Origin of the sequence: Tannerella sp., from assembly GCF_052170195.1 — a bacterium.
Lineage (GTDB): Bacteria > Bacteroidota > Bacteroidia > Bacteroidales > Tannerellaceae > Tannerella.
On sequence record NZ_JBQNAZ010000004.1, the window covers coordinates 57,672 to 115,342 of the forward strand.

At 47.8% G+C, this 57,671-nt stretch carries 47 protein-coding genes, 2 tRNA genes and 1 pseudogene (2 of these 50 cut by a window edge); 23 read left to right on the top strand and 27 right to left on the bottom strand.

Going from position 1 to position 57,671, the window contains the following annotated elements:
- The 3 genes from sufC to ACTTKA_RS02075 form a co-directional block, all read left to right on the top strand.
- Positions 1-106 carry the 3' end of a Fe-S cluster assembly ATPase SufC gene (sufC, locus tag ACTTKA_RS02065; protein WP_442723820.1) on the top strand. It extends 641 nt beyond the left edge of the window, so only the last 106 of its 747 coding nucleotides appear in the window; the start codon falls outside the window, past its left edge; its stop codon occupies positions 104-106.
- A 9-nt stretch (positions 107-115) separates the two neighbouring features.
- Positions 116-1,492, top strand: coding sequence for a Fe-S cluster assembly protein SufD (sufD, locus tag ACTTKA_RS02070; protein WP_442723777.1), 1,377 nt, complete (start codon positions 116-118; stop codon positions 1,490-1,492).
- Positions 1,493-1,591: 99 nt separating this feature from the next.
- Entirely contained in the window at positions 1,592-2,065 is a 474-nt protein-coding gene (locus tag ACTTKA_RS02075) for a hypothetical protein (RefSeq protein ID WP_442723778.1), read from the top strand.
- Between the two features lie 6 nt (positions 2,066-2,071).
- Here the strand turns inward: ACTTKA_RS02075 and ACTTKA_RS02080 are convergent, their stop codons facing one another.
- From ACTTKA_RS02080 to ACTTKA_RS02125, 10 genes are all read right to left on the bottom strand, one after another.
- Positions 2,072-3,091, bottom strand: coding sequence for an AI-2E family transporter (locus ACTTKA_RS02080; protein WP_442713394.1), 1,020 nt, complete (start codon positions 3,089-3,091; stop codon positions 2,072-2,074).
- 56 nt (positions 3,092-3,147) lie between these two features.
- Positions 3,148-3,921, bottom strand: a complete 774-nt coding sequence (locus ACTTKA_RS02085) for a prephenate dehydrogenase (protein ID WP_442713393.1) — start codon at positions 3,919-3,921, stop codon at positions 3,148-3,150.
- A 12-nt stretch (positions 3,922-3,933) separates the two neighbouring features.
- Positions 3,934-5,004: a chorismate mutase gene (locus tag ACTTKA_RS02090; protein ID WP_442713392.1), complete on the bottom strand. Its 1,071-nt coding sequence runs from the start codon at positions 5,002-5,004 to the stop codon at positions 3,934-3,936.
- Between the two features lie 13 nt (positions 5,005-5,017).
- Positions 5,018-6,247, bottom strand: a complete 1,230-nt coding sequence (locus ACTTKA_RS02095; RefSeq protein WP_442723779.1) for a pyridoxal phosphate-dependent aminotransferase — start codon at positions 6,245-6,247, stop codon at positions 5,018-5,020.
- A complete protein-coding gene (locus ACTTKA_RS02100) occupies positions 6,222-7,064 on the bottom strand; it encodes a prephenate dehydratase (protein ID WP_442723780.1) in 843 nt (280 codons plus the stop codon). The genes ACTTKA_RS02095 and ACTTKA_RS02100 overlap by 26 nt, the downstream gene beginning before the upstream one ends.
- A gap of 298 nt (positions 7,065-7,362) precedes the next feature.
- A complete protein-coding gene (locus ACTTKA_RS02105; protein ID WP_442713389.1) occupies positions 7,363-8,094 on the bottom strand; it encodes an SDR family NAD(P)-dependent oxidoreductase in 732 nt (243 codons plus the stop codon).
- A gap of 2 nt (positions 8,095-8,096) precedes the next feature.
- Entirely contained in the window at positions 8,097-8,624 is a 528-nt protein-coding gene (gene tpx / locus ACTTKA_RS02110) for a thiol peroxidase (RefSeq protein WP_442723781.1), read from the bottom strand.
- A gap of 181 nt (positions 8,625-8,805) precedes the next feature.
- Positions 8,806-9,240 (bottom strand): Hsp20/alpha crystallin family protein, encoded by a 435-nt coding sequence (locus tag ACTTKA_RS02115; protein ID WP_442713387.1) that lies wholly within the window; start codon positions 9,238-9,240, stop codon positions 8,806-8,808.
- A gap of 300 nt (positions 9,241-9,540) precedes the next feature.
- Complete coding sequence (locus ACTTKA_RS02120; RefSeq protein ID WP_442723782.1) at positions 9,541-10,104, bottom strand: AAA family ATPase; 564 nt, start codon at positions 10,102-10,104, stop codon at positions 9,541-9,543.
- Between the two features lie 85 nt (positions 10,105-10,189).
- Positions 10,190-10,396, bottom strand: a complete 207-nt coding sequence (locus tag ACTTKA_RS02125) for a hypothetical protein (RefSeq protein ID WP_442713385.1) — start codon at positions 10,394-10,396, stop codon at positions 10,190-10,192.
- A 161-nt stretch (positions 10,397-10,557) separates the two neighbouring features.
- Between ACTTKA_RS02125 and ACTTKA_RS02130 the strand changes: the two genes are divergently transcribed.
- The 3 genes from ACTTKA_RS02130 (at position 10,558) to ACTTKA_RS02140 (ending at position 14,366) form a co-directional block, all read left to right on the top strand.
- Positions 10,558-11,760, top strand: coding sequence for an aminotransferase class V-fold PLP-dependent enzyme (locus tag ACTTKA_RS02130; protein ID WP_442723783.1), 1,203 nt, complete (start codon positions 10,558-10,560; stop codon positions 11,758-11,760).
- A gap of 116 nt (positions 11,761-11,876) precedes the next feature.
- A complete protein-coding gene (locus tag ACTTKA_RS02135; RefSeq protein ID WP_442723784.1) occupies positions 11,877-13,574 on the top strand; it encodes an alpha/beta hydrolase-fold protein in 1,698 nt (565 codons plus the stop codon).
- 189 nt (positions 13,575-13,763) lie between these two features.
- Complete coding sequence (locus ACTTKA_RS02140; protein ID WP_014225035.1) at positions 13,764-14,366, top strand: ribonuclease HII; 603 nt, start codon at positions 13,764-13,766, stop codon at positions 14,364-14,366.
- 2 nt (positions 14,367-14,368) lie between these two features.
- Here ACTTKA_RS02140 and ACTTKA_RS02145 read toward each other — a convergent pair whose 3' ends face one another.
- The 8 genes from ACTTKA_RS02145 to ACTTKA_RS02180 all read right to left on the bottom strand — a co-directional run bounded on the left by ACTTKA_RS02145 (position 14,369) and on the right by ACTTKA_RS02180 (position 22,341).
- Positions 14,369-14,797 carry a SufE family protein gene (locus ACTTKA_RS02145; protein ID WP_442723785.1) on the bottom strand — a complete coding sequence of 143 codons (429 nt, stop codon included), beginning with the start codon at positions 14,795-14,797 and terminating at the stop codon, positions 14,369-14,371.
- A gap of 12 nt (positions 14,798-14,809) precedes the next feature.
- A complete protein-coding gene (locus ACTTKA_RS02150; RefSeq protein WP_442723821.1) occupies positions 14,810-15,802 on the bottom strand; it encodes a M20 family metallopeptidase in 993 nt (330 codons plus the stop codon).
- 21 nt (positions 15,803-15,823) lie between these two features.
- On the bottom strand, positions 15,824-17,605 hold the full coding sequence (locus tag ACTTKA_RS02155) for a membrane dipeptidase (protein ID WP_442723786.1): 1,782 nt from the start codon (positions 17,603-17,605) through the stop codon (positions 15,824-15,826).
- 73 nt (positions 17,606-17,678) lie between these two features.
- Positions 17,679-19,637 carry a DNA topoisomerase (ATP-hydrolyzing) subunit B gene (gyrB, locus tag ACTTKA_RS02160; protein WP_442723787.1) on the bottom strand — a complete coding sequence of 653 codons (1,959 nt, stop codon included), beginning with the start codon at positions 19,635-19,637 and terminating at the stop codon, positions 17,679-17,681.
- Positions 19,638-19,875: 238 nt separating this feature from the next.
- Positions 19,876-21,621 carry an erythromycin esterase family protein gene (locus tag ACTTKA_RS02165; protein WP_442723788.1) on the bottom strand — a complete coding sequence of 582 codons (1,746 nt, stop codon included), beginning with the start codon at positions 21,619-21,621 and terminating at the stop codon, positions 19,876-19,878.
- Positions 21,622-21,837: 216 nt separating this feature from the next.
- Positions 21,838-21,909 (bottom strand) — tRNA-Glu (locus ACTTKA_RS02170).
- Positions 21,910-21,980: 71 nt separating this feature from the next.
- On the bottom strand, positions 21,981-22,235 hold the full coding sequence (gene rpsT / locus ACTTKA_RS02175; protein ID WP_442713377.1) for a 30S ribosomal protein S20: 255 nt from the start codon (positions 22,233-22,235) through the stop codon (positions 21,981-21,983).
- Positions 22,236-22,269: 34 nt separating this feature from the next.
- Positions 22,270-22,341 (bottom strand) — tRNA-Glu (locus tag ACTTKA_RS02180).
- 294 nt (positions 22,342-22,635) lie between these two features.
- Between ACTTKA_RS02180 and ACTTKA_RS02185 the strand changes: the two genes are divergently transcribed.
- The 6 genes from ACTTKA_RS02185 (at position 22,636) to ACTTKA_RS02210 (ending at position 32,061) form a co-directional block, all read left to right on the top strand.
- Positions 22,636-23,616, top strand: coding sequence for a FecR domain-containing protein (locus ACTTKA_RS02185; protein WP_442723789.1), 981 nt, complete (start codon positions 22,636-22,638; stop codon positions 23,614-23,616).
- A 73-nt stretch (positions 23,617-23,689) separates the two neighbouring features.
- The gene (locus ACTTKA_RS02190) at positions 23,690-27,256 is read left to right on the top strand and encodes a SusC/RagA family TonB-linked outer membrane protein (protein WP_442723790.1); all 3,567 of its coding nucleotides are present in this window, start codon (positions 23,690-23,692) and stop codon (positions 27,254-27,256) included.
- A 35-nt stretch (positions 27,257-27,291) separates the two neighbouring features.
- Positions 27,292-28,779 (top strand): RagB/SusD family nutrient uptake outer membrane protein, encoded by a 1,488-nt coding sequence (locus ACTTKA_RS02195; protein WP_442723791.1) that lies wholly within the window; start codon positions 27,292-27,294, stop codon positions 28,777-28,779.
- 32 nt (positions 28,780-28,811) lie between these two features.
- The gene (locus tag ACTTKA_RS02200; protein ID WP_442723792.1) at positions 28,812-29,945 is read left to right on the top strand and encodes a TlpA family protein disulfide reductase; all 1,134 of its coding nucleotides are present in this window, start codon (positions 28,812-28,814) and stop codon (positions 29,943-29,945) included.
- Positions 29,946-30,604: 659 nt separating this feature from the next.
- Complete coding sequence (locus ACTTKA_RS02205) at positions 30,605-31,612, top strand: helix-turn-helix transcriptional regulator (protein ID WP_442723793.1); 1,008 nt, start codon at positions 30,605-30,607, stop codon at positions 31,610-31,612.
- A 122-nt stretch (positions 31,613-31,734) separates the two neighbouring features.
- Positions 31,735-32,061, top strand: a complete 327-nt coding sequence (locus tag ACTTKA_RS02210; RefSeq protein WP_442723794.1) for an HIRAN domain-containing protein — start codon at positions 31,735-31,737, stop codon at positions 32,059-32,061.
- A 212-nt stretch (positions 32,062-32,273) separates the two neighbouring features.
- Here ACTTKA_RS02210 and ACTTKA_RS02215 read toward each other — a convergent pair whose 3' ends face one another.
- The 3 genes from ACTTKA_RS02215 to pheS form a co-directional block, all read right to left on the bottom strand.
- The gene (locus ACTTKA_RS02215; protein WP_442723795.1) at positions 32,274-34,994 is read right to left on the bottom strand and encodes a M16 family metallopeptidase; all 2,721 of its coding nucleotides are present in this window, start codon (positions 34,992-34,994) and stop codon (positions 32,274-32,276) included.
- A gap of 212 nt (positions 34,995-35,206) precedes the next feature.
- Positions 35,207-35,860: an endonuclease III gene (gene nth / locus ACTTKA_RS02220; protein WP_442723796.1), complete on the bottom strand. Its 654-nt coding sequence runs from the start codon at positions 35,858-35,860 to the stop codon at positions 35,207-35,209.
- A gap of 42 nt (positions 35,861-35,902) precedes the next feature.
- Positions 35,903-36,922 carry a phenylalanine--tRNA ligase subunit alpha gene (gene pheS, locus ACTTKA_RS02225; protein ID WP_442723797.1) on the bottom strand — a complete coding sequence of 340 codons (1,020 nt, stop codon included), beginning with the start codon at positions 36,920-36,922 and terminating at the stop codon, positions 35,903-35,905.
- A gap of 79 nt (positions 36,923-37,001) precedes the next feature.
- Between pheS and ACTTKA_RS02230 the strand changes: the two genes are divergently transcribed.
- The 8 genes from ACTTKA_RS02230 (at position 37,002) to ACTTKA_RS02265 (ending at position 49,930) form a co-directional block, all read left to right on the top strand.
- Positions 37,002-38,210, top strand: a complete 1,209-nt coding sequence (locus ACTTKA_RS02230; protein WP_442723798.1) for an L-serine ammonia-lyase — start codon at positions 37,002-37,004, stop codon at positions 38,208-38,210.
- Complete coding sequence (locus tag ACTTKA_RS02235) at positions 38,201-39,472, top strand: hemolysin family protein (RefSeq protein ID WP_442723799.1); 1,272 nt, start codon at positions 38,201-38,203, stop codon at positions 39,470-39,472. Before ACTTKA_RS02230 ends, ACTTKA_RS02235 begins: the two co-directional genes overlap by 10 nt.
- Positions 39,473-39,631: 159 nt before the next feature.
- Positions 39,632-42,196: an ATP-dependent Clp protease ATP-binding subunit gene (locus ACTTKA_RS02240; RefSeq protein WP_442723800.1), complete on the top strand. Its 2,565-nt coding sequence runs from the start codon at positions 39,632-39,634 to the stop codon at positions 42,194-42,196.
- A 119-nt stretch (positions 42,197-42,315) separates the two neighbouring features.
- Positions 42,316-44,376, top strand: coding sequence for a molecular chaperone HtpG (htpG, locus tag ACTTKA_RS02245; protein ID WP_442723801.1), 2,061 nt, complete (start codon positions 42,316-42,318; stop codon positions 44,374-44,376).
- A gap of 161 nt (positions 44,377-44,537) precedes the next feature.
- Entirely contained in the window at positions 44,538-45,515 is a 978-nt protein-coding gene (fmt, locus tag ACTTKA_RS02250) for a methionyl-tRNA formyltransferase (RefSeq protein WP_442723802.1), read from the top strand.
- 51 nt (positions 45,516-45,566) lie between these two features.
- Positions 45,567-46,055, top strand: a complete 489-nt coding sequence (locus tag ACTTKA_RS02255; RefSeq protein WP_442723803.1) for a DUF456 domain-containing protein — start codon at positions 45,567-45,569, stop codon at positions 46,053-46,055.
- A gap of 230 nt (positions 46,056-46,285) precedes the next feature.
- Positions 46,286-48,010, top strand: a complete 1,725-nt coding sequence (recJ, locus tag ACTTKA_RS02260) for a single-stranded-DNA-specific exonuclease RecJ (RefSeq protein WP_442723804.1) — start codon at positions 46,286-46,288, stop codon at positions 48,008-48,010.
- Between the two features lie 6 nt (positions 48,011-48,016).
- The gene (locus ACTTKA_RS02265) at positions 48,017-49,930 is read left to right on the top strand and encodes a RecQ family ATP-dependent DNA helicase (RefSeq protein ID WP_442723805.1); all 1,914 of its coding nucleotides are present in this window, start codon (positions 48,017-48,019) and stop codon (positions 49,928-49,930) included.
- Here the strand turns inward: ACTTKA_RS02265 and ACTTKA_RS02270 are convergent.
- Positions 49,914-51,113, bottom strand: a complete 1,200-nt coding sequence (locus ACTTKA_RS02270; protein WP_442723822.1) for a THUMP-like domain-containing protein — start codon at positions 51,111-51,113, stop codon at positions 49,914-49,916. The two genes, ACTTKA_RS02265 and ACTTKA_RS02270, sit on opposite strands and share 17 nt — an antisense overlap.
- 151 nt (positions 51,114-51,264) lie before the next feature.
- On the opposite strand from ACTTKA_RS02270, the gene trxA (ACTTKA_RS02275) reads away from it, so the two are divergent.
- From trxA (ACTTKA_RS02275) to ACTTKA_RS02285, 3 genes are all read left to right on the top strand, one after another.
- Entirely contained in the window at positions 51,265-51,681 is a 417-nt protein-coding gene (gene trxA / locus ACTTKA_RS02275; protein ID WP_442713729.1) for a thioredoxin, read from the top strand.
- 972 nt (positions 51,682-52,653) lie between these two features.
- The gene (locus tag ACTTKA_RS02280) at positions 52,654-53,652 is read left to right on the top strand and encodes a hypothetical protein (protein ID WP_442723806.1); all 999 of its coding nucleotides are present in this window, start codon (positions 52,654-52,656) and stop codon (positions 53,650-53,652) included.
- The gene (locus tag ACTTKA_RS02285) at positions 53,649-54,635 is read left to right on the top strand and encodes an STELLO glycosyltransferase family protein (RefSeq protein WP_442723807.1); all 987 of its coding nucleotides are present in this window, start codon (positions 53,649-53,651) and stop codon (positions 54,633-54,635) included. Before ACTTKA_RS02280 ends, ACTTKA_RS02285 begins: the two co-directional genes overlap by 4 nt.
- A gap of 116 nt (positions 54,636-54,751) precedes the next feature.
- Here the strand turns inward: ACTTKA_RS02285 and ACTTKA_RS02290 are convergent, their stop codons facing one another.
- The 5 genes and pseudogenes from ACTTKA_RS02290 to ACTTKA_RS02310 all read right to left on the bottom strand — a co-directional run.
- A complete protein-coding gene (locus ACTTKA_RS02290; protein ID WP_442723808.1) occupies positions 54,752-55,960 on the bottom strand; it encodes an ROK family transcriptional regulator in 1,209 nt (402 codons plus the stop codon).
- Positions 55,961-56,186: 226 nt separating this feature from the next.
- Positions 56,187-56,540 carry a MarR family transcriptional regulator gene (locus ACTTKA_RS02295; protein ID WP_442723823.1) on the bottom strand — a complete coding sequence of 118 codons (354 nt, stop codon included), beginning with the start codon at positions 56,538-56,540 and terminating at the stop codon, positions 56,187-56,189.
- A gap of 17 nt (positions 56,541-56,557) precedes the next feature.
- Positions 56,558-57,016, bottom strand: a complete 459-nt coding sequence (gene trxA, locus ACTTKA_RS02300) for a thioredoxin (protein ID WP_442723809.1) — start codon at positions 57,014-57,016, stop codon at positions 56,558-56,560.
- Positions 57,017-57,024: 8 nt separating this feature from the next.
- Entirely contained in the window at positions 57,025-57,225 is a 201-nt protein-coding gene (locus ACTTKA_RS02305; RefSeq protein WP_442723810.1) for a DUF6132 family protein, read from the bottom strand.
- A 16-nt stretch (positions 57,226-57,241) separates the two neighbouring features.
- Positions 57,242-57,671 (bottom strand): annotated as a pseudogene (locus tag ACTTKA_RS02310) (FAD-dependent oxidoreductase); it runs 2,011 nt beyond the window's last position.

The window sequence follows — 57,671 nt, forward strand, 5'->3', positions numbered from 1 at the left end:
TGTCGTACATGTCCTTTACGAGGGACGTATTGTGAAAACTGCCGGTGCCGAACTTGCTCTTGATTTGGAAAAGAAGGGTTACGACTGGTTGAAAACTAACGATTAACAGGCGAAAATGAACAGTTTGCATATACCGGACAAGGATACTATTCATCCGGAAAAACAATACATTGATCTTTTTACGCAGCACGAAGATGTGCTCCGTCACCATGCGCCGGCATGTATGAACGCCTTGCGGACGCAGGCTTTGGCCGATTTTGAGCGGGTGGGATTTCCTTCGACCCGGCACGAAGATTATCGCTATACCGATGTTCCCAAGGCGTTTGCACCTGACTATGGGCTGAATTTGGCCCGTCTGCATGTGCCGACCAACCCTTCAGACGTGTTCCGCTGTGATGTGCCGAACATGAGCACCTCGCTCTACTTCGTGGTCAACGATTCGTTTTATACCGATACGTTACCGAAGGCTTCCTTGCCCGAAGGGGTATATGCGGGAGGCATGCAAGCATTTGCCGAGCTTCATCCCGAGGTGGCATCACGCTACTACGGCAAGGCTGCCGATACTTCGGCCGATGTCGTCAGCGCACTTAATACGATGCTGGCCCAAGATGGGTTCGTGCTTTATGTACCTCGTGGCGTGCATGTCGAACGCCCCGTACAACTGATTAATATCTTTCGCAGTACGGTCGACCTGATGGCGAACCGTCGCGTATTGATCATTATAGAGCCGCATGCATCGGCCAGATTGCTCGTCTGCGATCATAGTATGGATGATGTCAAATTCCTTGCCACGCAGGTGGTTGAAGTTTTTGCTGAAGAAGGGGCGTTTTTTGACTATTACGACTTGGAGGAAAGCTCGGCTTCGACTACGCGTTTCTCGTCGCTCTACGTCGAACAGGCTGCTTCGTCCAATGTCTTGGTTAACGGCATCACGCTGAATAACGGACTGACCCGTAATAACTACCGGATTCGTCTGAACGGTAAAGGGGCGGAAGCAACACTCTGCGGAATGGCCATTGAAGACCTTGATCAGCAGGTGGATACGTATACGCATATCACCCATGCCGTGCCGCATTGCATCAGCAACGAATTGTTTAAGAACGTCCTTGACGAGCGCGCGGTAGGTGTATTCAGCGGGCGAATACTGGTGAATGAAGGTGCTCAGAAAACAGAAGCTTACCAGACGAACCGTAACATGTGCCTCACGTCTGATGCCCGCATGTACAGCAAGCCGCAGCTTGAGATTTATGCCGACGATGTGAAATGCTCACATGGCATGACAACCGGTCAACTCGATGAACAAGCGCTCTTTTACATGCAAAGCCGCGGCCTTCCCTACGAAGAGGCGCGGATGTTGCTCAGCGTCGCTTTTATGTCGGATGTGATCGATCATGTGCGTCTCGACGCCTTAAAAGACCGTCTGCATCTGCTTGTCGAAAAACGCTTCCGCGGCGAACTGGCCCGATGTGCCGGATGCAGATACGGAAACTGAAGCATTGATATTCTTTACTATTTTTACTTCTTCCCCCTTTGTCCGGATAAAGATGTTCGGTATAAGGGGGGGAGAAGGATTACAAAACACAACGAACAGATGAAAATATTTTTTAAAACTACCTTTTTGCTCCTGCTCTCTCTGGTGTTGTTGACCCGTTGCGGAGGAAGCGAGCCGAAGCATTTTTCCTATACTTATGTGTTGGAGAGTACCCGGACGTATCGGCTGTCACTATCGATAGACAGCGAGAAGCATTACGCCGTAGAGAAGCAGAACATCCGTTTTGAACAGTATGAGCCTTACCGTGCGGAAGGGACACTGACCGACGAGGAATATGCGCGATTTAAATCGTTATTGGCTAAAAGTAAGCTTTTTGACATGAACGACTCATACGGATTCGAGAAAGAGCCGGATCAGCCTGTTGCCGACATGATTTACCAAATTGCCTATCAGGCGGACGGACGCGAAAAATTTATTTCGATCCGTCATGCCGAGACGATGACCTTTTCCCGTCATTTTACGGAACTGCTGAAATATACGAATGAGTTTATCAGCAACCAAGTAAAGGAATAGCGGCTATTACATATTGCCTTTGTCCAGATACTCGGTTTTAAACATTTTGATAAGCAGGAAAAAGATAGAGAGCAGCAACGGGCCGAAAATGATCCCCCAAAATCCAAAAACCGACAGGCCGAGAATCACCCCGAAAACCGTGATCAACGGGTGTGTATCGGCCAGTTTTTTCTGAAGGATAAAACGGATGACATTGTCGATGTTCGTAAGGATGATTGCGCAGAAAGCTCCCAGTCCGATAGCGTTCGTCCAGTCGCCGACCAACATTAGATATACCACGATCGGCACCCATACGATACCGGTGCCGACGATAGGAATGATGGTCGAAAAGCATGTCAGAAAACCGAAAAGCAAAGCACTCGGCACACCGAATATCAGATATCCGATATAGGCGATGAAACCTTGTATGATAGCGAGTAGAGGGATGCCGATAGCATTCGACCGCACCATGACATATACTTCGTTGGCAATATTCTTCCTGTTTTCAGGGCTAAATGGCAGCAATTCGTAAAAATACTGCTCGATCGTCCGGAAATTAAGCAGGATAAAATACAAGAGGAAGATCAGTACGACAACCGTCACAACCATACTGCTCATCTGGCTGATAAGGTATTGAATAACGGTGCTGATATAGCCCGTGGCCGTTGTCAGGTTTTCGGACGAGAACAAATCGTATCCGAATCGTTGTCGGAGTTGCATCTCGAGGTTTTCAATCATCTTTTGCAGGGATGAAATATCCATGTCGATGTTTTGTACCTTTCCCAACAAGGCCCAGACCATAAGATAAAGCGGAACCGTAATGACGGCTGCCACTTCGAACAGAATAAGGATCGTGGCCAGGACATGATTCATCTTTTTCTTTTCCGTCAGGTAAATCATTTGCCGGCGTACCATCACAAAGATGGTAAAAGCTCCCAGCAGTCCGTTTACAAACATCCACAGTTCCTTAATAATTACCCATCCCAATAACAGGATCAGGATGCCGAGCGAATATTTCCAATATTTTTCTTTTCCTGTCGAAGCCATTTTCTTTCATATTAAGCCTCGTAAAGATAGAAAGTTTTTCCGGTTTCAGATTTTCTCTATTCGATTTTTTTGCGGAGACGCGCCAAATAGCCTCGCATCGCTTCCGTATCGCGTTCGGCAATGATTTTCTGTAATTCGTCGAGTTCGCGCTGGATACGATCGATTTGTCCGGGTGTTCGCGGGTTAAACAAGATTTCAGTCAGCAGATAATCATCTTCGGAAAGCACGCCTCGAGCAATCTTCATGTGGCGTCTGAAAGTCGTTCCCGGCGCATCCTGATGTACCATCGTTGCGACAAAAACAAACGTCGAAGCGAACGGAATCCCCAACGAGTAAGCGACTACCTTGTCATGTTCCTCAAACGTGTATTCGAAAATATTCAGTTTGAGCTTTTCATATAAGTCTTTGAAGAAGATTTTGCCGAGGTGATCGCCTTCGGAGATGATGATGGCATTCTCCTGCATCAGGTTGCCGAGGTTCGCGAACGTAGGCCCGAACATCGGGTGGGTAGAGACGTACGGAAAACCGCAGTCTTTGTAGAACTCCAGCAGGTTGGTTTTCACCGATGCGATGTCGGAGATGATACAATAGGGCCGGAGATGGGGCAATACGCTTCTGAATGCGTCGAGCGTGTGGGTCAGGGTGACGCAGTTGATGACCATCTCGGGGGCAAACGCCTCGATCTCGTCGACCGATTGCATGCGCAGGGCATTGTATATAAAACGCATCCGTTTAGGGTCTTGTTCGAGTACGGCCACCTCATGGTCGAAACTCAGCAGGTCGGTAAAGAAAGACCCCATCTTTCCCGCACCCAAAATCAATATTTTCATTGTGTGTTCGGTTTATTCGTTCATAACGATCATCTGTTGACGTACCGATTCCTCGTGAATCTCTTTCAGGATGGCCAGTACGAAGTCGGGATTCAGATCCATGGCCATGCCTGCCTTTGTGCGATTCTCCAGAATCTCTCCGTAGCGAGGCGTTTGCAGCACCGGCATATGATGTTCTTTCTTATACACCCCGATTTCTCGCGAGATGCGCATGCGTTTGGCCAGCAGCTCGAGCAGGTTCTCGTCGATCCCGTCGATTTGTCGGCGCAATTCGTGCAGGTTCTCGGTCGTCTGGTTCGACTCGCGGATGACGAGCAGGTTCAGGACATAGTCCAGCACTTCGGGCGTAATCTGTTGTGCCGCGTCGCTCCACGCGTGATCGGGGTCGCAATGCGATTCGATGATCAGCCCGTCGAAATTCAGGTCCATCGCTTGCTGACAGAGTGAAGCAATCAGTTCGCGTTTGCCTCCGATATGGCTGGGATCGCAAATGATCGGCAAGTTCGGCATGCGGCGACGCAGCTCGATGGCGATATGCCATAGCGGGAGATTGCGATACATCTTCTTGTCGAACGAGCTGAACCCGCGATGCACTGCGCCGATGCGGTGGATGCCCGCTCCGTAAAGACGCTCAATAGCGCCGATCCATAGCTCCAGATCGGGATTGACCGGGTTTTTAACCAGCACGGGGATGTCGACTCCTCGCAGTGCATCGGCCACATCCTGCATGGCAAACGGATTGACAGCCGTCCGTGCACCGATCCATAAAACATCGACTCCGGCCTTTAGCGCTTCAAAAACATGGTCTCTCGTAGCCACCTCGGTAGCCACGTACATGCCTGTCTCTTCCTTTACTTTCTTCAACCATTGCAGTCCAATGGTGCCTACTCCTTCAAAGCCCCCCGGTTTGGTGCGGGGCTTCCAGATACCTGCACGAAAGATGCGGATACCGATAGCAGCTAATCCCTTGGCCGTAGTCAAGACCTGCTCTTCGGTCTCGGCACTGCACGGCCCGGAAATCACGAGCGGACGCTTGTCTTCGATTCCCGGTAATAAAATAGATTGTAAGTTTAATTCTTCCATATAGTTTAATTCTTTATTTTTTCTGTTTATCTGTATGTTGATTTCGTATTCCGTTTATTCGTTCCAGCGCCTCAGCCAGTTGTTCCTCTTTACAGCAGAGCGACAGCCGGACATAACGTTCGCCCGCATTGCCGAAAATAAATCCGGGTGTGATAAATACCTTGGCTTCGCGCAGCATGCGGTCAGCCAGCGCTTCGCCGCTTGTTTCCGTATCGGCGATTCGTCCCCAGAGGAACATGCCGACTTGTTGTTCGTCGTATGTACAATTCAGCGCCTGCATAATCTGCCCGGCCAGCTTGCGACGACCGCGATAGATACGATTCATCTCAGCATACCATGCCGGCGGTGCATTCAACGCTTCGACTACGGCCGATTGCATCGGGCGGAACTGGCCTGAATCGACGTTGCTCTTCACTTTCAGGATCCATTGTACAAACTGCGCATTCGACACCAGCATGGCCATACGCCATCCGGGCATGTTGTGCGCTTTACTCATCGAATTGAGCTCGATAGCGATTTCTTTGGCTCCTTCTACGCGCAGGATGCTACGCGGATGATCGTTGAGGATGAAACTGTACGGGTTATCGTGACAGATAACGATTCCGTGTCGACGACCAAAAGCGATCAGCCGTTTGAACAGAGCCTCGTCTCCGTCGGCACCGGTCGGCATATTCGGGTAGTTTGTCCACATCAATTTGATGCGGGTGAGGCCATAGGCTTGCCGCTCGGCCACGATCTGTTCCAGAGCGTTGAAGTCGGGCTGCCAGCCGTTCGACGCCTGTAATTCGTAGGGGATCAGATCGGCTCCGACAAGCCGGCTCACCGAACGGTATGTCGGATAGCCGGGGTCAGGTACGAGCACGCCGTCGCCCGGATTGAGGAAAGCCATAGAGATATGCAAAATTCCTTCTTTCGAGCCGATAAGCGGCAGGATTTCCGTTTCCGGGTCTGCCTCCACATCGAACCATCGCCGATACCATCCGGCATAGCTGTGCCGCAGCTCGGGAATGCCTGTATAGGGCTGGTAACCGTGTACGTCCGGGCGGCATGCTTCGCGACAGAGCGTGGCGATCGCCCCATCCGACGGTGGCAAGTCGGGGCTTCCCACGCCGAGGCTGATCACACGCATACCTGCGGCATTCATCGCGGCGACCTCTTTCAGTTTCTTTGAGAAATAATATTCTTGCACGCTGTCCACACGCGTGGCAGGCATAACATCATATACCTTGTTTTCCTTCTGCATATTCTCCTAAGATTTTCAAATCCTTTGTCAGCGGTATAATCGCATCCAGCGCCTGTTTATAGCGTGGATAATCCGAAAACGTCAGATTGACGTAAAACAAATATTCCCATTCGCGCCCGATAATCGGCAACGACTGTATTTTCGACAGATTCATATCATAGAACGAGAGAATCGTCAGGACTTTCGAGAGGCTGCCGGCCGTATGTGGCAAGGAGAAAACGAGCGAAGCCTTGTTCTTCGTCACTCCTTCAAGGAGTTCGGAAGCCATCGAAGGGGAGGCCACGGCCAGAAAACGCGTATAGTTGCGTTTGTTCGTCTCGATGCCTTCGGCCAGCACCTCCAGTCCGTACATCTCGGCTGCCCGACGCGCACAGATAGCGGCATGACCGTGCATTTTCTCTGTGGCGATCCGTCGTGCACTGCCTGCCGTGTCGTCCATCTCGACGAGCTTGACGTACGGAAGCGTAGCCAGAAAGTCATCGCATTGCATCAGGGCGATCGGATGCGAATTGATTTCGGTAAGGTCGGACATGTTCGTCCCCGGAAGTGCGGCCAGTGAGTGCATAATACGTAATTTATACTCTCCCGTCACCACGCACCCGCTCTGTCGAATCAGATCGTGATTCTGCAACAGACTTCCGGCAATCGTGTTCTCGATCGCCATGATTCCGACCGTCCGTTCATCGGACGCGACTTTTCGCACAAGCTCCTTAAACGTCTCGCACGGTACTAACTCGATCGGCTCGTTTTCGAAATATCGATGTGCCGCTACATCATGATACGAACCGGCTATTCCCTGTATGGCAATTTTTCTCATTCTTTCTGTTTTTTTCTTCATGTTCGCAACATCAAAAAAAAATCCCGCCATTCACATGGCAGGATTCTTTCTAAATGTCGGTACCCTAAGGTACTCTTTTCATTTCTTACACGCATCAAGTCCTGCCTTTATCTCCATCAAGATAAAAGTAATAATACTTGTAGGTGTAAAATCGTTTCATTTTTGTTTACTTGATTATATCACGTGCAAAGATACATCACCTTTTTTAACATGCAAGAAAAAAAACGTTTTTTTTCTCGCATCTCAAGATGATTCCATACGAACATAGTAGAATTCATCAACTGTTGCTGATTTTTAACCGTTCCCAGATACATTGTGGTACGAGTCGCCAGAAGAAGACCAAAAGACGGTAACGCCGGTCGATGACGACGACGCGTTTACGCTTTTCCAACGCATGGACGATATGTCGGGCCACAGCTTCCGGTCGCATGAGCATCGGGTATTTCTTTTGATTGTCGAGTATGGCCGTATCTACAAATCCCGGCCGGATATCGGTGAAAACGAGGTGGTCCTTTTTTAAATGTGCTAACTGTGCCAAAGCGTCGATATAGGTGTTTTGAAAACGTTTGGAGGCCGAATAAGCCGGGGCGCTTCCCAACCCTTTCGTTCCCGCGATGGAACTGATCACGGCGATATGTCCACCGCCGTTGTCGCGGAAATAACGGTAAGCCGCTGTGACCATACGGATAAATCCGGAAACATTCGTTGCCGCCGTCCACAGCTCGATATCTTCTTGCAGGGCTGTATTTTGTCGACCTACACCCGACGAGAGAAAGAACAGCTCCATCCCGCCCATGGTTTCGATCAGTCGATGCAGACGCTCCGGTGCGTCGTCGCATGTGACATCGAGTATTTGTATTGTCACCCGTTCCGGAGCCAAGGCCTGTAGGCGTTTCAGTTCGGCTTCGCGACGGCCTGCCACACCCACCGACCACCCACGACCAAGTAAAAGTTTCGCCACTTCCAGCCCAATGCCGGAAGTGGCGCCTATCACAATAGCCCGTTTCACTTTTACAACGTACTTTTCGCCGCGTTCAGCGCTTTTTCGTAATCAGGTTCCGTAGTCAGTTCTTTCACGTACTCTACATAAATGACCTTTCCTTCCGGATTGATTACAACAACACCGCGTGCCAGCAGCATGTTCTCTTTAATTAGAAAACCATATTTGCGACCGAACTCCGACTGCATATAATCAGACAGCGTATGAATACGATCGATTCCTTCGGCCGCACAGAAACGTCCCAAAGCAAACGGCAGGTCTTTCGACAAAGTCAGTACCACTACGTTCTCCGACAATGAAGTAGCCTCTTTGTTGAAGCGTTTTGTCTGCATGGCGCAGACACCTGTATCAATCGAGGGGAAAACGGAAAGAATCACCGTTTTACCTTTGAAGTCGGACAAAGATACGGGTTTGCTATCACGACCTACGGCTGTAAAATCGGGAGCCGTGTTGCCTACTTGAATCATTTCACCAAGCAATGTCAGCGGAGTGCCGGTGAAAGCAACTACGCCTTTGTTTTCTTTTAATTCGTTCATCATATCCAATTGTATCTTGATAAATAGTAAATAAATTTCATGAATCCGCCCTGTTGGGCTTACATTCATTTTATGCGGCTAAGTTAGTGAACCTTCAGTATAAAACAAAAAAGCCAATGTGCGATTTCGCGCACATTGACTTTTATTAACAAATATCTTTCTTTGTTATCTCACGGGACTGCAATCAACTGATTTCGATCGTTCGCTGTGCCTTGTAAATCTCCTCATGTGAGAGTTTGGGCAGATCGATGTTCAACACTCCGTTTTCTACTTTAGCACAAATTTTATCTTTATCTACATCGTCCGGCAGAATCATCGCCTGCTGGAACTTCGCGTACGAAAATTCGCGACGCAGATAGCGTGCATCCTTGTTCTCTTCATTCTTTTCGCTTTTTCTCTCCATCGAGATCACCAGATGGTTGTCTGCATCGATATTGATGTTAAAATCTTCCTTCGTCATGCCTGGGGCTGCTACTTCGACCGTATAACGGTCTTTCATTTCCTTTACGTTGATGGCAGGTGCCGTTGCGTTCGTACGTCCCATCCATTCATGTTCAAAAAAGTCATTGAAAATGGACGGTAACCAATCATTCTGATTTCTTCTAATCAAAGTTGTCATTATTCAATCCTCCTATAATTTAATGTTCTTTTTTTGAAGTCCGGCTCATCATTCTTGTGATTCCCATCTTTCTTAGGGAGGGGTATCACCGGATTGCTTGAATCGGCTTCATCAGATAAGATACAAAACGCATACCATCGCATATTTTGTGTCAAAATGACATGATTTTTGCTAAAAAACTAACAAACGTGCGTCAAAATGGCGTCTTTTTGTTAGAAGTCTATCATCTCTCTTCTGTGCGCAGGATTATATATTCGAGTTAGTAGGTCTGTCCGGGCTTTATTTAATACTTGCTACGGACTATAGATTCAAAAGTTTCTGTAAATATGCTTCTATTTTTCTATAAAGTTCGGTTACGTTGTCTGCAATCGATTGGCAGGCCGTATCAATAAGGATAACTTCTTCATCCCACGTGTGATATTCTCTTTTTTCTACTTCTTGCCATGTGGGTAAATATAAGTTTGTAATGTCTGTCGTTCTGTTTTCTACCCTCGATCGGTGTTCGGCTTGGTCAGAGCAGGTTACTTCAATGTTGATATACTTGCATCCGCATTGCATAGCGACCTCTTGCCATTCTTTTCGGGTAAGGGAAATGGGGTTGCAGCTGTCGGCAACGACGTGATTGCCGATACGTAGATTCTCGGCCGCAAGCCGATAAGCCAGTCGGTAACCTTCGCCTTCTACCTGATAATGGCATAAGTCCCGTAAACCTTGTTCAAGTGTGTCGATCCGTAAATAGACCGCATTATATTTTTGGGCCAATGCTTTCGCAAGGGTGGTTTTTCCCGTAGCCGGCAAGCCGGAAAACAGAAATAAGATGGCATTCATGCTGATGTGTGATATGGATGTTCTTACTTTCTTCATGCACAAATGAACGAATCGGGCATGGAAAAATAAAAAAAAGAGTTGTCTCATAACGAGGCAACTCTTTTGATCTATGAGAAGATCATTACTTTGCTTCTTTTTTCTTGGAGCAGCATTCATCTTTCTTCTTGTCGCAAGCTTTCTCTTTCTTGCATGCTTCCTTGCCTTCCTTCTTGCAGCACTTCTGCTCTGTCTTTGTGCACTCTTTCTTTTCTTTCGTATCCTGTGCATTGGCAGAAACGCCCAATGCCATAGCAGCAACAATGGCTGCGCTCAAAATCATTTTCTTCATCGTTCTGTTACTTTAAAAAATTAATACCGGATGCAAAGAAAAAAGATTTTGTGTTCTGTCCTACCGCAAGCGCTTAAAAATTAAATATCTTTATTTCATCTACACACATTTTTTCAGGTCGGAAAGATACTGCTTTCAGCAGGGAACGCTATCTTTGCAACATGTTAAAAACATCATCTATCCGAAACGACTTTCCGATTCTGCAGCGCGACGTATATGGTAAGCCGCTGGTCTATCTCGACAATGCAGCCACGACCCAAAAGCCTCGTTGCGTTGTCGAAAAAATTACGGAAGAATATTATTCTGTGAATGCGAATATCCATCGCGGTGTTCATTTTCTCAGTCAGCAGGCTACCGAAGCGCATGAGGCGGCTCGCGAAACCGTACGGGCATTCTTGAATGCCCGCTCCTCGGCCGAAATTCTTTTTACGCGAGGTACAACCGAAGCAATTAATCTTGTTGCATCAAGCTTTTCACGTGCTTTTGTAAAGCCCGGTGATGAAGTGATCGTCTCCGTGATGGAGCATCATGCCAATATTGTTCCATGGCAATTAAACGGGCTGAATATAAAAGTGATACCGTTTAATGAGTGCGGCGAACTCGATCTGGAAGCATTTTCCCGGTTGTTTTCCGATAGGACGAAGCTCGTAGCTGTCACCCAGATGTCGAACGTACTCGGGGTGATTAACCCGGTGGAGGAGGTTGTGCGGATAGCCCATCAACACGAGATACCTGTCCTTATAGACGGTGCGCAGGCCGTTGCCCATCAACCGATCGATGTGCAAGCGCTCGATGCGGATTTTTATGCTTTTTCCGGGCATAAAGTCTATGGGCCTACAGGTATCGGCATACTCTACGGAAAGGCGGAATGGTTAGACCGCCTGCCGCCTTATCAGGGAGGTGGCGAGATGATTCAAAACGTGACTTTTGAGCATACGACGTTCAATGAACTTCCGTATAAGTTCGAGGCCGGCACTCCGGATTATATCGGCAGCACAGCTTTGGCCGAGGCGTTGAGGTATATACAGACCATCGGGCTTACCGAGATCGCGGCGCATGAACACGAACTGCTTCGCTATGCGACGGAGCGGCTCGATGAAATAGAAGGCATGCGTATCTTCGGACGTACCGAACATAAGAACAGTGTTGTTTCTTTTCTGGTCGGCAACATTCATCATTACGATATGGGTATGCTCCTCGACCGTCTTGGTATTGCCGTCCGCACGGGACACCATTGTGCGCAACCGCTTATGCACGCACTTGGTATCGAAGGGACGGTCAGGGCGTCGTTCGCACTTTATAATACAAAAGAAGAAGTGGATGTACTCGTCGAAGGAATCCAACGTATCCGAAAAATGTTTTGAGCCCCAGTAATAGTAAACGTTCTGTTTTATAAGAAGATTCAGGAGATGTATATAGGGGAAATAATATAAAAAACAGAGAGGAAAAAGACGATAAACTTAAATAAATCTTATATGATATGAAACTTCAAGTGGCAAAGTCTGTTGTTGTGATTTTAGGTTTGTTCAGTATCCCGTTGTATGGGCAAGAGAGTTATTCTGTTCTGATACATAAAGCATATAATGTGATGTGGAAAGAAAAGGACATGGATGGTCATAAAAAAGCCCTTAGGATGTATGAAGATGCTTTTGAACTGTTTCCTGATAGCATCGATACATCTGAATTGAACGATGCATCAATTCTGGCTGCATGGTTGAATGACCATGATAAGGCTTTCAAATACCTGAATGCTTTCGTTACCATGAAGACAGCTAAAAATGGATATCCCAGTTGGAAGTATGTAGTAGGGAATGATTCTGAAGTTGATTATAAGAATTTACTTGATGATCCCCGATGGATCATGGTGAAAAATATAGCACTCAAAGATAAGGCCTTGTTTTATGACAAATTGAGAGGGGAAGAGGAAGAATTCTACGAAATGTGTAAGATTGATTTGGAGCGAATAACAGACCCGATGGTTTTATATGATAATATACGGAATTATCATCCGTATAAATTAAAACAGAAGCAAGATTATTCGCTTACATTTCAAATAAATGATTCTGCAAGAACATCTTTTTTTATCCATTTGCCGCAGAATTATAATCCAGAGAAGAAATATCCTCTTTTATTTTTTCTTCATGGTGCCGTACGAGGAAATCGTTTGGCAGATTTTCAACTTGCATCATGGGTATTATTCGATTGGAACAGGTATTACACAAAATACGCGGCCTTGAACGATGTTATTCTGGTTTTTCCTCGAGGTAGTAAGGAGTTTAACTGGATGATACCCGATGATGGTTTTTTTATGGTTCCGTCGATCTTGCATCAGATTAAAAAGACAATTAATGTAGATGACAATAAAGTATTTATCTCGGGACACTCCAATGGGGCAACGGGGGCATTCTCGTACTTAATGAAGCAACCCTCTTCATTTGCCGGATGTTATGGATTCAACACCTATCCGAAAGTCTTTACTGGGGGGACTTTTATAGAGAATATAAAAAATCGCTCGTTTATAAATTTCTCGACAGACAAGGACTATTACTACCCTCCCTATGCGAATGATCAATTCACACAACTGATGAAGAGCATGAATCTTGATTATAAGGAATATCGATATGACGGTTTTCCCCATTGGTTCCCCCAATTTGATGACTCGGAACCTGCGTATCGAATTTTATTCTCAGACTTGGTAAAACGGGAAAGAAATCCTTTTCCAAAGGAGATTTCTTGGGAGTTTGATGATGATTGTTATGGAACGATCGACTGGCTTTCCAATATAAAATTAGATACATTGGTGGAACGGAAGAGCTGGCATAAGGAGTTGAATTTCAAGATTGATAAATGGTTGAAGTATGACAAAAACGATAGCATAATTGTTTATAATGTAGATAGAAAAGCCTTTGACTTTCCTCGTAAATCAGGTAAGATCAAGGCTGAGTACGGTAATAACGTCTTTCGAATAGAAACTTCTTGTATAACTTCTTTCTCGGTAAATATCTCCCCTGAAATGGTGGATATGAAAAAGAAGGTACAGATTTATGTAAATGGAAAATTGCGTTTCAGCAAACAGGTTGGATATGATCGGGATTTTATGTTATGTAGTTTTAAAGCCAACCGGGACAGAAGTCAAGTCTGGGTGAATCAGATAGATGTGTTCATAAACCGTCATTAGTTTATCTGAATGAATTTGTAAGAATAAAAGTGAAGAAAATTGCTGAATTAAAACAAGTTGATAAGATATTGTTGGATTGGTCATATTATTATCTCTTGCCAATAGAACAAGATTGTTTTTGGATGGATATACGGATATTCAATCAAAACCGTTCGAATGCGTACGAAAAGGTTTTAAGAAAAGCGTAAGATGCTTCAACCATATCTCAAAGAAGGACGCCTTGAGGCCGGATGCGACGAGGCTGGCCGAGGGTGTCTGGCCGGGGCTGTCTATGCGGCTGCCGTGATCCTGCCGCCTGATTTCCGCAATGAGCTGTTGAACGACAGCAAGCAACTGACGGAAAAGAAGCGTTATGCCTTGCGACCGATCATTGAGGAAGCGGCGACGGCTTGGGCGATCGGTATCGTAACACCCGAGGAGATCGACCGGATGAATATTCTGCGTGCTTCGATTTTAGCGATGCATCGCGCCATCGACGGGCTGAAAGTAAAGCCGGAATACCTGCTGATCGACGGAAATCGTTTTCATCCGTACCCCGGCATTCCGTATGAAACGGTTGTCAAAGGTGACGGGAAGATGATGAGCATCGCCGCGGCTTCGATCTTGGCTAAAACGTATCGCGACGACTATATGAACGCACTCGCCGGGAAATATCCGGCATATCATTGGGAGAAGAACAAAGGCTATCCCACCGAAGCGCATCGTGAAGCCATCCGTTGCGCAGGAACGACACCTTACCATCGCAAGAGCTTTATGCTCCTGCCGCCTGCACAGCTCCGTCTGGAATTGTAAAATCAGGCCTGATTCGCTTGAGCACTGAATGCCAAAGCGTACATTTTCATTTGTTTCAGCATCGCGACGAGGCCGTTGGAGCGGGTAGGGGAGAGATGTTCCTTCAGTCCGATGCGCTCGATAAAGTACAGATCGGCATCGAGGATTTCCTGCGGCGTGTGATGAGACAGTACCCGTATGAGTAACGAGACAATACCCTTCACAATCACCGCGTCGCTCTCACCCTGAAAGATCACTTGGCCATCGGTGTAATCGGCCTGCAACCATACGCGACTTTGGCATCCTTCAATCAGATTGTTACTCGTTTTGTGTCGGTCGTTGAGCGGCGGCAGCGCATTGCCCATGTCAATCAGCAAGGCATACTTATCCATCCAGTCGTCGAACACGGAGAATTCTTCGATCACTCCGTCCTGTATCTCATTAATTGTCATCTTAGTTAATTCTTAATGGTTATAAATCACACTCAAAATCGTCTCTCCGACGGCTTTTAATGTTTCACGGTCGATATTCTCCATCGTATCATTCTGCGTATGCCAGTAAGCGCCGAAGCCCGACCGGGTATCCGGATCGTAATTGATGATGTCCAGACAGGGGATGCGAAGTCCTTGTATCACATACTGATGATCGTCGACGATGGTACCTCCCTGCGCGTTGATGAAATATTTTCCGTAGCCTAGCTCGCGTGCGGTAGCCCAGACTTTCTCTACATATCTCGCGGCATATTGCACAGAGGTACCTTCCTTATAAAAGGTAGCGCCGCGTGAGCCGACCATGTCGAGCAGAATGCCGAATTCGGCCTTGTAGTTCGGTACATGCGGGTTCTTAGCCCAAAACTGTGATCCGAGACACCATGTGTCGGGTTTGTACTCATCGACGAATTCCGGTGTACCGTAGTCTTCCGCATCAAAAAACACGATATCGATTCCGATAGCAGGCGTCTTTACCTGAGTCTGACGAGCGATTTCGAGCAGAACGCCAATGCCGCTACCCCCATCGTCGGCCCCGTCTATCGGTTTACGGTGATTGGCTTCGTCGGTGTCGTGATCGGCATAAGGACGGGAATCCCAATGGGCGAAAAGGAGTACACGACGTGACTTTTCGGGCTGGAACGCTCCGACGATGTTTTGGGCCTTTAATTTCTCGCCGTTGTATGCTGTTAGTACGGCTTCCTGCACATAAACTTTTGCTCCGTGACGCTCCAGCTCTCCCGCCAGATAATCGGCGCATCGTTGGTGTGCTTCCGTGTTCGGCACGCGCGGACCGAATGCTACTTGTCGTTCGATATAGGCATAGGCACTGTCTGCATTGAACGTTGGCACTTCTATACGCTTATCCGTGTCAACAGGATCCGTAGTTTCCTCTTTCGTCGTATTTTTCTGACCGCAACATGACAGCATCAGACTGCCAAGTAATACTCCTGCATATTTATTGATCATTCTATCCATGATTATGGTCGATTATTTTATCCCGTTTTGTACTTCACTCATAACTCTCATCAGGTTACCTCCCCATATTTTGGCAATGCTTTCGTCGTCCAGTCCTTCGGCAATCAGACGCATTGTGATTTGCATCAGTTCGTTGGCGGCACGACAGCCTATCAGCTCGCCGTCGCCATCAAAGTCGGATCCGATGCCTGCGTAGTCGATCCCGACCAGATCAATCACATGCAGGATATGCCTGATAGCATCGCTCAACGAGGCTTTATCCGGTGATTCGTTGATAAACCCTTTATAGAGGCAGATTTGCATCACGCCTCTTTGTTGTGCTAATGCTTTGATCTGATCATCGTCGAGGTTACGGCGATGATTGCATAAAGCGCGGCATGACGAATGTGAGGCGATGATCGGGCGGGTGCTGTGCTCCAGAACATCGTAAAAAGTACGATCGGCAGCATGCGACACATCGATCATCACCCCGAGGCGATTCATCTCGGCCACAACTTCCTTCCCGAACGGACTGAGACCGCCCCATTCCGCTTGTCCTGCGGCGGAGTCGCAGAGGTCATTGTCGCCGTTATGACAGAGTGTAATATACGATACGCCCATCTGTCGGAAACGGTACAGGTTCGTCAGGTCTTTGCCGAGCGCATAGCCGTTTTCAATCCCTAAAAGAATGGCTTTCTTGTCTTCGTCTTTCAGCCTTCGCAACTCATCCGGACTCTGTGCAATGCCCATCTGATGCGGGTAACGTTTGGCCTGTTCGATAACTTGTGTAAGCCGGTCCGTCGCATAATCCGTCGCCTTCTGTAAGGATGCTGCGTCCCGGTCACCCTGCGGAATATAGGCCACCATAAAAGCAGCATCGAGACGTCCTTCACGCATCAACGGAAGATTGACTTTGCCTCCTTCTTTGCGCCCGAGATCGAATGTTTGAAAAATCATCGGCGTATCCGTGTGCGAATCGATCGTGATCATCTTGCGATGCAACGTTTTGGCTCGGGCATATACCTCTGCCTGACGCACATAATAACGGAAGAGATTCAGCATCGTCTCATTTCCCGATACAGCCATAGGCTCCGGGTGCCACTGCACACTGAAGATCGGGTATTCGGGATGCTCCATCGCCTCATTCACTCCGTCTGGCGCCGTAGCCGTAGCTACAAACTCGGGTGCCGGATCCTTAACGGCCTGATGGTGGATGGAATTGACAGCGATTGAAGAGGATAACCGATGAGATGATGCTTCGCTGAAATGTAATGCTGCTTGCAACTTGGAAAGAAACGGAGCTAACGTGACCGTATGTGTGGCGACGTCACGCGCTTCTTCCTGACTGTGTGGCAACGCCTCTTTCGAGTGCTGGGCGTGAATATCCTGATAAAGCGTACCTCCGAAGGCGACATTGATCAACTGATGTCCCCGGCAAATTCCGAAAACAGGTACTTGACGATCGAAAGCAAGTTTCAGCAACAAAAAATCGTATTCGTCACGGCAAGCGTCCGTATCGCCGAGCTCGGGAATCGGTGCTTCTCCCAGATATTCGGGATTTATGTCACCCCCTCCCGAAAAAATCAGCCCGTCGAGCTCCTCTACGATCGAACTAAGCGTATGAATATCGGTGATGACCGGGATCAAAACGGGAGCGCCGCCAGCCATTACGACAGACTGGAAGTAAGGCTCTGCAATGCATGAGGTACCTTCTTTCCGGTTAGCTGAGATTCCGATCTTAGGCAGGCGGTGAGAAGGAACGGTCGATGCGGAAGATTCGACATTTTTATATAATGTATCAAGCAAAACGGACATAAACGATGCTTCGGGAGTCGATAAAAGAGGGCAATCCAAGAAAGAATTGCCCCCGTATGTTTTTTATATGTGATTATGCGTCAATGTTGGCATACGTTGCATTCTCCTCGATAAAGTCACGCCGTGGAGCCACATCTTCTCCCATCAGCATGGCAAATGTCGAGTCCGCTTCTACCGCATTTTCTATCGTGATCTGCTTTAGCGTACGATTCTCCGGATTCATCGTCGTGTCCCATAGCTGATGATCATTCATTTCTCCCAGACCTTTGTAGCGCTGTGTATGTATCTGACTCTCATTTCCTCCACCATACGTATCGATAAACTTCTGGCGCTGTTGCTCCGTCCAGCAATATTCTTCGACCTTGCCTTTCTTGCAGAGATAGAGTGGGGGAGTAGCCAGATAGACGTACCCTTTCTCGATCAGTCCGCGCATACGACGGAAGAAGAAGGTCAGAATCAGCGTGGCAATATGGCTCCCATCGACATCGGCATCGGTCATGATGATGACCTTGTGATAACGCAGCTTGCTCAAGTTCAGTTCTTTCGGGTCATCTTCCGTTCCGATGGTAACACCCATGGCCTTGAAGATATTTTGGATCTCTTCACTTTCAAAGATCCGGTGCTCCATCGCTTTCTCCACATTCAGGATCTTTCCGCGTAATGGCAAGATGGCCTGAAAATTACGATCTCTTCCTTGCTTTGCCGTACCGCCGGCCGAGTCTCCCTCGACAAGGAACAGTTCGCATTCTGCCGCATCTTTCGATGAACAGTCTGCCAGTTTGCCGGGCAGTCCTCCGCCCGAAAACGGCGACTTGCGCTGTACCATCTCCCGCGCCTTACGGGCCGCCTGGCGTGCCGTAGCCGCAAGGATTACCTTGTCGACGATGGCTTTAGCCTCTTTCGGATGTTCCTCCAGATAGTAACCCAGCGCTTCACCTACCGCCATATCGACGGCGCCCATCACTTCGTTGTTTCCGAGCTTCGTCTTAGTCTGCCCTTCAAACTGAGGCTCGGCGACCTTGATCGAAATGACGGCTGTCAAGCCCTCGCGGAAGTCGTCTCCCTGAATCTCCACTTTCGCCTTTTCAAGGAGTTTGGAATCTTCCGCATATTTTTTTAACGTACGCGTCAAACCACGACGGAAACCCGAGAGATGCGTTCCTCCCTCAATTGTGTTGATGTCGTTCACATACGAAAAGACACTTTCATTATACGAGGTGTTGTATGTCATCGCCACTTCGACCGGAATTCCTTGCTTCTCTGTCACGATATGGATCACGTCATGAATCATCGATTCTTTCGATTTGTCGATGTAGCGAACAAACTCTTTCAATCCTTCATTCGAATGGAAGACTTCCGATTTGAACGTTCCGTCTTCTTTCTTCTCGCGCTTGTCGGTTAGTGTCAGATAAATGCCGGCATTCAGGAACGCCAGCTCACGTAAACGATTGGCTAAGATATCGTATTTGTATTCCGTAATGGTGAAAACCGTATCATCCGGCTTAAACGAGATGATGGTACCGGTACGGTCGATCGTGCCGGTCTCGCGGATGTCTCCCAAAGGTTTGCCTTGTGAAAATTCCTGTATGTAGATTTTTCCGTTGCGATGTATCTCTGCTTTCAAATGAGAAGAAAGAGCATTCACACACGAAACGCCGACACCGTGCAAACCTCCCGATACCTTATAAGTTCCCTTGTCGAATTTGCCGCCGGCATGAAGTACTGTTAATACGACTTCAAGCGCCGACTTGCCCTCTTTCTCGTGATAATCGACCGGTATGCCTCGCCCGTCGTCCGTTACGCAGATGGAATTATCTTCGTTGATTACGACCTCGATGTTTTTACAGAAACCCGCAAGCGCTTCATCAATCGAGTTGTCTACCACTTCATACACCAAATGATGCAATCCTTTTTCGCCCGTATCGCCGATATACATGGCGGGACGTTTGCGCACCGCTTCCAAACCTTCGAGCACCTGAATATTCTTCGACGAATATTCCTTACTCGCTGCTTTTATTTCTTCGTCACTCATTGTGCTTATATCTTTCTAATAAATCTAATGTAAAAGGCTAACAAATGTAGTTGTTTTTTTTAAGACAAGGGGTGTCGTGTGTGGTAAAAAGTATTAAAAAGGGCAGAGAGGCAATGAAATGCCTTAAACGAAACCGAGGCTTACAGTGTGTCGTATCCAACGGCTTCACGTGATACGGATACATGTCGTTAGAAAAATCCTTTCATTACGTCAAATCCGATGCTTTTCCTTTTTTTCGTTACGACTGTGTCCTTCGAGAGAAGTTGGCTTTTTGCATACGTTTCCGTATCTCTTCCATTTTGTTTTCTCTCCGTTTTATGTTTAACAGGTATAAATGAGATAATTCTTGAAATGTGGTCTCTTTATTCCCCATGGGTTTACGGCTTGTGTTTTTGATAAAAAAGACGCCATTGTATCTTTGGTATAAATTGAAAGGATAAAATTCTTGGGGCATATGATGGCTACCTTTAAATCGTGACAGGATCAATCGGTTAAATTCGGAGGTCAGGGGTAGGTAAAAAATATTCTCGTCGAAAGTGCTTAAGAAAGATTCCATACTGTTAAAAGGGACTTCGTGCAAGAAGGACTTTTGCTGGTTATAATGTTGATCATACGCGATGTTAGCTCCTTCACCTGTTAAAATCAGAAGAGGTGAATAAGCGTCGGAATACTGTTCCTGCATATAATATCCGAAGGGGGTACACGGTACGGCTGGAAATGTCGAAAGGCGATTGATATGTATCGCATGTCCGTAGATGATCGTTTTTACATTTTCGGTGCCGGCATATTCGTCGATAAGAAACTTGGCATTTGCAAACATGACTGAATCTCTTCGGATAAATCGCTGTATGGGGTTATCTCCAATTTCTCTCGAAAGAGTCAAAATGTGAGAAATGACCTCGACTTCTTCCGGTGTAAGCACTTTTTGAATCTCGCTTTTATGCGCTTGAAGGAAAGAGCTGGCTTCCTGCCAGTCCGCTTCCATTAGTAAAAGGCAAAACTCATCCAGCTCCGGAATTTTAGCTTGCTCGTTAAGCCGCGTTACAAAGTCAAAGATATCTACGGCCGAATTTTGAGTCGGTGAATAAATGGGGTTGTAATCGAGACCATACAGTCTCACCTTCGATTCGTCTGTTTGTTTCGAGTTAAAAAGGCGCAATTTATCTAAGAAATCAAATAAATGAAGCGTGGATTTATCCGCCAGAAACAAAGAGTCCAACGTATAACGGCTGTCCTGTATGTATCTGTTGCATGTCAATGAGATTTCCAAAGGCATTTCTAAAAGGACCAATCTGGCATTTTGTTGTTCAATCATTTGAAGGATAAATTCGTATCCTATTTTTTTGATTTCTCCATTTCCATGCATGGATTCTCCCAGACCGATAATCTTTTTCTTATTCATTGCATTGATCTGATCCAATGGGATTCTCGCATCCATCGCTATGGGGATGTATGTGCGTGTGTCTTGTGCCGTAAAAGGAGATAGGGTACGGACAGGGAAGCTGTCGATTGGCTTGCCATCCAGCCATAGATTCAGTTTTGAGAAGGCGATATAGGCTGTTGAGTCAACGACTCCTTCGGCATTTATTCGGATATTCAGCAACTTCGCATTTTTTACCGTTATATCTTTCGATATGCTATGTAAAGTAGTATCGGGCACAAATCTCAGCGTATCGGAAAAAAGGACTTTTTCTTCCTCGTCGATAGCTTCTAAAATGATGGAAGCAAGCTTGATGTTTTTTCCTTTCGACTCAAATTCAATCGTCGCTTGGTTTGCATCGCAGGCAGGAAGCAAGATTCTTTGTTGGTATTCCGTTTGCAGGCGATTGAAGAAAGGGTTTCCTTGTCGATACATCATGGCAAATAGAGGGCGGTCTGGTCCTTTCACTCCAACCGGAATCGTGTAATTGAGATATGCCGCATTTTGCAGCCAATGATAAATAATCGAGGAGTCTTCCTGCATCCTGAATTCCAAGTCATACATTTTCGTGTATGGTTTATGCTCTGTTTGTGCTGTGCAGGACATACCATAAAGAAGCCCAAAGAGTAGAATGAGAAGGAGTGTTTTCATTTTATTTTTTATATCATTTCCTAATTGAAACCAATATTCAATAGGTCTAAATGGTTTGTAAAGAGGGGGGGGGCTGCAGGCGTAATAGCTACTCTAATCCTACAGGTTTCTTATCTTTTTTGTTATTTGTAGCCCGTAGGGGAATCGAACCCCTCTTTTGAGAATGAGAATCTCACGTCCTAGCCGATAGACGAACAGGCCATTAGTCAAAGAAAGCCGGACATTGACTGTCCGGCTCTTTTATTTCGTTTGAGCGAAGAATATAAATGTGATTACGCCAAAGCGTTTACATGCTTCGCCAACTTTGACTTCAAGTTGCCGGCTTTGTTTTTGTGGATCACATTGTTCTTTGCCAACTTGTCAAGCATCGAACAAACCTTCGGATACAATTCTTCCGCTTCTTTTTTGTTTTCAGTAGCGCGCAACTTCTTTACGGCGTTACGCATTGTCTTAGCTCCATAGCGATTACGTAAGCAGCGTGTTGCTGTTTGACGAATTCTTTTTATGGATGATTTATGATTTGCCATCGCTTTTTTTATTCTGTTTTTATCTTGTTTTTTGTAGCCCGTAGGGGAATCGAACCCCTCTTTCAAGAATGAAAATCTTGCGTCCTAGCCGATAGACGAACAGGCCATATAATCTTATGAGAGAGCTATATTTGTCCATCTTTATGGTAGCTCAATTGCCTTTTTTGCGAGTGCAAAGATAAAGACTATTTTTAATCCTGCAAAATTTCCGTCTTTTTTTTTGCAATTTAACAAATAGACCGAAGACGAATAATTTAATGTAACAAGGTTATACAAAGATGGAAGGTTTACTTGGAGACGGAGGGGAAGAGGGACTGATGTTCGCCCAACCTAATTTTTTTGTCTTTATTTTAAACGCGAGCCCTCATTGATGTGTATGTATATACATAAAAAGAAACTGATGGAAGACAAGACGGACGAATTATTGCTGCGGTACTTTGCCGGAGAGTTGAATAAAATGGAAGAAAAAGAACTGCTTGACTGGTTAAATCAGGACGATGAGCATAAAAAAACATTCCAAAGAATGGCTGACGTGTGGGCGGTAGCTCATATACCGCTTTTTGCCGGACGGTTAAAAGTGTCCGGGCCGATGTTGCCCCGGGCACGTAGGAATACTGTGGCGCTACGGAAACGTTGGGCGGGCGTTGCCGTGGCTTGTATAATATCGGTTGCTATCGCACTTTCAGCCTTCTGGGTGGGGAAGCGATACGGCAATGCGTCCCCCGATACGTATTATTGTACCATGGTGCCTGCGGGCTCACGTTCGGAGGTAACACTGCCTGACGGTTCTATCGTATGGGTCAATGCCGGCTCTTCCTTGACGTATCATGAGAATCGTCGGGAACAGATTCGTAGTGTGATGCTTGAGGGCGAGGCATACTTCGAGGTAAGACCTGATCCCGAGAGACCTTTTATTGTCGAATCAGGGGACTTGCACGTACGGGTGCTGGGCACTAAGTTTAATGTTAAGGCGTATGGCGATGAGGAGACAGTCGATGTCGTACTGCTTTCGGGTAAAGTAGATGTCCGGCTGAACGATCGCGGGGAAGAGACGTATGCGCTCTCACCCGACGAGAAGCTGACCTTTCACCGTGAGACGCATCATATCGAAAAACACCGCGTAGAAGGACGTGATTACTGTGCTTGGAAAGAAGGACGGATATGTTTCGACGAACAACCGTTCACGAAGTTGGTCAAAACACTGGAACGATTGTATAATGTCCGTATACAGATCGATAGCGAACAGCTGAAAACGGAATGTTTTTCCGGTAGCTTCCTCCAGACTTCATCGCTCGATGAGATTCTGCGTGAGATAGATATGGAACGCCGATACCATTGGTCGTATGATCGTACGGGAGCGCTTGTCATTCGTGACAGGTAGCTGTTTTCGGAAACGATTGAAGGAGGTGCCAAATAAACAAACATTAATATTCACATTTTTAAAACTAGTATCTATGAATCAAAGCAAACAAAGAAAACGGTGCAGACAGATGGCTGCCGGTATGTTGCTGGCGCTTATGCTATGCGTGTCCGGTGTATTGTCTGCTTCTCCGTTGCAGGTGCAACGGATGTCTGTCAAACTGGAAAACGGAACTTTGCGCGAGCTTTTCCATCTGATCGAAGAAAAGTTCGACTATTCGTTCTTGGTCCGTAACAACGACATCGACTTGAATGAGCGTCTTACGCTCGATGTAACCGATCAGCCGGTAGAAAACATCCTGACCGATGCCCTGAAAAAGCAGGATGCAACTTTTACCGTGAACAATCAGCGGATTTTAGTGTACAAGGCAAATGGAAAACAACCCCGGAGTTATCCGGTAGCATCTTCTTCTCCGGCGCAGCAACAACAGGGGAAGGTTGTGATAAAAGGAAAGATTATTGATGAATCCGGTGAACCGTTACCCGGGGTATCGGTCTATACGAAAGATATGACTTCCGGCACGATCAGCGATCCGGACGGTAAATTCAGCCTGCCGGTTAACCACGCGAACGACAGTGTTTACTTTTCCTATGTAGGTTATCGTACCGAGCGTATTTTAGCTCAATCGTACCGAAACAAGAACGTATTGATTAAACTTGTATCCAACGCTGTTCAAATGAGTGAATTAGTTGTTGTCGCTTATGGTTCCACCAACCGTAAAACATTTACCGGATCGGTATCAGCCCTTACGGCGGATGATATTCAGCGGAACAAATCGAATAATATATTAAGCAGCTTGCAAGGTACGATTCCCGGGCTTCGACTCGAAAATAAGTCGCAACGAGACGGACGAAGTCAGCCGCATATAGTTATTCGAGGCGCTTCCTCGATTAATTCGAGTATCTCTCCTCTTTATATTATTGACGGAGCGCCCAGCGATGCCATCGAACAACTGAATCCTGACGATATTGAATCGGTCTCGGTGTTGAAAGACGCGGCGGCTATTTCGCTTTATGGGGCTCGGGCAACGAATGGTGTCATCCTGATTTCGACGAAACAGGGGCGTCGAAATACGCATCAAAAAGCATCCGTGAGGTATACGGGACAGATCGGCTTTTCCAATCGTACGGGGAAAGATTACAAGATGGTGTCTCCGAAAGATTACTATGAACTGTCGTGGGAGGCGTTGCGTAATGGCGCAGAAGATAATCCGGGATTACTGACGGCCGGAGGGAAGAAATACGCGTCGGCAGCTGAATATGCGACCTCGGAATTGCTGAACGCCTTTGGATACAATGCTTATGATAAGGCACAACCGGTAGGTTTGGACGGTAAATTAGATCCGTCGGCTAAGCTGCTATGGTGGGAAGATTATAGCGAGAGTCTGATCAAAACCGGTTTGAAGCACGAACATACGTTTAATATCAATAACGCGACGGATAAGCTCAAATATTATATTTCGGCAGGATACTTGAATCAGAAAGGGCTGAACCCCGGAAACGGAGGGTTCGACCGTTTTACGGCTCGCACGAATCTCTCGTACGAGATTAACCGTTATGTCACGGTGGGGGTTAATCTCGGTATGAGCAACTCGACTACCAAGACGAACAGTATCAACAACGGATATGCTGACTTCTCCACGTATGCCCGCCTCACACCGGGGCTGTACCCGCTGTATAAACGTAATGAACAGGGAGAGCTTGTCTATGACGAAAATGGACAGCGGGTATTGGATTTCGGAAACGGCCCGGCCAACATCTTAAACAGCAGACATCCGAATGTTACTTCACAGGAAGGAGGGTGTAATCCGTTAGGTACATTGGATTTAGATAAGAGCGGATATAAAAGTCGGTATTATTTCACGAACTTCTTTGTCGATGTCAATCTGTACGAAGGGCTGAAATTCAAAACTTCTTATTCCGGAAATACGTCGTATTCCGACAGTAAATTCTATCGGAACAGAACGATCGGAGAAAGCAAAGGAAAAGGGCTTTTGATTGTCAATACCTCACAAACGACGCATTGGACGGTGAACGGTATATTGAGCTATGACAAAGCATGGGGAAGCGATCACCGCCTTCGTTTGCTGTTAGGTTCCGAAATCAACGAAAGAGCCAACTCCAGTGTCAATGCTTCTGCCACAGGCTTTGCCTTTGAAGGAATGGATGAACTGGTGAACGGATCGACCATCGTGAAACCTGCTTTGGGAGCAGGCACCTCGTCGTCCGACCGTCTGGTGGGCTTCTTCTCTCGCGCGGAATACGACCTGTATAACCGTTACTTCTTCTCGGCCAGTCTCCGACGCGACGGCTCTTCCCGTTTTCATCCCGACACGCGCTGGGGGAATTTCTGGAGCGCCGGCGCATCGTGGATCATCAGTCAGGAAAAGTTTTTACAGAACAGTAAATGGCTGTCGCTTCTTAAATTGAGAGCCAGTTACGGAACATCGGGGAATATCGGGACGAATGACTACCGTTCCTATTATGCTACCGGATACATGTTCTTGGGAACTCCCGGAGTCTATATCTCCGAGTTGGCCAATAAAAACCTGAAATGGGAGATCAACAAGCAGTTCAATGTCGGGATAGATGCGGCCTTTGCCCATGACCGTATCCGTTTGACGCTCGACTGGTATAACCGGCAGACCGATGATCTCTTTTATAATGTCCCGCTGTCACCTTCGATCGGATTTAAGCAGGTGCTCCGTAATATCGGAAGTTTAAGAAACAGAGGGTTTGAACTGTCGGTAACGACTCGAAATATCCAAACGAAAGATTTTGAATGGACGACAAACTTTAATATCTCCAACAATAAAAATGAGATTCTGGCGTTGAATCAAGACGAGTTTATTACCGGAAACCGTATCTATAAGGTAGGACAAAGCACCACCGAATTTTTTATCCGTGAATATGCCGGCGTGAATCCCGAAAACGGAAAGCCGCAATGGTATATTGACGAAGTGAGTACGCAGACAGGAGAAAGAACGGGGAACCGGGTGACGACGGAAAATTGGAGTGAAACAGTGATTAAAACGATTAAACTCAATGACGGATCGACCAAAACAGTACGCAATCTGGGACGTTATTCCGTTGGGAATTATACGCCTACCATCTCCGGAGGACTTTACAATACGTTCCGGATCGGAAATTTTGACTTGGGGATTTTAGTTAACTACTCGCTGGGCGCCAAAATTTTGATGGCCGACTATGCCCCGCTTACCAATTCCGGAAGTAGTACCGTCAAATTGTTCCATCACGACATGCTGAACCGTTGGCAGAAAAAGGGTGACGTGACGGATATTCCCCGATTGACAACCACGAGTGTCAATAATTACACCGGCTCTTTCTCATATACTTCCACGTTCTATATGCGTAGTGGAGACTATTTGAAGCTGAAAACCCTGCATCTGGGGTATATGTTGCCTTCAAAAATGAATAAAGCGCTGCATATTACCGGCGCCCGATTCTATTTACAGGCCGATAACGTATGTTACTTCAGTGCCGAACAGGGGTTTGATCCGGAGCAGGTATCAGGGGGTACTGTCACAAACAGTTTCCCTGCCTTATCTACCTATTCGGTCGGGGTTAAACTCGATTTTTAATCTATTTGGTGTATAAACGATTAATTGATAATAAGATGAAAACTATAATAAGACGATTGAATTATCGAAATGTACCATTTGTTATGGTGCTTGTCGCCTGTTTCCTGTTGGTGCGGTGTAATGATTTTTTAGATGTGATACCGAGGGATAAGGTATCATCCGATATTGTATTCACTTCTTACGAGTCGGCGACGACCGTGCTCGGCGGCGTGTACGATCATATGACCTATTCGGCCGAAGGATTTATGATTAAAGCCCAGAGCTTAGGTATCCATAACTTTATCTTGGCTGCCGATATGATGGGACAGGATATTATTCCGAAAAACTTTTCCGGTCAGTTTCAAGGCGATGACTATAGCTTCAGCACTCGTACGATGGAGAAAGATCGCCCTTCCTTCTTCTGGTTTTATTGTTATACCCATATCAATGTGCTGAACGACTTGCTCAGTCATATCTCCAAAATGCAGGGAACAACGTCCGAGAAAAAACAGGTGGAAGGGGAAGCCAGAACTTTGCGCGCCTATCATTATCTGTTGCTGGTACAATGGTTTCAGCAAACGTACCTGCTTAATCCCGAGGCTCCCGGTGTGCCGTTATACCTTGAGCCGACGATTGATCCCAAAAATCGGGAAAGCATGAAAACGGTGTATGAGGCGATTACGGCAGACCTGCAATGGGCTGTTGATAACCTGCCCTCCGGCCGGCGCAAGGATTCGAAATACGTTGTCTGCAAAGATATGGTGAAAGGCTTGCTTTCACGTGTCTACATGGAGACGGGTGAGTACGAAAAAGCAGCCGTGTTGGCTAAAGAACTGGCCGATGCATATCCTTTAATGTCGAATGATGAATATAAGCAGGGTTTTAATAAGGTATCTGTTTCCGAATGTATATGGGGCCTGCCTGCTTCCGCAAAAAATACGAATGCCAACTATTCGCTGCCTACGGTCTGGAGTCATCCGCGTAAAAACAAACGCTGGTCAATGGAGTTTGTCTTCCTGAACAGCGATCTTGTCGAACTGTTTGCAGAGGGAGACGTGCGGAAAGAACTGATTCAACTCAATCCGAAGACGGAGGAAACCGAAAAATATCCCGAGCGGAAATACATATCTTTTAAGATTATGGATCCGGATGAAGCCGATAAACTGCCGGACATATTATTGATGCGGAGCAGTGAGATGCTGCTGATTGCTGCCGAATGCGCGGCCAGACTGAAGAAGGATGCCGAAGCGCAACAGCTTCTTTTCAAGCTGCAGCAGACACGCTATCCCGCTGCCGTGAAAACAACGGCTACCGGCCAGGCGCTGATCGATGAAATCTGGACGGAACGACGCAAGGAACTCTACGGTGAAGGCTTTGCGCTTCTTGATCTCAAGCGTTTCCGCAAGCCGCTCGTAAGGAAGGGACTCCATACTATCAAAAGTAATGATGCCGAAGGAATACTGTATCCTGCCGACAGCAAAATGTTTACCCTGCAAATACCCGAAGGAGAAATTCAGACAAATAATATCGAACAAAATCCTTGAGATAAATATTTATAAATTAAAACATGAAGAAAATGAAGAAAAAATTGATTGCATCAATCTTCGTATTAATGGCAATGCCATTTGTGCATGCACAAGAAAGTGAAATTACGGTAAAAGGGAGCGTTAAGTTCCCGGATGACAAATCCAAAATTCGGATTTTTTATGCTGACAAGTTCGATGAGGTCGTCATCGACTCATTTGAAGTAAAGGCAGACCATACTTTCGAGAAAAAGGTAACACTCCCTTTCCCCGGTATCTACTATGTCGATTGTCAGAAATGGGAGTATCTGGAATTTTGGGGTGAAGATGAGGACATCGAAGTGCATTTCAGAGGACAGGATACGGCCAAAATAAAGATCAAAAATCCGCTGTATGAACATATCGTAAACCCCGGAAGAAACAATGAATTGATGAATTTGAAGAACTATTTTGACTATATGGCCTATCAGGGGATGATCAGTGCGGGCAAAGAGGTCTACCAAGCCGGGAAAAGTACTTGCGATGAATGGAAAGAATACGTAAAAAAAGCGTATGACAGGAATGCCGAAACAAGCGAGGAATACATCAAATACCTTGTACGTTATTACGGAGACCGGAACAGCGCCATTTCTCTTTTATACAGGTTGAAGGATGGGGAATTAAAAAACAGCATTCTGACTTATTTTCAAAAAAACAAGCCGGATTACATTCCCTATGTGAAGTATGTAAAGGAGGAGGAAGAAAGACGCAGTCAGGCAGCCAAACTGGAAGCCGGAAAGATTGCTCCGGGCTTCAGTTTCCCCACACCGGATGGTAAAAAAACACTCGGCCCTGAAAATTTCAAAGGAAAATATCTTCTGATCGATTTCTGGGCATCTTGGTGCGGCCCTTGCCGAAAGGCTATCCCGCACCTGAAAGAGGCTTATGCGAAATACAAAGCACAAGGGTTCGAAATCTTATCCGTATCGATCGACAGGAAAGAAACGGACTGGAAAAAAGCATTGGATGAAGAAAAAATGCCCTGGTCACAAACGTGTGCTCCCAATTCCGGAAAAGACATTATGAGCACCTACCAGTTCAGTGGTATACCCCATTTAGTGCTGCTTGATAAAGACGGAAAAATTATCGAGAGAAATCTGTTGTCGACTAAACTGGACGAGACCTTGCAAAAAATAATCAATAAATAGGCTGTTAGCCTGATCGTTCAGTGTTTTTTTGAGGTTGTGTCAAATACGAAAAGTTTTGGCGCAACCTCTTTTTTTAACGTTTAAAAATGAGTGGTATCTGGAATGTGTTCAGGATGAAGGCGACGCAACCTGTTTGAACGAGTTCTCATTCCGCAAGCACAAAGCGGTTTTTACCGGTTACACGACACACGGTTATTTTTTTGTACCTGATAGCTGTTGCGGAATAATTCGAGAGGAGGAAATAATTATCTGTTGGATTAGACACCATTGTTTCTTTGTAAAGTGCTCAAAAAATAGTTAGCCAATCCGCCTTTGCTTTTCGTAATCCCTTTCTTGTTTTTTTCTTAGACCGGTTGAGAAGTTTTTTGCGTGAATAAAATGTGGCGATTTTCTGTTTTCTGAAATGTTGTGACGTATTTGTTTGAAGCAAAGTGCTCTGGAGTCGCTTTAACTTATGGTATACGAAAGTTTGTGCGTTCCTTATTTTATTCAGAGATTACATTCGTTATAGGTAAGTGAATTTTCGTAAAGAATCCATATATTTGCATACAAAATGGGGGTAGTCATACGATGCGGCTTTGGATTGAAATATTGGCAAAAATGGTCGGGTTGTGGGACGTTGATATGAAAGATACGCTTAATCATAACAAATAGAGGGAATGTCAACGAATAAACATGCACAGATCCGGTACCAAGCATTAGATCGATGCTTTCGTAATCCGGGTCGAAGATATTATATCGAAGACTTGATCGAAGCGTGTAATAGGGCGCTTTTCGATCAAGCGGGTGTTGTTGATGGTGTGAAAGAGCGTCAGGTGCGTCAGGACATCCGTGATATGGAAAGTATTTGGGGAGTCCCTCTTTGCAAACCTCGTGATGGCAAAAAAACGTATTATCATTATGAAGACTCTCATTACTCGATCAACAATCAGTTGCTGAATGAAACGGAAATCAGTCAGTTGAAAGAAACTATCTCTATGTTAAACCGTTTCAAGGGAATGCCTCAATTTCGTTGGATGGAAGAAATTCTGGCGCGATTTGAGAGTGTGTTTCAGTTGAGAGAGGCGACCGTCGGTATTGTTGGCTTCGAAGAAAACCCTTATTTAAAAGGGCTAAGTCTGTTCACGGATATTTTCAATGCGATTGTCAACAAACAGGCTCTTCGGATCTGTTATCAACGGTTTGGAAAAGAGCCGAAAGCGTATGTGCTTCATCCGTATTTTTTAAAGCAGTATAATCATCGTTGGTTTCTATTTGGGCATTGTGATCACTTGGAACAAAAGAAAACAGTAACGACTTTCGCTTTAGATCGAATTGAAAACATTGAGCCGGTTCAGATTCCTTATGTGGAAAATAAGGAGATCTCGTTTGATGAATATTTCGAAGACGTGGTTGGCATTACGGTTTATGAGAAGGAGATAGAAAAAGTTGTATTAGAGATAGATAATATTCTTTTTCCGTACGTCGAAACAAAGCCGTTGCACGGTTCTCAGAAAATAAAAAGACGTGATCAGGCGACAACAACAATTGAGCTCAGTCTGATTATCAATTACGAATTGGAGAATCTTCTTTTAGGTTATCTCGACAAGATACGAATCATTGCTCCCGGATATTTAAGGGAAAGAATGGTATCAAGAGTAAGAGAGGCTATTGCAAGAAATTTATAATCAGATTGAACATGCATGATGTCTCATGTATCGAGTACGACGGAGACATCTTTTCTTGTGTGATGCAGATAGGCTGCATAGTTGGTATTTACCTTTGTATCGAACATAAAAAAGAGATCGTTATGGTAAATCAACATTATGCAACATTTTATATTGCCGGATTCTCGTATTGGGATGGTTTGGAGGTTTTTGATGAGTTGAGAGTCGGCATGGAGTTGAGGTTAGAAGCCGAGCCTTTGAACGGGTATGATCCGAACGCTGTGAAAATACTCTTTCATGATACCTTGTTAGGGTATGTCCCGAGAGAGGAAAACGAAGAGCTTTCGAAGTTCTTTCAGCTGGGGCATACGGAGTTATTCTCTGCGAAAATCAGTCGGATTAATCCTGAGGCCCATCCGGAAAAGCAAATCTGTGTAACGCTGAAAATCAACAAAAAGGAAAGGGGATAATTCCCGCATAGGTTAAATAGAAAAGGCGGTGTGTCATAACGGGCGAACTGCTTCGTTGCTTGCGGAATGCGAGTTCGGTTACATACATTAGCATGCTCCATTGCTTTTATCCTTAGTGTTTTGCATTTCATCCATGCTTACATACCTAAAGAGGGTGTGCCCAAACATTGCATTATGACACACCCTCTTTTCGTTTCCTTGTTGCGGAAGTATTATTCCTGGCTGCTCATCGACACTTCGATGCGGTTGTTCTGTTTCAGCAGTTCGTCGGTGAACTGTTGCAGCGATGCGATCGACAGGTCGTTTACGTATTTGACGTAATCTTTCGCGCGGTCGATGCCATGAATCAGATATTCCTGTAAGTTCCGGAGTGCATATCCGTTTTCTTTCAGGTTATCGGCATGCTGTTTCAGCATATACTCTTTTACCTTCTGCAACATTTGAGCATCGGGACCTTCCGTTTGCAACCGCTTCGTTACGTCGTTGATGGCGTCGACGAGTTCCGTGCGTCGGGAAGGATCGGTATCGAATCTGAATTGGAGAGAGAAGCCTTCGGTAGGGATCTTCTGGGCGTCGCTCTGTACGCGCACGCCGTATGTTCCACCCTTTTCTTCGCGAATCTTATCCGTGAACTCCATCTGGAAGAGTTGCGACAGAGCACTCAGGCGTATGATATTTTCGGGACTGTATGCCATGTCGCCCGAATATACGATGGCTGTTGTGGCTTTGGGGGTTTCGAGCTTACGCATAAAATGGTTATTGTATATGCCTTTGCGTTCGGGGGTACGGTTTTTGTCGTACATGGCGGTGGCGGTAGTGCCCGGCAGTGAGGCGACATATTGTTCTACCAGCGGTTTGAGCTGAGCCGGAGAGACATTCCCCACGAAAGTGAACGTATAGTCGGCCGCATTGGCAAACCGGGCGCGATACAGTTCGAGCAGATTGTCGTAGTTGCAGCTCTCGATTTCTTCGACGGTCGGGATAGACACGCGCGGGTCGTTCATATAGATCGTACTTGTCAGCGAGTCACCGAAAACAAAATCAGGGTTACTCGTTAACATCGGCAGGATTCCTTTCAGGCGTCCAACAATCGATTTATATGCCGTTTCATCTTTGCGGATGGCTGTAAATCTCAGATAGAGCAGCTGCATCATTGTTTCCAAGTCTTTGACATTGCTTGTGCCATTGACATTCTGGTTGTATTGATCGACATTCGTGCTTACGCCGGCATGTTTGCCAGACAAGGCTTTTTTGAGATCGGTAGCGCTGAAATTGCCCAGCCCGCCTTCCGGGACGATATCATTTATCAGCTTGATTTCGGCCATATGTTCGTTCCCGATGACAGACGTTCCTCCAAAGGCAAAGCCTGACATCAGAATCTCGTCTTGCTTGAAGTCGGTTTCTCTGACAGCTACTTTTGCTCCGTTCGAGAGCGTCCATACCGTTACGCCCCGTTCGGTGTCCGTCGTTTCGTTCGTGATGCTGCCTTTCGGGGGAAGTTGTGCCAACAGCGGTTCCTGCACGGTGTTGTCGGTATAGGCCTCCAACTTTTCGCGGTCTACTTCCTGAATGATCTCGCGTATCCGGTCGATGGAAGGGAAAGTCGCTTTTTCGCTTTCGTTACCCATCAGAACGACTACCCTGTTTTTATCGGTGATGATCTGTTGCATGATCTGGTTGATGGCAGCTACCGGAATATTCGGAACAATCATCTGACTCATGGTGTTATACTCATCTTCGATGGAAGGAATCGGCTCATTTTTGAGGAAATGCTGTACATATTGCTGCACATAATAGCCGTTCTGTTGTTTTTCTCGTTCGTTGTACAATTTTTCCATTCCGCTCAGATAATTGGCCTTGGCACGTTCGTATTCACCTTCGGTAAAGCCGAAATCATGGGCGCGCTTCGTTTCGCGCAGCAGCGTTGCAATGGTTACTTCCGCTTCTTTCGGACGGCTGACGCCCACGAGTTGCAGCGCATCTTTCGTATGTACACCGAAGAAAGAACTGTTCATTACCATGGCAAAAGCGAACGGTGGGTTTTCCTGTTGAAGCATTTCCTGAAGACGGTCACTCAACATCCGGCTGATCATCTGTGTGGCAAAACGGAAGACCAGATAATCCATCGTTGTTTTTCGGTCGGCAGGTATAATATTTCTTTTAAAAGCGATCATCACGTTGCTGTTCGACAGTTCTTTGTCTGTTGCTATGGCAACGATCGGTTCGTCGTTGTCCGGTATCTGCTCATAAACGCGTTCTGCCGGATTTTCCGGTTTGGGAATACTGCCGAAGAGCGTTTTTACTTTTTGTTCGACCTCCTCCGCATCGATGTCTCCCACGACAATGATCCCTTGTAAGTCGGGGCGATACCATTTATGGTAATAGTCGCGCAGCACCTGCGGTTCAAAGTGGTCGACCACGCTCATCAGCCCGATCGGCATACGGTGAGCATACTTGCTGTCTTTGAAGATCGCCGGCGCGATGGAGTCGATCATACGCTGTGAGGCGTCACGGCGTGTACGCCATTCTTCGTGAATCACCTTGCGTTCTTTATCGATCTCCTTTTCGCGCAGCAGCAGGGCGTTCGACCAGTCGTGCAGGATCAGCAGGCATGAGTCTACGGCTCCTGCCGTGGTTGTCGGGACGTCGTTGATGTTATAAACCGTTTCGTCCATGCTCGTATAGGCGTTCAGGTTAGCCCCGAATTTCACGCCGATGGTTTCGAGATACGAGATCATGTTTTTACCGTCATCGCCTGCGGGGAAGTTCTTGGAGCCGTTAAAGGCCATGTGTTCGAGGAAATGTGCCAGACCACGCTGACTTTCTTCCTCCAGAATGGAGCCTACGCGTTGTACGATGTAGAAATTCGCCCGGTTTTCGGGGCGTTTGTTGGCGCGGATGTAATACGTCAGTCCGTTCTCTAGCTGGCCCATACGTACATTTTTGTCCACGGGGATCGGGGGCATTTGCTGAGCCCTGAGTGTAGTTGCGCTTGCAAAGAAAGCAAGCAGGAGCATCATGTGTTTGAAATGTGCTTTCATCTGTTCTGAATTTTATCTGTTAAAAAACTTCGGCAAAGGTATACACAGTTGGTTGATGTTTATGTTAACGGAATGTTATTTTAACGTTAATATCAGGATAAGGGTTACCCCTCGGCAGCCGTTTTTGTTTGCGCGTATGTTTTGCACCAGAGGGTCAGTCCGCAGCGTTCGCATTGGGGACGGCGGGCGATGCAGGTGTAGCGTCCGTGAAGGATGAGCCAATGATGCGCTTTGGCAATCAGATGTTCGGGGATATGTTTGATCAGTTCCTTTTCGGTGGCTAATGGTGTTTTACTCCGGCAGGTCAGGCCGATGCGGTTAGCCACACGGAATACGTGAGTATCGACGGCCATGCGCGGCTGATCGAAGAGCACCGAGGCGATGACGTTCGCCGTTTTACGTCCGACGCCCGGTAGTTTTTGTAACTCGTCCGTATCGGAAGGCACCTTGCCACCGAAATCGGAGACCAGCATCCGTGCCATGCCGGCAAGATGCTTCGATTTGTTGTTCGGATAGGAGACGCTCTTGATGTATTCGAAGATTTCTTCGGGTGAAGCCGCGGCCATGGCTTCGGGTGCAGGGTAGGCCTCGAACAGGGCGGGGGTGATCATGTTTACCCGCTTGTCGGTACACTGCGCCGAAAGGATCACAGCGACCAGCAACTGAAACGGGTCAGTATATTTCAACTCCGTCTCGGCAACGGGCATGTGCTGCTCAAACCATCCGATGACGCCCCGGTATCGTTCTTCTTTTCTCATCGTTACGGGAGACAGGCGATCATGTATCCATGCGAGACGCCTCTAATGGGCTGCTTCGAACTGACGCAGAAACCGGAGGTCGTTTTCAAAAAACAGGCGGATGTCATTGATCCGGTATTTGAGCATGGTGATCCGTTCAATACCCATTCCCAAGGCATATCCGGAGTAGGTGCGGCTGTCGATACCGCACAGATCGAGCACGTTCGGGTCTACCATCCCGCATCCGAGAATCTCCACCCATCCGGTGTGTTTGCAGATGTTACAGCCGTGGCCGCCGCAGATGTGACAAGTAATATCCATCTCGGCGCTCGGTTCCGTGAACGGGAAATACGACGGTCTCAGGCGGATTTGCGTATCGGTTCCAAACATCTCCTTTGCAAAGAAAAGCAGGACTTGTTTCAGGTCGGCGAATGAGACGTCGCGGTCTACATACAGTCCTTCGATCTGATGGAAGAAGCAGTGGGCGCGCGCCGAGATCGCCTCGTTCCGGTAAACGCGTCCGGGGCAGATGATACGCACGGGCGGCTGTGTTTTTTCCATGACCCTTGTCTGTACCGACGAGGTATGCGTGCGCAGCAATACATCGGGCGCATGTCCGATAAAGAAAGTGTCCTGCATGTCGCGTGCCGGATGATCTTCGGCAAAGTTGAGCGACGAGAAGACATGCCAGTCGTCTTCCACCTCGGGCCCTTCGGCAATGTTAAATCCCAGCCGTGCAAAGATATCGCAGATTTCTTTCCGTACGATCGAGAGCGGATGGCGTGTGCCCAGCGAAACCGGGTAGGCCGTGCGTGTCATATCGTAGCCGTCGGAGCGCTCGGTAGCCTGTTCAAACTGTTCTTTCAGTTGATTGATTTTCTGCTGGGTAGCTTCTTTCAGATCGTTCAAGTATTTCCCGACTTCGCGTTTTCGGTCGGCCGCCACATTTCGGAAATCGTTCATTAGGGCGTTAATTTCTCCTTTCTTACTCAAGTATCGGATACGTAACGCTTCCAACTCTTCGGCATTATCGGCTTTCAGGTGTTCTACTTCCTGCAACAGCACCTTAATTTTTTCAATCATCTTTATCGTGCGTACTGATCATTTTTCAGCCAGCAAAGGTAAAAAATAAATTTATATCTTTGCGCGGCGAAAAAGAAATATGAAATCGTTAAGAGAACTCTATAAAATAGGGAACGGGCCTTCGAGCAGCCATACCATGGGGCCTCAGAAGGCTGCCCGCCTGTTTCTGGAACGCGCTTCCGGAGCATCGTCTTTCAGGGTAACACTTTATGGCAGTCTGGCAGCGACCGGTCGTGGGCACATGACCGATCGGGCGATCCTCGATGTGTTGGAGCCGGTTGCACCCACCGAAATAATCTGGAAACCCGACGTCTTTCTGCCTTTTCATCCGAACGGGATGCTGTTTGAAGCCCTTTCGGAGGGAGAGGTGAAGGAGCAGTGGACGATTTATAGTGTCGGGGGAGGAGCGTTGGCGAATGAGGAGACGAAGCGTGTGACGAGTGATATCTATCCGTTGACTGCGATTACAGAGATTCTTGAATTGTGCGAGACTGACGGCTGTTCCTTCTGGGAATATGTCGAACGGTGCGAAGGTCCGGAAATCTGGGATTACCTGAGGGAAGTCTGGCATGTGATGTGCGAAGCGATAGACCGCGGTCTCAATAACGAGGGGGTCTTGCCCGGCGGTATCGGGGTACGTCGCAAGGCTGCCACTTATTACGTCAAGGCCAAAGGGTATACCGGGAGTCTCAATTCGCGCGGGAACATTTATGCGTATGCGCTGGCTACTTCCGAAGAGAACGCTTCGGGCGGACGCATCGTAACGGCCCCCACCTGCGGATCGAGCGGAGTGCTGCCGGCAGTATTGTTTCATCTTTACAAGGCGCACGACTTTCGCGAGGTGCGGATTCTGAGGGCGTTGGCCACAGCCGGGTTATTCGGCAATATTGCCAAGGAGAAAGCCTCGATTTCGGGCGCTGAAGTCGGTTGTCAGGGAGAGGTCGGTGTAGCCTGTGCCATGGCAGCGGCAGCAGCCTGTCAGCTTTTCGGCGGTACGCCGGGGCAGATCGAATACGCGGCCGAGATGGCGCTGGAACATCATCTGGGACTGACGTGCGACCCCGTATGCGGGCTGGTGCAGGTACCCTGTATCGAACGTAACGCGGTGGCGGCAGCCCGGGCGCTCGACGCGAACGTCTATGCTATCTATTCCGACGGAAATCATCGTGTCAGCTACGATCGTGTAGTCGAGGTGATGAAAGAAACGGGACACGATATTCCCAGCCTGTATAAGGAAACGGCCGAAGGCGGGCTGGCGAAAAACAGCCATTTGTCGCCATGGAAATAGTCGTCATACTGGGACTTATTTTGCTGAACGGTCTGCTCTCGCTGGCCGAAATCGCACTTGTTTCGGCGCGTAAGGCGCGTCTTGAATCGGAGGCGCGGAAAGGAAAAAAGTCCGCTCAGACGGCACTCGATCTGGCGCATAACCCGGATAAATTTCTGTCGACCGTTCAGATCGGCATTACGCTTGTCGGTATCTTGACGGGGTTATTTTCGGGCGAGGCCTTTGCTGCCGATCTGGCCGAGGTGCTGAAAGGCGTGCCGGCACTCTCACCGTATGCACTGGCCGTCTCAAAACTGACGATTGTCGTAATTGTGACTTACCTCACGCTGGTGTTGGGCGAGTTGCTGCCCAAACGTATCGGTATGAACTTTGCCGAGCAGGCGGCTAAGTTTGTGGCTCAGCCGATGAATGTGTTGTCGAAGATCGCGTCGCCTGTTGTCTGGCTGCTTTCCAAAAGTACACGCGGGCTGATGATTCTTCTCGGTCTGAACCGCCCCGAAGAAAACCGGGTGACCGAAGATGAGATAAAAGCCATCGTTCGCGAAGGGTTCGACAGCGGCGAGGTGCAGGATGTGGAGCAGGACATCGTAGAGCGGGTCTTTACGTTGGGTGACCGTGACGTGGGGTCGATTATGACTCATCGCAGCGAACTTGTCTGGCTCAATACCGAAGAGTCTCTTGACACGATCCGTCGGACCGTGAAAGACCATCTCTTCAATGTTTATCCCGTAGCGGCCGGAAAATTCGATGATATTGTCGGGGTCGTATTCCTCAAAGATCTGTTCGGGAAGATTGACCGGCCGGACTTTTCGCTCTCGGAGGTGTTGCGTCCTGCTCAGTTTGTGCCTGAAAACCAGAGTGTCTATAATACGCTCGAACAATTTAAAGATGCGCGGGTTAAATATGGGCTGGTTACCGATGAGTTTGGCGGTATTCAGGGGATTGTCACTCTGAAGGATATTGTCGAAGCGCTGATCGGCGAATTGCCCGACATCGGCGAAGAACCCGAGATCAGAGAACGTGCCGGAGGCAACGGGTGGCTGGTGGACGGGCAGTATTCGTTTTATAACTTTCTCGAATATTTCGACATGGCCGACCTCTACGCCGACTATGACTACAATACCCTCAGCGGGTTGATTCTTGAGCTGCTCGAACATGTCCCCAAAACGGGAGAGACGTTCAGTTGGCAGTGTTTCGACTTTGAGATTGTCGATATGGATCGCGCCCGCATCGATAAGGTGCTTGTGCGCAAACATACGTAGCGGAAAGCGCTTATTCCCCCCCCCTCGACGCCGGCGACGAAAAGGAAAAGTCCGGTCAGCCGTCTCTGCCCTGTTCGGGGCTGAGATGAGTTTTGGCACACAATTTGTAAGACATATCGGGAGATATTACTAACTTTGCACAGACGAAGCATGAGAAGTATGAAGAATAATTATTCAAAAAAAGTAATCGACGTGATTGAATACAGTCGCGAAGAGGCTGCTCGTTTACAGAACAGCTACATTGGTCCGGAGCATCTGATGCTGGGCCTTCTGCGCGAAGGCAATGGGAACGCCGTAAGCATTCTTCAGGAGATGAATGCGGACTTGACACAGATCAAAAAAGAGATCGAACACGAAATACGAAATACGTATGAAACGGGCGAAATGCCGCTCAACGATATCAGCATCAGCAAAAGTACGGAACGTGTACTGCGCATGAGCATGCTCGAAGCCCGGATATTTAAGAGCGAACGCACGCGAACCGAACACCTGCTGCTGGCGCTCCTGAAAGAGAAGTTTAACACGGCGGCGCAGATTCTGGGACGGACGGGGATCGATTATCGCGTCGTTTACGGTCGCGTGAGCGGTGAATCCGATATCGATATTGCGGAGATCGAAGAAGTTCGTGACGGGTTTACCGACGATGATGAGGAAGAAGACGATGCCTTTTCGTCGTCGTATTCTTCGTCTTCTTCGGGCCAGTCGGCACAGGGAGGTATGGCGCGCGGCGCAACCGGCACGTCGCAGAAAGCGTCGAACGATACGCCGGTACTCGACAATTTCGGCTCGGATATGACGCGGGCGGCTGCCGAAGGGAAGTTGGATCCGATCGTTGGACGCGAGAAGGAGATCGAACGGCTGGCACAGATTCTGAGCCGCCGCAAGAAGAACAATCCTGTGCTGATCGGCGAGCCGGGCGTCGGGAAATCGGCGATTGTCGAAGGGCTGGCACAGCGCATTGTTCAGCGCAAGGTGTCGCGCATCCTGTTCGATAAGCGTGTGATCAGCCTCGATATGGCCTCCATCGTGGCCGGCACGAAGTATCGCGGGCAGTTTGAAGAGCGCATCAAGGCCGTACTGAACGAGCTGACAAAAAATCCGAATATCATTCTGTTCATCGACGAGATACACACGCTGGTCGGGGCCGGTTCGGCCTCGGGCTCGATGGATGCCGCCAATATGCTCAAGCCGGCGCTGGCGCGGGGTGAGCTGCAATGTATCGGCGCAACGACGCTCGATGAATACCGGAAGAATATCGAGAAAGACGGTGCATTGGAGCGCCGTTTCCAGAAGGTGCTCGTCGACCCGACCACCCCCGAAGAGACCTTGCAGATTCTCAAAAATATCAAGGAACGGTACGAAGAGCATCATCACATGATCTATACGGATGCGGCGCTCGAAGCATGTGTCAAACTGACAGAACGCTACATCAGCGATCGCAATTTCCCTGACAAGGCCATTGATGCGCTGGATGAGGCCGGATCGCGCGTGCATATCTCGACTATTGTCGTACCTCGCCATATCGAGGAGCTGGAAGCGAAGATCGAAGCGACCCGGAATGACAAGCTGGCAGCCGTGAAGTCGCAAAATTTCGAGTTGGCGGCAAGCCATCGCGATACCGAACGGCAATACATCGTCGAGCTGGAAGCGGCGAAAAAGAAATGGGAAGAAGAGATGGAGGAGCATCGTGAAACGGTCGACGCCGAGCAGGTAGCCGAGGTGGTGGCGATGATGTCCGGCGTACCCGTGCAACGCATCGCACAGACGGAAAACATGCGGCTTCGCGACATGGGGGCGCTGCTAAAGGAGAAGATCATCGGACAGGATGAGGCGGTGGAAAAAATCGTCAAAGCCATTCAGCGTAATCGCGTCGGGCTGAAAGACCCGAACAAGCCCATCGGCACGTTTATGTTCTTAGGCCCTACGGGAGTGGGTAAAACGCATCTGGCCAAAAAACTGGCTGAGTTCCTGTTCGACACGCCCGATGCGCTGATCCGGATCGATATGAGCGAGTACCTCGAGAAGTTCGCCGTCTCGCGCCTGATCGGAGCACCTCCGGGGTACGTCGGCTATGAAGAAGGCGGGCAGCTCACCGAAAAGGTGCGGCGCAAACCTTATTCCGTAGTGCTGCTCGACGAAATCGAGAAAGCGCACCCCGACGTGTTCAACCTCTTGCTTCAGGTGCTCGACGAGGGACGGCTGACCGACAGCCTCGGACGCCGCATCGACTTCAAAAATACGATTCTGATCATGACATCCAATATCGGGACGCGCCAGTTAAAAGACTTCGGACGGGGCATCGGGTTCCATCCGCAGGGACAGGGGCTGATGGACAAAGATTATTCGCGCGGCGTGATTCGTAAAGCGCTGGAAAAGTCGTTCGCACCCGAATTTCTGAACCGTATCGACGATATTGTCATGTTCGATCCGCTGGACAAAACCTCGATTCATCGGATTATCGACATCGAACTGAAAGAGGTCTATCGACGGATCGACGGGCTCGGCTACCGTTTGGAAATTACGGACGAAGCGAAGGAATACATCACCTCGAAAGGGTATGATGTTCAGTTCGGTGCACGGCCGCTGAAACGCTCGATCCAGAAATATATCGAAGACGAGATGGCCGGCATCCTCCTGCAGGAAGATGTGACGCCGGGGGATACGATCGTAATCGGGTATGATCAGGTAACCGACAAAATGACACACGAAATCAAAAAGGCGTGAGGCGCGATTGAAATTGTGTATAAGTAGACAGACAAAATGTCAGACCTGAAGGGTCTGGCATTTTTTTTGTCTAGAAGAGAGACATAGAGAAAACAATAAAAAAACGAAAAATAAACAATATGGCAAATCACGAAACCAAGGGAAATATCGGTGTTACAAGCGAAAACATCTTTCCCGTCATCAAGAAATTTTTGTACAGCGACCATGAGATTTTTCTCCGTGAGCTGGTGTCCAACGCAATCGACGCGACACAAAAACTGAAGACCTTATCGTCGGTTGGCGATTTCAAAGGCGAACTGGGCGACTTGTCCGTGCGCATCCGTATCGAAGACGGCAAGCTGATCGTCTCGGACCGCGGAATCGGCATGACGGCCGAAGAGATAGATCGGTACATCAACCAGATCGCGTTTTCCGGCGCCGAAGAGTTCGTGCAGAAATATCAGAACAACGCCTCTGCTATCATCGGACATTTCGGACTGGGATTCTATTCGTCGTTCATGGTGGCCAAGAAGGTCGAGATCGTTACCAAGTCTTATAAGGAAGGCGCTGTGGCGATGAAATGGAGCTGCGAAGGATCGCCCGAATACCAGATGACGGAAACGACGAAAGATGATCGCGGTACAGATATAATTTTATACATCGACGACGAAAACAAAGAATTCCTCGAAAAGAGCAGAATCACCTCGTTGCTCAACAAATATTGCCGTTATCTGCCCGTCCCCATCGTCTTCGGGAAGAAGCAGGAGTGGAAAGACGGTCAATACGTCGATACGGACGAGGATCAGGTCGTTAACAACACTCAGCCGGCATGGATACGCAAGCCGTCGGAGCTGAAAGACGAAGATTACCGGACGTTCTACCGCGAGCTTTATCCGATGAGCGACGAACCGCTCTTCTGGATTCATCTGAACGTGGATTATCCGTTCAACCTGACGGGAATCCTCTATTTCCCGCGCATCAAGAGCAACATCGACCTGCATCGAAACAAAATTCAGCTATATTGCAATCAGGTGTTTGTCACCGACTCGGTCGAAGGCATCGTGCCTGAGTTCCTGACCCTGCTTCACGGCGTGCTCGACTCGCCCGACATCCCGCTCAACGTCTCGCGCTCGTACCTGCAAAGCGACCAGAACGTGAAGAAGATATCGACGCATATCACCAAGAAAGTGGCCGACCGCCTCGAAGAAATCTTCAAGAACGACCGTCCGCAGTACGAAGAGAAATGGGACAGCCTCAAGCTCTTTATCCAGTACGGCATGCTCAGCGACGAAAAATTCTACGAACGCGCCGCCAAGTTCGCATTGCACAAAGACGTAGACGGCCAATATTATACGTACGACGAATACCGGCAGTTGATCAACGAAAACCAGACCGATAAGGAAGGCTTCCTGACGTATCTCTACACTACGAATCCGAATGAACAGTACAGCTATATTCAGGCAGCTAAAGATAAGGGTTACAGCGTGCTGGTTATGGACGGACAGTTGGATGTGCATGCCATCAGTCAGTTGGAACAGAAGCTCGAGAAGACGAGATTTGTGCGCGTCGACAGTGATACGATCGACCGCCTGATCCGTAAAACCGACGGCAACACGGTTCACCTCGACGACCGCCAGAAGGAGGCGTTGCAGGAAATCTTCACAAGCCAGTTGCCCGGGATCGACAAGGTTGAATTTACCGTTTCGTTCGAGGCCTTAGGTCAGAGCGCTAACCCCGTGATGCTTACGCAAAGCGAATACATGCGACGGATGCGCGAAATGTCGGCCATGCAGCCCGGCATGTCGTTCTACGGAGAGATGCCTGACAGTTACAACCTCGTACTCAACACCGATCATGTCCTGATTCAGTCCGTACTGGCCGACGAAGAGAAGGCCTGTGCCGAAAAGTTACAGCCTGTTCAGAACGATATCAAGGGATGGGAAGCCCGACAAATCGACTTGCGTGAAGCGCAAAACAAAAAGAAAGAAGACGAAATCACGGCCTCCGAAAAAGAAGACTTGGAGAATACGAACCGGAAACTTACCGAACTGCGCGCACAGCAGAATACTATTCTGACCGAATATGCCGCCGGTAATCCGGTTGTCGGCCAACTGATCGACCTTGCCCTGCTCGGCAACGGATTGCTCAAAGGCGAAGCGCTGAGCCGCTTTATCCGCCGGAGTGTCGATCTGATTCGGTAATCCGGAAGAAGTGAACTGTTCGACAGATCAAGAAGAAGAGGGGGGCGAAACCGGACAGGGAAGCCTCCCTTCTTTTTGATGGAGCAGGCTACCGGACGAAACGGTATGTTGCGATTAAAAATTATCGTGTACATTTGCGTCGTCGGATAAGAAGAAAACGTATGGAAAAAAACGATCTGAAAATAGTGTTTATGGGTACGCCCGAGTTTGCTGTAGCCAGCCTGCGTGCCCTTGTCGAGGGCGGCTACCGCGTGGTGGGAGTCGTCACCATGCCCGATAAACCGGTGGGACGCCATGGCAGTGTGCTTCAGGCTTCGGCCGTCAAGCAATATGCCCTTTTGCAGGGGCTTCCCGTCTTGCAGCCCGAAAACCTCAAAGACGAGCGGTTCATCCGTGAGCTGCGCGCTCTGCAGGCCGACTTGCAGATCGTCGTCGCCTTCCGGATGCTGCCCGAGGTCGTTTGGGCGATGCCGCCCCGGGGCACGTTCAACCTGCATGCCTCGCTCTTGCCGCAATATCGCGGAGCGGCACCCATCAACTGGGCGATTATCAACGGCGAGAAGGAAACGGGTGTGACGACTTTCTTCCTTAAGCACGAGATCGATACCGGACACATCATCCGTCGCCGCCGACTGCCCGTGGCCGAAACCGACGATGCCGGACACCTGCACGATGCACTTATGGACGCCGGAGCACAGTTGGTGATTGAAACGGTCGATCTGCTGATCGAAGCCAGCGGCATGATCGAGACCAGACCGCAGGAGATGCTTCGTGCCGACGAAGAAGAGCTGCGCCCTGCCCCGAAGATTTTTAAAGATACGTGTCGCATAGACTGGCAGCAGCCTGTGGCTAAGGTGTATGACTTCGTTCGCGGGCTCTCGCCCTATCCCGCAGCATGGACCGAACTCGTCTTGCCCGACGGCCGGCGCACCGTTCTGAAACTATTTGCAACGGAAAAGAGGATGGAAAACCATTCGCTCGCAGCCGGCACGATCCGTACCGACGGTAAAAAACACCTCGATATTGCCGCCGAAGACGGGTTTATCCGCGTCAAAGAAGTACAGTTAGCCGGCAAAAAACGGATGGTGGTGAGCGATTTTCTGAACGGAATCGTACTCTCGAACGCGAGGGTGGAATAGGCTGTTGACAAATCTGTCGTTGTTTCGTCCAACTTTTCAATACAAAAGATTATGATGGTATTAGAGATTGTGTTAATCATCCTCGGAGCCGTTTGCTTGTTGGGAGGACTGATTGGCAGTCTACTTCCCGTGTTGCCCGGACCACAACTCTCGTACGGAGGATTGCTTCTGCTGCACTTTACCGAACGCGTAGAATTTACCACCACACAGCTGATTGTCTGGTTTATGCTGGTATTGCTCACCATAGCTTTCGACTATTTACTGCCGATCTGGGGCGTGAAAAAATGGAATGGAAGCCGATGGGGCAATTGGGGATGTGTTGTAGGTACGTTAGCGGGTGTTTTCTTCTTTCCTCCGTGGGGCATTTTGATCGGCCCTTTCGTCGGGGCGATAGCGGGTGAACTGTTGTTGGGACGACGCCATATCAGAGAGGCTGTAAAATCCGGATTCGGCGCATTCGTCGGCTTTCTGCTCGGTACGATATGTAAGATCGGTGTCTGCGGATGGTTTATCTATTGCTTTATTGCAGCGTTTTTCTGATTTCTTTTGCACGTTCGTTTTCTTTTTCGATCGACTGCAAAAAAGAGAAACAAATCTTTTTTTTTCAAAAAACAAATGTGCGCCGTTTTATTTTTTCGGCGATGACCATGTTATGTCATTTATTCGTTGTATTTTTACAGCCAATAGTAATTGTCTGAACCTGTCGCACTATGTAGCGACCATCGTTCATTCTGTTACTGCGTGCTTGAAAAAAATAAAAACAATATATAATGACAAACAGATGGAGTATTCGACCCCATACAGAAGAAGATTTACGCAAACGCGACGAGTTAGCTGCCGAGCTGGGACTTAGTCCCACCCTCTGCCTGTTGCTCGTGCAACGCGGCATCACCTCTGCCCGTGAAGTGCGGAAATTCTTTAAACCGAACCTGAATGATTTGCATGACCCGTTTCTGATGCCCGACATGTTCAAGGCCGTGAAACGGCTCAACAAAGCGTTAGGAAACAAAGAGAAGATTCTGATTTATGGGGATTATGATGTAGACGGTACAACGGCTGTATCGCTCGTCTACAAGTTTTTGAGACCCTACTCGTCGACAATCGATTTTTATATTCCCGATCGGTACGACGAGGGCTACGGCGTTTCGTACAAAAGCATCGACTATGCTGTCGAAAACGGCATTTCGCTGATTATCACGCTTGACTGTGGTATCAAAGCCATCGATAAGGTGGCCTACGCCAATGAGCGGGGCATCGATTTTATCATCTGCGACCATCACATGCCCGACGACGAACTGCCGGCCGCCGTGGCTGTGCTCGATGCCAAACGTACCGACTCGCAGTATCCCTACGAACATCTCTCGGGATGTGGCGTGGGATTTAAATTCATGCAGGCGTTTGCTCAGAGCAACGATATCCCTTTCACACATCTCGAAAATTTACTCGAACTGACGGCCGTCAGTATCGCGTCCGATATCGTACCGATCACGGGCGAAAACCGCATCCTCGCTTACTATGGGTTGCGCCAGCTCAACAACAACCCGAGCTTCGGGCTGAGAGGCATCATCAATGTCTGCGGACTGGCCGGCAAGGAGATAACGATCAGCGACATCGTTTTTAAGATCGGACCACGCATCAATGCCTCGGGACGGATGATGAACGGACGCGAGGCCGTCGAATTGCTGCTCTCGAAAGATATGAACGAGGCGAACGAACGAAGCGAAAGCATCGACCAGTATAACGATGACCGGCGCGAACTCGATAAGAAGATTACCGATGAAGCCAATGCGATCATCGAAGAGATTCAGGACATCGAAACTCAGAAAGGCATCGTCGTGTATAACCCCGACTGGCACAAGGGGGTAATCGGAATCGTCGCCTCGCGTCTGACGGAGAAGTATTATCGTCCGTCGGTTGTGTTGACGAAGTCGTCGGAACTGATTACCGGCTCGGCACGCTCCATCGTCGGATTCGATATCTATAAAGCCATCGAGGGATGCCGCGATCTGCTGGAGAGCTTCGGGGGGCATACTTATGCCGCGGGACTTTCACTGCGCGAAGAGAATCTGGAGGCGTTTACGAACCGTTTCATGAAGCTGGCGGCCGAAGATATCGTGCCCGAACAGATGACTCCGCAAATCGACATCGATGCCGTCATCGACCTGAAACATATCACGCCCCGTTTCGTGAACGAGCTGAAGAAGATGAACCCCTTAGGTCCGGATAACGAAAAGCCTGTCTTCTGCTCCCTGCGTGTGCAGGACTACGGAACGAGCCGCTGTGTCGGGAAGGAACTCGAGCACCTGAAACTGGAAATCATCGACGGGAAAGGAGGAGGGCCGCTTCACGCCATCGCATTCGGGATGAGTACGCATGCCAACTATGTCAAGGCAATGAACCCGTTCGACTTGTGCTATACCATCGAGGAGAATACGTACAACGGGAATACGACCATCCAGTTAATGGTAAAAGATATTCGACCCTCGGAGTCGTGATTGCTCATGGATCGCCACCATGAGATATTAAAGCAGTATTGGGGGTATACCTCGTTTCGCCCCTTACAGGAAGAGATCATTCATTCGGTCTGTGCCGGTAAGGATACGCTCGGGCTGATGCCTACCGGAGGCGGTAAATCGCTGACTTTTCAAGTACCCGCACTCGGCATGGAGGGGCTCTGTTTAGTCGTCACCCCGCTGATTGCGCTGATGAAGGATCAGGTGGATAACCTCCGTCAGCGGGGAATCAAAGCGACCGCCGTCTATACCGGCATGACGCGCGAAGAGATCGGTACACATCTCGATAACTGTATCTTTGGAGATTACAAGTTTCTGTACGTTTCGCCCGAGCGGTTAGCCTCCGAGAGGTTCAGAAGCAAACTGCGTGCCATGAATGTCTGCCTGCTGGCCGTAGACGAGAGCCATTGTATCTCGCAATGGGGATATGATTTCCGGCCTTCTTACCTGAACATTGCTTCCGTGCGGGAGCTGTTCCCCGAGGTTCCTGTGCTGGCGCTCACAGCTACGGCTACCCCCGAAGTGATAGAGGATATCCAGGAGAAACTTTGTTTTCGCGAAAAGAATGTGTTCCGCAAGAGCTTCGTACGCAAAAACCTGTCGTACGTTGTCCGTTCATGTGAAGACAAGTTGCAGACGCTGCTCTATATGCTTGATAAAGTGCCGGGTTCGGCCATCGTTTATGTGCGTAACAGGAAACGCACGCAGGAGTTGGCCGCGTTTCTTCAGCAGGAGGGTATATCGGCGCAGTTCTTTCATGCCGGACTGAAACGCGAGGTGAAGACCGAGCGTCAGAACGCGTGGAAGAATAATCAGTGCCGCGTGATGGTTGCGACGAACGCTTTCGGGATGGGAATCGATAAGCCTGATGTCCGTCTGGTCGTGCATATCGATATGCCGGGATCGCTCGAAGAATATTTTCAGGAGGCCGGACGTGCCGGACGCGACGAACAGCGTGCCTATGCCGTGGTGCTCTGCGCTTCGTCCGATATAACGAAACTGAACAAACGCATCACCGACGAGTATCCCGACAAAGAAGTGATTGCGCGTGTCTACGAGTCCTTGGGATATTATTTCCAGATTGCTTCGGGGTTCGGGCTTTTTACTACACATGATTTTTCGATTGCCGAATTTTGTACTGTCTATAAATTCTCTCTTACGCAAGTGCATCATGCCCTGAAAATCCTCGAGCTGGCCGGTTATATTGAATATGTCGAAGAGCCCGATAACGCCTCGCGTATGATCTTTCTCATTACCCGCGAAGAACTTTATCAGGCGTTGCGTCAAGATGAACTTACGGACAACGTGGTGCGTGCCGTCCTGCGTTCTTATACCGGACTCTTTGCGGATTATGTTTTTATCGACGAAACATTCATCGCTACCCGTGCCCATACGACTGCGGAGCATGTATATCATTGCCTTGTCGCGCTCTCGAAAGCCGGTATCATCCGTTATGTCCCTCGAAAAAAGGCGCCGCAGATTACGTTTACACGCACTCGTGAAGAGATTGCGCATCTGCATATTCCTTCCTTTGCTTACGAGGAGCGTAAAAAACGCGACCGGGAGCGTATCGATCGGGTGATCGGTTATCTGAACGAGAAGCATCATTGCCGCACCCGTTTACTGCTTCACTATTTCGGGGAGAAAGATGCCGAAGATTGCAAGGGATGCGATATCTGCCTGAGAAAAACGCAATCTGGGCTGACACAGTGGGAGTTCAATATGCTTCGTCAAGCCTTGGTCGAGATGTTGGGCGAAAAGCCCGGAAGCGTTTTCGAACTGGCCCGCCTCTTGCCGCTGGAACAGGAAAAAAACGTACAAGCTTTACGCTTCCTGCTCGATCATGACGATCAATTTCACTTGAAGGACGAATACATTTCGTTTGTTAAGGGAACTGACTGAGCTTCGTACAACGGATAAGCACTTTTTGATTGTCGGCGAGCGTCGTGGCGAAAAGATAGATTTCTCCGCCATCCGTAATCTTTGTTCGCTTGCGCAATGTTCCGACCGACAGCGGGAAATTACGCACCGTCAGATTGGCTTGCGGAATATTCTGCGCGATGGTCCGGCATATTTTCCCACTGAAAGGAATCACTTCTTCGATCCGGAAGCTGCGCCCCGGAAAATCGAATACCTCCTCGTCCGATGTATAAAGATGGCTGTTTACATGTAATTTACGGACGCCCGTACGCAGAGCCGTTTGTTTGTAGGCGCCGGCTTTCAGGATCGAAGCGTTCGGTTCGTACAGATAAGCTCCTGCCGACTTTGCCGGTAAGGCGGGAGTAGCCTGTTCCTCGGCCGGAGTAAAACAAAAAGCCTGTTCCGAAGGATCCGTCATGATATTTATACAATGTATACGGGGTGTCTTTGCCGCGTTTCCCCGTCGCAGTACGAACAGCAGTTCCTTGCATTCGTTCTTGACCGACACGACGTGCACATCGGTCGTTTGGGGCAGCAGTGCCAGCGTATGACTCAAGTCGAGCATCGGTGAAAGTTTAGCAATCACTTTCGGAGCCTTGCGTAGCATCGCCGGCAGAAGCTGTACGATATCGGGCTCGCAGTCGGACAGGGCGAACATCCTTCGGTTGCCCGTGCCGCGCCGTGCCGGATCGATATAAAAGACGTCCGTTGCCGTAAGCTCCGACAAGGCGTGTGCGGCTTCTTCGTTACGCCCTTCGATATTCTTTGCAGAAAGGACGGAAAAGTTTCGCATCGCCGCGTCGAAACAAGCCTTGTCACGCTCTACATAGCATACCTGTTTCACCTGCTTGGCGAAGAAATAACTGTCTACGCCCAGGCCTCCCGTCAAATCGCAAAGATGCTGTTCCCCCTCGAGCAACCGGAGTTTATATTGTGCCGTCCGTGCCGACGAACATTGCTCCGCTGCCAGTTTAGAAGGATAAATCAACTCGTCGCAGGCATGCCAGCTCGGCAATTTATCTTTCAGGACGCGTCGCGCCTCAATCTGTGTGACGGCAAAAGGCACATCGATCGAAGGATATCGGGCTGCCGAGAGCAATAATCGTTGAACGTCGTCAGCCGCATGTTCGCGAATAAATTCTCGCATCGTTTCTGTCAGTTCCACAAGTGCAAAAATAAACAAAAAACACCTTTTATTCGTCATAGTGCATTGAGATTTGTCGGATTGTCGTTTATCTTTGCACCGAAATAAACAGAAGATAAACAATAAAATTACACGTATGAATAAAGTGAAATATTGGATGATCCTTCCGCTGATGCTTTGGGCATTTCATGTTACGGCACGTTCGGGCGATGTTGCGGCAGCGGGCGAAGTGATTGTATTGAATAAAGCCGATTTTCTGGCGAAGGTGTTTAACTACGAACAGAACACATCGGAATGGAAGTATGAAGGAGACAAACCGTGTATCATCGACTTTTATGCCGACTGGTGCGGACCGTGCAGACGTGTTGCGCCGATATTGAAGGAACTGGCAGCCGAGTATAAAGATGACATCGTGATTTACAAAGTCGATGTCGTCAAGGAGCAGGAGCTGGCATCGGCCTTCGGGATCAACAGTCTCCCTACGCTGTTGTTCGTCCCGATGCAGGGTAAACCGCAGGCCAGTATGGGATTGCAGCCGAAAGAAACGCTCGCGAAGTATATCGATGAGTTTCTTTTGAAGAAGAATTGAATTAGCCCTGAAGAGCGAGCGTTTGATCGTTGAATCGTTTAGCTGTTAAGAGGAATAATTACGAATAACGCTCTCTCTTTTTGTCATTCCGAACGCTGAGACACATTCCCTTTCTCCCCTTCAAAGGGGGAATGCAGGGCTGATCGCTGACAACTGACCGCTGTAAAAGCCTTGAAAGGGCGCGTTAATTCAGCCCAATGCGAAGCGTTGGGAAACAGGCAATCTTATCAGCGGGAGGCTGAAAGCCTGAATGAAACCTTCTGAACCTTACGGTTTATTCTTTAACGCAAAGAACGTAAATAACCCTCTTTGTCATTCCGAACGTGGAGAGGAATCCCACACGGAAAAGGGAAGATTCATTGCTCCGCTCTGAATGACAGGGAAAACGAAGAAAGTAGCAAGATAGTAGGGGCAAACACACGGGCTCACCCGCCATAACAACCTATCCACATTCCCGTAGGGGCGCAATTAATAGCTTTTCTATTCGCCATATGCCAGGAAAATAACCATTAACCATTGACAACTACTCTGTGGTTTATTGGACAGCAATGGGAAAAAATAAAGGAAGTAAGAGAAAACGTTGTTTATTTTATGAGAAAAATCAGGAAAAATATTTTCAAAGAGTCTGTAGCAATTCTAAAAGTTGTATTTTTGAGGAGTGAATAGTTCTTCATCTGTTTAATGAATATAATAGGAGTGTGGTTTAGAGCTTATCTTATTGGGAAACAAGTCTAAAAAAATGGCATTGTTTCGGAGATTGCATTGAAACCGACTATTCTGTGAATAAGAGGCGGGAAAGATAACATATTGGAAAAAGCGATAGAAATAATAAATGGAAAATAAAGAGAAAGCGTTCTTAGGGAGGATTGAAAATCTGTGTGATCTTTAGATTGGAGAGATGGAGGATATTCAGACTCTTTTGCTCTTTTAAGGCGTTTTTTTGTTACGGTTGTGTTAAATGATTCATACGTAATGGGATTAAACGGTATATTTACGGACAGACATTATCAGAACTGGCCAAGTTGGCATATTGTATATGAGTGGGAAGATGAATTGTCTCATGCATTACATCTACCGTTGAAAAACAGTCCGGAGGGAAGTAAATATGCTTTGTGTAGAGCGTTTAAACGCATCGATCATAAAATTTTCAATGGTCGGATAGGATGTATGATTACAGATTTAGTCCATAAAGACAAGGATCGTTATCTCTATTTTGAGATGTGTGCCAAGCAATATAAAAGTTTCTCCAACAGCCGGAGAACGATTCCGGTGATTATCGATTTTTGGGATAAAGAGGGCGTAGAGCATTTTAAAAAATTATATGCAGACTGTCCGTATATTCTGGTTACAAGTCTGGAAGTGTTCGATTTCTTAAAAGCGAATCAGATAAGAAACAACTTAGTACATTTTCCTATGACTTTACCTTCTATGTACAGATTGAGCCCGAATCAGTCACTCGATAAAAAGGTCGATATCATATTGGCAGGGAGGAAGAATCCTGTTCTTTGGGATTTTCTCAAACAATTTGAGATAACGCATCCGGAGGTTGAATATCTTCATCAGATACAGAAAGATGGAGAGTTGTATTATGAGAGTAATAAAAGGGGCATTGTCGGGAAGTTTCACACACGTTCGGAATACATGAACTTGCTGAAAACGGCGAAAGTCGCATTTTATGCAACTCCCGGTATGGATGGAGGAGAGAGAAGAACAGGTGGTTTTAATCCTGTCACACCGAGATTCTTTGAATTACTGTCTGGCAGTTGTCACATTATGGCACGGTATCCGAAAACAGCAGAGACGGACTATTATCGGTTAGCAGAGATTTGTCCCTCGATTACGACTTACGATGCTTTTGAAAGTCAATTGAATCACGCGTTAAAATCTCCTTCGCCCACAGACAAAAATGCTGCATATCTAAAAGATTTTTACACATCGACCAATATTGAAATTTTGAAAAAGATAATATGAAGAAAGCAATTGTTATCACAAGTATTTTTGAGCCGACCGAAGCGGTTAGAAAATTTTCGCAGTTAGATGAATATGCGTTGTATGTCATTGGTGATCAAAAAAGCCCTGTGGACTGGTACTGTGAGAACTCGACATATTGTTCTGTGAAAGAGCAGGAAAAGTTGCCATACGAGCTGGTTAAAGTGTTACCATTTAATCATTATTCGAGAAAAATGATTGGCTATTTGTTGGCGATAGAAAAGGGTGCAGACTTGATCATTGATACGGACGATGATAATATCCCAAAAAGCAATTGGGGCTTTCCTGAGTTCGACGGACATTTTGACTGTGTCACTCAAGAAAATCATTTTGTGAATGTATACGGGTTATTTGCGAAGCAGAAAATATGGCCTCGGGGGTTGCCTCTGCAGTTTATCAATACGGAGTGTGATTTTACGAGGCTGATAGAAAAAAGGCCTTGTAAAATAGGAGTGTGGCAAGGCTTGGCAGATGAAGATCCGGATGTTGATGCAATCTATCGGCTGACAAGCGATCAGGTCTGTCATTTCGACGAGCGATCGCCTGTGGTATTGTCGTTTAAGACTGCTTGCCCCTTCAATACTCAAAATACGATGATTACGAAGGAGCTTTTCCCTTTGTTATACTTGCCGACATACGTCACATTTCGTTTTACGGATATTTTAAGAGGCTTGATTGCTCAGCCTATTATGTGGCTATACGGCTATCAACTTGGCTTTACGAGTGCTACGGTCGTGCAGAAGAGAAACCCTCATGATTATTTCAAAGACTTTATTTCAGAAATACCCATGTATGAGCATGCTGCCAATGTAATACCAATTGTAGAAGGTGTACTATCTTCTCAAAATAGCATTTCTGATAATCTATATGCAGCTTATTGCGCATTAATGAAGGAGTCTGTAGTAACAGAAAGTGAGTTAATCACACTTGAAGCATGGCTGAACGATATGAAGCGCTTCGTTTGAGAACTCGAGACGCTGAAATGTTCGCATTTTTATCGATAGTGATTTGTGAATGTGAACACTTTGTGATGGCCTTAGGCCTCCCCCGTTAAAATATATCGTGACTTATTATCCGTCTTTCAAATCAGCCCGAGCATTTTGCTGCGTGACAGGAGGCAGGCGCCGATTACGCCGGCACGCTCTTGAAGACGCGAGAGTTTGATCTCCGTATCCTGACTGACAAGATTCAGGGAGTACTTCTTGATGGCGCTTCGGATGGGCAGGCGGATATAGTCGCCCGTTGCGGCGAGCGCACCGCCGAGCACAACAAGCTCCGGATTGAAAATATTGATCAGTCCGGCGATGCTTTTTCCAAGGTTCAAGGCTACCTGCTCGAGGATGTCGATACATAGGACATCTTCTTTCTGAATGGCCTCGATAAGGTCGGCCAGCGAGACGGGTTCACCGCTTTCGAGACGTGGTGCCAAAATGGAACTGCTTCCCTGTTTGTGTCGTTCTACAAGATGCCGGTAGAGCGCTGCTCCCGAGGCCTCGGTTTCCAAGCATCCTTTTTTGCCGCAATGGCAGAGGATCTCGTTATCGAAGAGGCAGAAGTGTCCGAATTCGCCGGAGAATCCCGATTTTCCGTAATAGAGGCAGCCGTCGACGATGATGCCGAGCCCCAATCCCCACGTCAGATTCAGGAAGAGGACGTTCTTTTCTCCCTGCACGACTCCCTGCATGTACTCACCGTAAGTCATCGCCCGCGAGTCGTTCTCAATGTATGTTTTGATACCGAGTATTTCTTCGAACAGTTCGGCGAGCGGCTTTTCTTCGAAATAGAATATGCTGTAACTGTAGCCCGACATGGGGTTGACCCGTCCCGATATGTTCACGCCGATAGCCAAAATTTTGGAACGGGGGATGGGCAGCACATGGATGAACCGGCCGATGATCTCGCACAGAATGTCTAATGCTTCGCGTGTGTTTTCGAGTTTATAGGGGACGTTTTCGTTCATCCTGAGGCGTCCGCCCTTGAAATCGACGGCTGCCAGATGTACGCGATCACGCATCACATCGACTCCGATAAAGTAGCCCGAATCGGGATTCAGCCCGTAGATATTCGGCTTGCGTCCGCCGCTCGTGTCCTGCTTGCCGAAATCCAGAATATAGCCGTCTTCCTGCAACTCGCCGATAAGCTTGGTGACCGTCGGTATGCTCAGATCGACCTCTTTGCACAGTTCGGCGATTGTCGTATCACCATTAGCGATGTAATACTGAATGATTTTTTTCTTCAGCATCTCGGTCCGGTTGTTACTCTCGGCTGTAATCAAAAACTTCGTTCCCATATATTTCGATTGTCGCGCAAAAATAAACACTTTATCCCCGACATACAATTTTTTCCGGATTATTCGGTCGTTTTTTCGGCTGGATGTCATTTGTTGTCGGGCTCTTCGGCTTCTCCCGTATGAGGCGCGTGTTATTTCTCCTTATTAAAAAGGCCTTTACACCAATCTCCATCGTTGGAATACCGGTGCAAAGGCCATTAAATACAAGTGTGGTATCTGTCCTCTTTTACGAAGCGATGATTTCGTTCAGGAACTCCGGAATCTCCACCTCTTCGCAACAGATTGATGCGATTTTTCTGCGTCCTTTTTCCGTCAGGGCAAAGTACATCTGTCGTTTATCTGTCGTGCCGAGGATGCGGGTAATCAATCCTTTCTCTTCGACCGAGGCGATGACTTTCGATGTGTTCGATGGGGTCAGTCCCAACAACTCGCCAAGTTCACCCGACGATAAACGCTCCGACTTGTGAAGGGAGCAGAGGAGCATCCCTTCGTTGAGGCAGATTCCGTAGCGTTTCACGAACCGCTGCTCGAAGGCGATGATGCTTCGCTGCACATCCCTGATTTTACATAATTTATCCATGTTTTCCGACATCGCGCTTACTTTTTCAGCAGGATCTCGTCGATAGCTTTCTTTAGTTCGGCTTTCCCCATGGCGCCCATGCTCATCTGAGGCTGTTCGTTCATCGGTACGAACAGTAACGACGGGATGGAACGGATGCCGAAAGCTGCGGCCAGCTCTTGCTCTTTCTCCGTGTTGATCTTGTAAATTACGATGCTGTCGCCATATTCGGCCGCCAGTTCTTCGAGGATCGGAGCAATCATTTTGCACGGACCGCACCAGGAAGCATAAAAGTCGATCAAGGCCGGCTTATCGCCTAAGTATTTCCATTCGGACGGGTTCGTCTCATAGTTCGCTACTTTCGTTAAAAATTCCGCTTTTGTTAATTCTACTGTTTTCATTTTTTCTTCGTTTTCAGAATGATTATGTTTTGCTTCTTTGTTGCCGCAGGCGATTATCGCCACCGAGGCAAATAAAATTAAAAATAATTTATTCATTGGAGTGATTATTTAGATGGTTTGTTAAACATGCTGAGTAACAGGCCGCCCGTGATGGCTCCCCAAATGACACTGCCAATGGGGGATGCCGTGATGGGGCAAGTGCCACTTGCACAGCCGACGAATTTCCAATACAGGAATCCTCCCACACCTCCCAACAGGGTGCCGATCAGGATAAGCCCATGTTTTTTTAATAGTTTTGTTTCCATTGCTGTTATTGTATATTTATATGAATAAGTTGATATTGGCATCCTCCGCACGTTCCATGTAAGTGGCTACTCCGCCCACGGTGACTTCGTCGAGCAGTTCTTCACGTTTCACGCCCATCACATCCATCGACATCTGGCAAGCGATAAACTCTACTCCGTGATTGATGGCTTGCTGACGCAACGTTTCGAGCGAGTCTATGCCTTTTCGCTTCATGATATGGCGCATCATCTTGTCGCCGATCCCGAACATACTCATCTTGGAGAGATGGAGCTTCAGGGAACTGGACGGCAGCATCATTCCGAACATGCGTCCGAAGATGTCTTTTTTGACCTTCGGCTTCGATATTTTTTTGATGACATTCAGCCCCCAGAACGTAAAGAATATCGTTGTTTTATGTCCTGTCGCAGCAGCTCCTCCGGCCAGTACGAACGTAGCCAGCGCCTTG

Excerpts from the sequence above, each read along its gene's own strand:
- sufD (WP_442723777.1), top strand. The coding sequence starts at position 116 with ATGAACAGTTTGCATATACCGGACAAGGATACTATTCATCCGGAAAAA.
- ACTTKA_RS02075 (WP_442723778.1), top strand. The coding sequence starts at position 1,592 with ATGAAAATATTTTTTAAAACTACCTTTTTGCTCCTGCTCTCTCTGGTG.
- ACTTKA_RS02080 (WP_442713394.1), bottom strand. The coding sequence starts at position 3,091 with ATGGCTTCGACAGGAAAAGAAAAATATTGGAAATATTCGCTCGGCATC.
- ACTTKA_RS02085 (WP_442713393.1), bottom strand. The coding sequence starts at position 3,921 with ATGAAAATATTGATTTTGGGTGCGGGAAAGATGGGGTCTTTCTTTACC.
- ACTTKA_RS02090 (WP_442713392.1), bottom strand. The coding sequence starts at position 5,004 with ATGGAAGAATTAAACTTACAATCTATTTTATTACCGGGAATCGAAGAC.
- ACTTKA_RS02095 (WP_442723779.1), bottom strand. The coding sequence starts at position 6,247 with ATGCAGAAGGAAAACAAGGTATATGATGTTATGCCTGCCACGCGTGTG.
- ACTTKA_RS02100 (WP_442723780.1), bottom strand. The coding sequence starts at position 7,064 with ATGAGAAAAATTGCCATACAGGGAATAGCCGGTTCGTATCATGATGTA.
- tpx (WP_442723781.1), bottom strand. The coding sequence starts at position 8,624 with ATGATGAACGAATTAAAAGAAAACAAAGGCGTAGTTGCTTTCACCGGC.
- ACTTKA_RS02115 (WP_442713387.1), bottom strand. The coding sequence starts at position 9,240 with ATGACAACTTTGATTAGAAGAAATCAGAATGATTGGTTACCGTCCATT.
- ACTTKA_RS02120 (WP_442723782.1), bottom strand. The coding sequence starts at position 10,104 with ATGAAGAAAGTAAGAACATCCATATCACACATCAGCATGAATGCCATC.
- ACTTKA_RS02125 (WP_442713385.1), bottom strand. The coding sequence starts at position 10,396 with ATGAAGAAAATGATTTTGAGCGCAGCCATTGTTGCTGCTATGGCATTG.
- ACTTKA_RS02130 (WP_442723783.1), top strand. The coding sequence starts at position 10,558 with ATGTTAAAAACATCATCTATCCGAAACGACTTTCCGATTCTGCAGCGC.
- ACTTKA_RS02135 (WP_442723784.1), top strand. The coding sequence starts at position 11,877 with ATGAAACTTCAAGTGGCAAAGTCTGTTGTTGTGATTTTAGGTTTGTTC.
- ACTTKA_RS02140 (WP_014225035.1), top strand. The coding sequence starts at position 13,764 with ATGCTTCAACCATATCTCAAAGAAGGACGCCTTGAGGCCGGATGCGAC.
- ACTTKA_RS02145 (WP_442723785.1), bottom strand. The coding sequence starts at position 14,797 with ATGACAATTAATGAGATACAGGACGGAGTGATCGAAGAATTCTCCGTG.
- ACTTKA_RS02150 (WP_442723821.1), bottom strand. The coding sequence starts at position 15,802 with ATGATCAATAAATATGCAGGAGTATTACTTGGCAGTCTGATGCTGTCA.
- ACTTKA_RS02155 (WP_442723786.1), bottom strand. The coding sequence starts at position 17,605 with ATGTCCGTTTTGCTTGATACATTATATAAAAATGTCGAATCTTCCGCA.
- gyrB (WP_442723787.1), bottom strand. The coding sequence starts at position 19,637 with ATGAGTGACGAAGAAATAAAAGCAGCGAGTAAGGAATATTCGTCGAAG.
- ACTTKA_RS02165 (WP_442723788.1), bottom strand. The coding sequence starts at position 21,621 with ATGTATGACTTGGAATTCAGGATGCAGGAAGACTCCTCGATTATTTAT.
- rpsT (WP_442713377.1), bottom strand. The coding sequence starts at position 22,235 with ATGGCAAATCATAAATCATCCATAAAAAGAATTCGTCAAACAGCAACA.
- ACTTKA_RS02185 (WP_442723789.1), top strand. The coding sequence starts at position 22,636 with ATGGAAGACAAGACGGACGAATTATTGCTGCGGTACTTTGCCGGAGAG.
- ACTTKA_RS02190 (WP_442723790.1), top strand. The coding sequence starts at position 23,690 with ATGAATCAAAGCAAACAAAGAAAACGGTGCAGACAGATGGCTGCCGGT.
- ACTTKA_RS02195 (WP_442723791.1), top strand. The coding sequence starts at position 27,292 with ATGAAAACTATAATAAGACGATTGAATTATCGAAATGTACCATTTGTT.
- ACTTKA_RS02200 (WP_442723792.1), top strand. The coding sequence starts at position 28,812 with ATGAAGAAAAAATTGATTGCATCAATCTTCGTATTAATGGCAATGCCA.
- ACTTKA_RS02205 (WP_442723793.1), top strand. The coding sequence starts at position 30,605 with ATGTCAACGAATAAACATGCACAGATCCGGTACCAAGCATTAGATCGA.
- ACTTKA_RS02210 (WP_442723794.1), top strand. The coding sequence starts at position 31,735 with ATGGTAAATCAACATTATGCAACATTTTATATTGCCGGATTCTCGTAT.
- ACTTKA_RS02215 (WP_442723795.1), bottom strand. The coding sequence starts at position 34,994 with ATGGGCCAGCTAGAGAACGGACTGACGTATTACATCCGCGCCAACAAA.
- nth (WP_442723796.1), bottom strand. The coding sequence starts at position 35,860 with ATGAGAAAAGAAGAACGATACCGGGGCGTCATCGGATGGTTTGAGCAG.
- pheS (WP_442723797.1), bottom strand. The coding sequence starts at position 36,922 with ATGATTGAAAAAATTAAGGTGCTGTTGCAGGAAGTAGAACACCTGAAA.
- ACTTKA_RS02230 (WP_442723798.1), top strand. The coding sequence starts at position 37,002 with ATGAAATCGTTAAGAGAACTCTATAAAATAGGGAACGGGCCTTCGAGC.
- ACTTKA_RS02235 (WP_442723799.1), top strand. The coding sequence starts at position 38,201 with ATGGAAATAGTCGTCATACTGGGACTTATTTTGCTGAACGGTCTGCTC.
- ACTTKA_RS02240 (WP_442723800.1), top strand. The coding sequence starts at position 39,632 with ATGAAGAATAATTATTCAAAAAAAGTAATCGACGTGATTGAATACAGT.
- htpG (WP_442723801.1), top strand. The coding sequence starts at position 42,316 with ATGGCAAATCACGAAACCAAGGGAAATATCGGTGTTACAAGCGAAAAC.
- fmt (WP_442723802.1), top strand. The coding sequence starts at position 44,538 with ATGGAAAAAAACGATCTGAAAATAGTGTTTATGGGTACGCCCGAGTTT.
- ACTTKA_RS02255 (WP_442723803.1), top strand. The coding sequence starts at position 45,567 with ATGATGGTATTAGAGATTGTGTTAATCATCCTCGGAGCCGTTTGCTTG.
- recJ (WP_442723804.1), top strand. The coding sequence starts at position 46,286 with ATGACAAACAGATGGAGTATTCGACCCCATACAGAAGAAGATTTACGC.
- ACTTKA_RS02265 (WP_442723805.1), top strand. The coding sequence starts at position 48,017 with ATGGATCGCCACCATGAGATATTAAAGCAGTATTGGGGGTATACCTCG.
- trxA (WP_442713729.1), top strand. The coding sequence starts at position 51,265 with ATGCTTTGGGCATTTCATGTTACGGCACGTTCGGGCGATGTTGCGGCA.
- ACTTKA_RS02280 (WP_442723806.1), top strand. The coding sequence starts at position 52,654 with ATGGGATTAAACGGTATATTTACGGACAGACATTATCAGAACTGGCCA.
- ACTTKA_RS02285 (WP_442723807.1), top strand. The coding sequence starts at position 53,649 with ATGAAGAAAGCAATTGTTATCACAAGTATTTTTGAGCCGACCGAAGCG.
- ACTTKA_RS02290 (WP_442723808.1), bottom strand. The coding sequence starts at position 55,960 with ATGGGAACGAAGTTTTTGATTACAGCCGAGAGTAACAACCGGACCGAG.
- ACTTKA_RS02295 (WP_442723823.1), bottom strand. The coding sequence starts at position 56,540 with ATGGATAAATTATGTAAAATCAGGGATGTGCAGCGAAGCATCATCGCC.
- trxA (WP_442723809.1), bottom strand. The coding sequence starts at position 57,016 with ATGAATAAATTATTTTTAATTTTATTTGCCTCGGTGGCGATAATCGCC.
- ACTTKA_RS02305 (WP_442723810.1), bottom strand. The coding sequence starts at position 57,225 with ATGGAAACAAAACTATTAAAAAAACATGGGCTTATCCTGATCGGCACC.